58 protein-coding genes and 2 tRNA genes (2 of these 60 only partly in view) are annotated in these 55,303 nt (G+C 60.3%); 28 read left to right on the top strand and 32 right to left on the bottom strand.

Going from position 1 to position 55,303, the window contains the following annotated elements:
• The 10 genes from JN524_RS12305 to pdeM all read left to right on the top strand — a co-directional run.
• Positions 1–160, top strand: partial view of a penicillin acylase family protein gene (locus JN524_RS12305; protein ID WP_202369510.1) — the 3' portion only. Its footprint begins 2,288 nt before the window's first position; the window shows 160 of its 2,448 coding nt (coding positions 2,289–2,448); its start codon lies off the left edge, out of view; it ends in the stop codon at positions 158–160.
• A 264-nt stretch (positions 161–424) separates the two neighbouring features.
• Positions 425–1,459 carry a ligase-associated DNA damage response exonuclease gene (locus JN524_RS12310; protein WP_097086545.1) on the top strand — a complete coding sequence of 345 codons (1,035 nt, stop codon included), beginning with the start codon at positions 425–427 and terminating at the stop codon, positions 1,457–1,459.
• Positions 1,456–3,144 carry an ATP-dependent DNA ligase gene (locus JN524_RS12315; protein WP_202369511.1) on the top strand — a complete coding sequence of 563 codons (1,689 nt, stop codon included), beginning with the start codon at positions 1,456–1,458 and terminating at the stop codon, positions 3,142–3,144. The genes JN524_RS12310 and JN524_RS12315 overlap by 4 nt, the downstream gene beginning before the upstream one ends.
• 422 nt (positions 3,145–3,566) lie before the next feature.
• Positions 3,567–4,349 carry a transporter substrate-binding domain-containing protein gene (locus JN524_RS12320; RefSeq protein ID WP_003222321.1) on the top strand — a complete coding sequence of 261 codons (783 nt, stop codon included), beginning with the start codon at positions 3,567–3,569 and terminating at the stop codon, positions 4,347–4,349.
• Positions 4,350–4,406: 57 nt separating this feature from the next.
• Positions 4,407–5,135 carry an ABC transporter permease gene (locus JN524_RS12325; RefSeq protein WP_003222319.1) on the top strand — a complete coding sequence of 243 codons (729 nt, stop codon included), beginning with the start codon at positions 4,407–4,409 and terminating at the stop codon, positions 5,133–5,135.
• Positions 5,132–5,842, top strand: a complete 711-nt coding sequence (locus JN524_RS12330) for an ABC transporter permease (RefSeq protein WP_097086541.1) — start codon at positions 5,132–5,134, stop codon at positions 5,840–5,842. Before JN524_RS12325 ends, JN524_RS12330 begins: the two co-directional genes overlap by 4 nt.
• 11 nt (positions 5,843–5,853) lie before the next feature.
• On the top strand, positions 5,854–6,972 hold the full coding sequence (locus JN524_RS12335; RefSeq protein WP_202369512.1) for a succinylglutamate desuccinylase/aspartoacylase family protein: 1,119 nt from the start codon (positions 5,854–5,856) through the stop codon (positions 6,970–6,972).
• 13 nt (positions 6,973–6,985) lie between these two features.
• Positions 6,986–7,750 carry an ABC transporter ATP-binding protein gene (locus JN524_RS12340; protein ID WP_003222314.1) on the top strand — a complete coding sequence of 255 codons (765 nt, stop codon included), beginning with the start codon at positions 6,986–6,988 and terminating at the stop codon, positions 7,748–7,750.
• Positions 7,751–7,922: 172 nt separating this feature from the next.
• Complete coding sequence (locus JN524_RS12345) at positions 7,923–10,412, top strand: ligase-associated DNA damage response DEXH box helicase (RefSeq protein WP_202369513.1); 2,490 nt, start codon at positions 7,923–7,925, stop codon at positions 10,410–10,412.
• Positions 10,409–11,065, top strand: coding sequence for a ligase-associated DNA damage response endonuclease PdeM (gene pdeM, locus JN524_RS12350; protein ID WP_202369514.1), 657 nt, complete (start codon positions 10,409–10,411; stop codon positions 11,063–11,065). The genes JN524_RS12345 and pdeM overlap by 4 nt, the downstream gene beginning before the upstream one ends.
• 46 nt (positions 11,066–11,111) lie before the next feature.
• On the opposite strand, the gene JN524_RS12355 is transcribed toward pdeM, so the two are convergent.
• Positions 11,112–11,321, bottom strand: coding sequence for a hypothetical protein (locus JN524_RS12355; RefSeq protein ID WP_202369515.1), 210 nt, complete (start codon positions 11,319–11,321; stop codon positions 11,112–11,114).
• A 102-nt stretch (positions 11,322–11,423) separates the two neighbouring features.
• Positions 11,424–11,990 (bottom strand): dCTP deaminase, encoded by a 567-nt coding sequence (gene dcd / locus JN524_RS12360; RefSeq protein ID WP_003222308.1) that lies wholly within the window; start codon positions 11,988–11,990, stop codon positions 11,424–11,426.
• A 353-nt stretch (positions 11,991–12,343) separates the two neighbouring features.
• Between dcd and JN524_RS12365 the strand changes: the two genes are divergently transcribed.
• Complete coding sequence (locus JN524_RS12365) at positions 12,344–12,553, top strand: cold-shock protein (protein WP_002554837.1); 210 nt, start codon at positions 12,344–12,346, stop codon at positions 12,551–12,553.
• A 117-nt stretch (positions 12,554–12,670) separates the two neighbouring features.
• Here the strand turns inward: JN524_RS12365 and JN524_RS12370 are convergent, their stop codons facing one another.
• Positions 12,671–13,678, bottom strand: a complete 1,008-nt coding sequence (locus tag JN524_RS12370) for a DUF481 domain-containing protein (protein ID WP_007961919.1) — start codon at positions 13,676–13,678, stop codon at positions 12,671–12,673.
• 165 nt (positions 13,679–13,843) lie between these two features.
• Between JN524_RS12370 and JN524_RS12375 the strand changes: the two genes are divergently transcribed.
• The 4 genes from JN524_RS12375 (at position 13,844) to JN524_RS12390 (ending at position 18,616) form a co-directional block, all read left to right on the top strand.
• Positions 13,844–14,197 (top strand): MGMT family protein, encoded by a 354-nt coding sequence (locus JN524_RS12375; RefSeq protein WP_202369516.1) that lies wholly within the window; start codon positions 13,844–13,846, stop codon positions 14,195–14,197.
• 43 nt (positions 14,198–14,240) lie between these two features.
• A complete protein-coding gene (locus JN524_RS12380) occupies positions 14,241–15,800 on the top strand; it encodes an AmpG family muropeptide MFS transporter (RefSeq protein ID WP_202369517.1) in 1,560 nt (519 codons plus the stop codon).
• A gap of 129 nt (positions 15,801–15,929) precedes the next feature.
• A complete protein-coding gene (locus JN524_RS12385; RefSeq protein WP_134785574.1) occupies positions 15,930–17,645 on the top strand; it encodes a proline--tRNA ligase in 1,716 nt (571 codons plus the stop codon).
• A 17-nt stretch (positions 17,646–17,662) separates the two neighbouring features.
• Positions 17,663–18,616 carry a hypothetical protein gene (locus JN524_RS12390; protein WP_027614341.1) on the top strand — a complete coding sequence of 318 codons (954 nt, stop codon included), beginning with the start codon at positions 17,663–17,665 and terminating at the stop codon, positions 18,614–18,616.
• 86 nt (positions 18,617–18,702) lie between these two features.
• Here the strand turns inward: JN524_RS12390 and dinB are convergent, their stop codons facing one another.
• Positions 18,703–19,764 carry a DNA polymerase IV gene (gene dinB / locus JN524_RS12395; RefSeq protein ID WP_098967529.1) on the bottom strand — a complete coding sequence of 354 codons (1,062 nt, stop codon included), beginning with the start codon at positions 19,762–19,764 and terminating at the stop codon, positions 18,703–18,705.
• A 280-nt stretch (positions 19,765–20,044) separates the two neighbouring features.
• Here dinB and JN524_RS12400 point away from each other — a divergent pair.
• The 5 genes from JN524_RS12400 to JN524_RS12420 all read left to right on the top strand — a co-directional run bounded on the left by JN524_RS12400 (position 20,045) and on the right by JN524_RS12420 (position 25,671).
• Positions 20,045–20,121: transfer RNA gene (locus JN524_RS12400), tRNA-Met, on the top strand.
• Between the two features lie 219 nt (positions 20,122–20,340).
• A tRNA-Met gene (locus JN524_RS12405) sits at positions 20,341–20,417 on the top strand.
• Positions 20,418–20,696: 279 nt separating this feature from the next.
• Complete coding sequence (gene mprF / locus JN524_RS12410; protein WP_202369518.1) at positions 20,697–23,336, top strand: bifunctional lysylphosphatidylglycerol flippase/synthetase MprF; 2,640 nt, start codon at positions 20,697–20,699, stop codon at positions 23,334–23,336.
• Complete coding sequence (locus tag JN524_RS12415; protein WP_202369519.1) at positions 23,336–24,628, top strand: virulence factor family protein; 1,293 nt, start codon at positions 23,336–23,338, stop codon at positions 24,626–24,628. Before mprF ends, JN524_RS12415 begins: the two co-directional genes overlap by 1 nt.
• Positions 24,629–25,344: 716 nt before the next feature.
• Positions 25,345–25,671: a DUF3077 domain-containing protein gene (locus JN524_RS12420; protein WP_202369520.1), complete on the top strand. Its 327-nt coding sequence runs from the start codon at positions 25,345–25,347 to the stop codon at positions 25,669–25,671.
• A gap of 161 nt (positions 25,672–25,832) precedes the next feature.
• Here the strand turns inward: JN524_RS12420 and JN524_RS12425 are convergent, their stop codons facing one another.
• Positions 25,833–27,674, bottom strand: a complete 1,842-nt coding sequence (locus JN524_RS12425) for a potassium transporter Kup (RefSeq protein WP_415752812.1) — start codon at positions 27,672–27,674, stop codon at positions 25,833–25,835.
• Positions 27,675–28,023: 349 nt separating this feature from the next.
• Between JN524_RS12425 and rimO the strand changes: the two genes are divergently transcribed.
• The 5 genes from rimO (at position 28,024) to tsaA (ending at position 32,155) form a co-directional block, all read left to right on the top strand.
• Positions 28,024–29,361: a 30S ribosomal protein S12 methylthiotransferase RimO gene (rimO, locus tag JN524_RS12430; protein WP_003222282.1), complete on the top strand. Its 1,338-nt coding sequence runs from the start codon at positions 28,024–28,026 to the stop codon at positions 29,359–29,361.
• Positions 29,362–29,562: 201 nt separating this feature from the next.
• A complete protein-coding gene (locus tag JN524_RS12435) occupies positions 29,563–30,036 on the top strand; it encodes a GNAT family N-acetyltransferase (RefSeq protein ID WP_139055325.1) in 474 nt (157 codons plus the stop codon).
• A gap of 158 nt (positions 30,037–30,194) precedes the next feature.
• Positions 30,195–30,905 carry an rRNA pseudouridine synthase gene (locus JN524_RS12440; protein ID WP_202369521.1) on the top strand — a complete coding sequence of 237 codons (711 nt, stop codon included), beginning with the start codon at positions 30,195–30,197 and terminating at the stop codon, positions 30,903–30,905.
• 74 nt (positions 30,906–30,979) lie between these two features.
• Positions 30,980–31,447 carry a DUF1456 family protein gene (locus JN524_RS12445; protein ID WP_027611093.1) on the top strand — a complete coding sequence of 156 codons (468 nt, stop codon included), beginning with the start codon at positions 30,980–30,982 and terminating at the stop codon, positions 31,445–31,447.
• Positions 31,448–31,456: 9 nt separating this feature from the next.
• Positions 31,457–32,155 (top strand): tRNA (N6-threonylcarbamoyladenosine(37)-N6)-methyltransferase TrmO, encoded by a 699-nt coding sequence (gene tsaA / locus JN524_RS12450; RefSeq protein ID WP_202369522.1) that lies wholly within the window; start codon positions 31,457–31,459, stop codon positions 32,153–32,155.
• Positions 32,156–32,338: 183 nt separating this feature from the next.
• Here the strand turns inward: tsaA and fpr are convergent, their stop codons facing one another.
• Positions 32,339–33,118 carry a ferredoxin-NADP reductase gene (gene fpr / locus JN524_RS12455; RefSeq protein ID WP_003222277.1) on the bottom strand — a complete coding sequence of 260 codons (780 nt, stop codon included), beginning with the start codon at positions 33,116–33,118 and terminating at the stop codon, positions 32,339–32,341.
• 133 nt (positions 33,119–33,251) lie between these two features.
• Here fpr and JN524_RS12460 point away from each other — a divergent pair, with 133 nt between their 5' ends.
• On the top strand, positions 33,252–34,178 hold the full coding sequence (locus tag JN524_RS12460; protein WP_025110814.1) for a LysR family transcriptional regulator: 927 nt from the start codon (positions 33,252–33,254) through the stop codon (positions 34,176–34,178).
• On the opposite strand, the gene JN524_RS12465 is transcribed toward JN524_RS12460, so the two are convergent.
• The 3 genes from JN524_RS12465 to JN524_RS12475 all read right to left on the bottom strand — a co-directional run bounded on the left by JN524_RS12465 (position 34,175) and on the right by JN524_RS12475 (position 36,233).
• On the bottom strand, positions 34,175–34,537 hold the full coding sequence (locus JN524_RS12465) for a diacylglycerol kinase (protein WP_202369523.1): 363 nt from the start codon (positions 34,535–34,537) through the stop codon (positions 34,175–34,177). The genes JN524_RS12460 and JN524_RS12465 overlap by 4 nt on opposite strands.
• 74 nt (positions 34,538–34,611) lie before the next feature.
• Positions 34,612–35,262 carry a response regulator transcription factor ErdR gene (erdR, locus tag JN524_RS12470; protein ID WP_123587003.1) on the bottom strand — a complete coding sequence of 217 codons (651 nt, stop codon included), beginning with the start codon at positions 35,260–35,262 and terminating at the stop codon, positions 34,612–34,614.
• Positions 35,263–35,486: 224 nt separating this feature from the next.
• Complete coding sequence (locus tag JN524_RS12475; protein ID WP_202369524.1) at positions 35,487–36,233, bottom strand: tRNA-uridine aminocarboxypropyltransferase; 747 nt, start codon at positions 36,231–36,233, stop codon at positions 35,487–35,489.
• Between the two features lie 189 nt (positions 36,234–36,422).
• Here JN524_RS12475 and JN524_RS12480 point away from each other — a divergent pair, with 189 nt between their 5' ends.
• The gene (locus JN524_RS12480; RefSeq protein WP_202369525.1) at positions 36,423–36,845 is read left to right on the top strand and encodes a PA3611 family quorum-sensing-regulated virulence factor; all 423 of its coding nucleotides are present in this window, start codon (positions 36,423–36,425) and stop codon (positions 36,843–36,845) included.
• A gap of 1 nt (position 36,846) precedes the next feature.
• On the opposite strand, the gene JN524_RS12485 is transcribed toward JN524_RS12480, so the two are convergent.
• Positions 36,847–37,041, bottom strand: a complete 195-nt coding sequence (locus tag JN524_RS12485; protein ID WP_027611087.1) for a hypothetical protein — start codon at positions 37,039–37,041, stop codon at positions 36,847–36,849.
• Positions 37,042–37,393: 352 nt separating this feature from the next.
• On the opposite strand from JN524_RS12485, the gene JN524_RS12490 reads away from it, so the two are divergent.
• Entirely contained in the window at positions 37,394–38,512 is a 1,119-nt protein-coding gene (locus JN524_RS12490) for a TIGR00730 family Rossman fold protein (protein WP_202369526.1), read from the top strand.
• 54 nt (positions 38,513–38,566) lie between these two features.
• Here the strand turns inward: JN524_RS12490 and recX are convergent, their stop codons facing one another.
• The 22 genes from recX to JN524_RS12600 form a co-directional block, all read right to left on the bottom strand.
• Complete coding sequence (gene recX, locus JN524_RS12495) at positions 38,567–39,037, bottom strand: recombination regulator RecX (RefSeq protein ID WP_003222270.1); 471 nt, start codon at positions 39,035–39,037, stop codon at positions 38,567–38,569.
• Positions 39,038–39,045: 8 nt separating this feature from the next.
• On the bottom strand, positions 39,046–40,104 hold the full coding sequence (gene recA, locus JN524_RS12500; protein WP_003222269.1) for a recombinase RecA: 1,059 nt from the start codon (positions 40,102–40,104) through the stop codon (positions 39,046–39,048).
• An 83-nt stretch (positions 40,105–40,187) separates the two neighbouring features.
• A complete protein-coding gene (locus JN524_RS12505; protein WP_202369527.1) occupies positions 40,188–40,688 on the bottom strand; it encodes a nicotinamide-nucleotide amidohydrolase family protein in 501 nt (166 codons plus the stop codon).
• Positions 40,689–40,756: 68 nt separating this feature from the next.
• The gene (locus tag JN524_RS12510; protein WP_202369528.1) at positions 40,757–41,275 is read right to left on the bottom strand and encodes a lysis system i-spanin subunit Rz; all 519 of its coding nucleotides are present in this window, start codon (positions 41,273–41,275) and stop codon (positions 40,757–40,759) included.
• Positions 41,254–41,820, bottom strand: coding sequence for a glycoside hydrolase family 19 protein (locus tag JN524_RS12515; protein ID WP_135295081.1), 567 nt, complete (start codon positions 41,818–41,820; stop codon positions 41,254–41,256). Before JN524_RS12515 ends, JN524_RS12510 begins: the two co-directional genes overlap by 22 nt.
• 33 nt (positions 41,821–41,853) lie before the next feature.
• A complete protein-coding gene (locus tag JN524_RS12520) occupies positions 41,854–42,108 on the bottom strand; it encodes a hypothetical protein (protein ID WP_202369529.1) in 255 nt (84 codons plus the stop codon).
• A complete protein-coding gene (locus tag JN524_RS12525; protein ID WP_202369530.1) occupies positions 42,108–43,268 on the bottom strand; it encodes a glycine-rich domain-containing protein in 1,161 nt (386 codons plus the stop codon). Before JN524_RS12525 ends, JN524_RS12520 begins: the two co-directional genes overlap by 1 nt.
• An 18-nt stretch (positions 43,269–43,286) precedes the next feature.
• The gene (locus JN524_RS12530; RefSeq protein ID WP_202369531.1) at positions 43,287–43,733 is read right to left on the bottom strand and encodes a phage tail assembly chaperone; all 447 of its coding nucleotides are present in this window, start codon (positions 43,731–43,733) and stop codon (positions 43,287–43,289) included.
• A complete protein-coding gene (locus tag JN524_RS12535) occupies positions 43,734–44,621 on the bottom strand; it encodes a gp53-like domain-containing protein (RefSeq protein WP_202369532.1) in 888 nt (295 codons plus the stop codon). It abuts the gene before it with no gap.
• On the bottom strand, positions 44,621–45,094 hold the full coding sequence (locus tag JN524_RS12540) for a phage tail assembly chaperone (protein WP_202369533.1): 474 nt from the start codon (positions 45,092–45,094) through the stop codon (positions 44,621–44,623). The genes JN524_RS12535 and JN524_RS12540 overlap by 1 nt, the downstream gene beginning before the upstream one ends.
• Positions 45,094–46,020: a glycine-rich domain-containing protein gene (locus JN524_RS12545; RefSeq protein ID WP_202369534.1), complete on the bottom strand. Its 927-nt coding sequence runs from the start codon at positions 46,018–46,020 to the stop codon at positions 45,094–45,096. Before JN524_RS12545 ends, JN524_RS12540 begins: the two co-directional genes overlap by 1 nt.
• A gap of 81 nt (positions 46,021–46,101) precedes the next feature.
• On the bottom strand, positions 46,102–46,686 hold the full coding sequence (locus tag JN524_RS12550; RefSeq protein WP_202369535.1) for a tail fiber assembly protein: 585 nt from the start codon (positions 46,684–46,686) through the stop codon (positions 46,102–46,104).
• 45 nt (positions 46,687–46,731) lie between these two features.
• Positions 46,732–47,769, bottom strand: coding sequence for a phage tail protein (locus tag JN524_RS12555; protein WP_202369536.1), 1,038 nt, complete (start codon positions 47,767–47,769; stop codon positions 46,732–46,734).
• A gap of 137 nt (positions 47,770–47,906) precedes the next feature.
• The gene (locus JN524_RS12560; RefSeq protein WP_202369537.1) at positions 47,907–48,422 is read right to left on the bottom strand and encodes a phage tail protein; all 516 of its coding nucleotides are present in this window, start codon (positions 48,420–48,422) and stop codon (positions 47,907–47,909) included.
• Positions 48,419–49,570 carry a phage tail protein gene (locus tag JN524_RS12565; protein WP_202369538.1) on the bottom strand — a complete coding sequence of 384 codons (1,152 nt, stop codon included), beginning with the start codon at positions 49,568–49,570 and terminating at the stop codon, positions 48,419–48,421. The genes JN524_RS12560 and JN524_RS12565 overlap by 4 nt, the downstream gene beginning before the upstream one ends.
• Positions 49,571–49,584: 14 nt before the next feature.
• The gene (locus JN524_RS12570; protein WP_007964344.1) at positions 49,585–50,184 is read right to left on the bottom strand and encodes a YmfQ family protein; all 600 of its coding nucleotides are present in this window, start codon (positions 50,182–50,184) and stop codon (positions 49,585–49,587) included.
• Complete coding sequence (locus JN524_RS12575; RefSeq protein ID WP_202369539.1) at positions 50,172–51,218, bottom strand: baseplate J/gp47 family protein; 1,047 nt, start codon at positions 51,216–51,218, stop codon at positions 50,172–50,174. Before JN524_RS12575 ends, JN524_RS12570 begins: the two co-directional genes overlap by 13 nt.
• The gene (locus JN524_RS12580; protein ID WP_007964342.1) at positions 51,208–51,606 is read right to left on the bottom strand and encodes a phage GP46 family protein; all 399 of its coding nucleotides are present in this window, start codon (positions 51,604–51,606) and stop codon (positions 51,208–51,210) included. The genes JN524_RS12575 and JN524_RS12580 overlap by 11 nt, the downstream gene beginning before the upstream one ends.
• On the bottom strand, positions 51,606–52,115 hold the full coding sequence (locus tag JN524_RS12585) for a phage baseplate assembly protein V (RefSeq protein ID WP_007964341.1): 510 nt from the start codon (positions 52,113–52,115) through the stop codon (positions 51,606–51,608). Before JN524_RS12585 ends, JN524_RS12580 begins: the two co-directional genes overlap by 1 nt.
• A gap of 114 nt (positions 52,116–52,229) precedes the next feature.
• Entirely contained in the window at positions 52,230–53,276 is a 1,047-nt protein-coding gene (locus JN524_RS12590) for a phage baseplate assembly protein (RefSeq protein WP_202369540.1), read from the bottom strand.
• A gap of 3 nt (positions 53,277–53,279) precedes the next feature.
• Complete coding sequence (locus JN524_RS12595; RefSeq protein WP_202369541.1) at positions 53,280–54,515, bottom strand: DNA circularization protein; 1,236 nt, start codon at positions 54,513–54,515, stop codon at positions 53,280–53,282.
• Positions 54,502–55,303, bottom strand: partial view of a phage tail protein gene (locus JN524_RS12600; protein ID WP_202369542.1) — the 3' portion only. 1,097 nt of this gene lie beyond the right edge of the window; the window shows 802 of its 1,899 coding nt (coding positions 1,098–1,899); its start codon lies beyond the right edge, outside the window — the gene reads right to left on this strand; the stop codon is at positions 54,502–54,504. The genes JN524_RS12595 and JN524_RS12600 overlap by 14 nt, the downstream gene beginning before the upstream one ends.

The following is a 55,303-nucleotide window of genomic DNA, read 5'->3' on the forward strand; positions in this document are numbered from 1 at the left end:
CCAGAACGGCACCGGCCAGTCCGGCAACCCGGCCAGCCCGAACTACCTCAACGGCATCGATGCGTGGCTCAAGGGTCAGTACATCGGCTTGCCGATGCAGCCGCAGAACTTTGACCGGGTGTATGGCAAGACGCGTTTGACCCTCACACCGGGCAAGTAAGGCACAGATCAAAAGCCCCTCACCCTAACCCTCTCCCAAGGGAGAGGGGACCGACGGAGTTGTTCTTTCGCAATACACCGACCTGAACCGTCGCGCCGAATCCATAATCGACGCGGACTTTCAGGTCGATGTAGCTCGCCAGACACCTCGGTCGGCTCCCTCTCCCTCCGGGAGAGGGCTGGGGTGAGGGAGCTTTGAAAATCGATAGAACTTCCGGACTCGCGCCAACCTCATAGCTAACAAGCCCTCCATTCAGGTAACGACATGGACCTTGTTATCGCCCGCCCCGAAGGTTTGTACTGCCCTGCCGGGGATTTCTACATTGATCCGTGGCGCCCGGTCGAGCGCTCGGTGATCACCCATGCCCACGGCGATCACGCCCGTAACGGCAATCAGCACTACCTTGCCAGCAGCGCCAGCGAAGGGATCTTGCGTGCGCGTCTGGGTCAGGACATCAACCTGCAAACCCTCGCCTACGGCCAGCGGCTGACCCATCACGGCGTGACCTTGAGTTTCCATCCCGCCGGGCATGTGCTCGGTTCGGCCCAGGTACGTCTGGAATACGGCGGCGAAGTCTGGGTCGCGTCGGGGGACTACAAGATCGAACCCGATGGCACCTGCGCGCCGTTCGAACCGGTGCGCTGCCATACCTTCATCACCGAATCGACCTTCGGCCTGCCGATCTACCGCTGGCAGCCACAGGCGCAAGTGTTCAGCGAGATCAACCAGTGGTGGCAGGCGAACATCGCCGCCGGCAAGGCCAGCGTGTTGTTCTGCTACTCGTTCGGCAAGGCTCAGCGGATTCTGCACGGCATCGACGCCAGCCTCGGCCCGATCCTCAGTCACGGTGCGGTCGAGCCGCTGAACCGGGTCTACCGCGAGGCCGGCGTGTACCTGCCGCCGACGATCTACGCCGGCGACATCAAAAAATCCGACCCGATCATGCGTCAGGCGCTGGTGATCGCCCCGCCCTCGGCAGGCGGCAGCACCTGGATGCGCCGGTTCGGTGACTACAGCGACGCCTTCGCCAGCGGCTGGATGCGCCTGCGTGGCACCCGTCGGCGGCGCGGTGTGGATCGCGGTTTCGTGCTCTCGGATCACGCTGACTGGCCGGGCCTGCTCTGGGCCATCGAACAGACCGGCGCCGAACGGGTGATGGTCACCCACGGTTCGATCGGTGTGCTGGTGCGCCATCTGCGCGAACAAGGCCTGGACGCGCAGGGTTTCAACACCGAATACGGCGACGATGAAGAGGAGAACATTGGCGCCGAGCCGGTTATCGCCGAGGTGCAAGCATGAAAGCTTTCGCCGAGCTGTACGCCGAACTCGACGCCACCACGTCGAGCAACGCCAAACTGGCAGCGATGCAAACCTACTTCGCTCAAGCAGCACCGCAGGACGCGGCATGGGCGGTGTACTTTCTGTCCGGCGGACGCCCGCGGCAACTGGTGCCGGTGCGCATCCTGCGCGAACTGGCGGTGGAAGTCTCGGGACTGCAACCGTGGTTGTTCGAGGAAAGCTATCAATCCGTTGGCGATCTGGCGGAAACCATTTCCCTGGTGCTGCCGGAAAATTCGCACAGCTCCGAGGCCGGTCTTGCCGAATGGATTGAAGACAAGCTGCTGCCGCTGCGCGGTGAAACCCCGGAGTACCTCGCCCGCCACCTGCCCGCGCTGTGGGCGCAACTGGATCGGCCGAGCCTGATGCTGTGCATCAAGCTGATCACCGGCAGCTTCCGCGTCGGCGTATCGAAACTGCTGGTCACCCGCGCATTGGCGTCGATGGCCGGCCTCGACAGCAAACGCGTGGCGCAGCGCCTGGTGGGTTACACCGACCTGTCGAACCGGCCGAACGCGACCAGCTACCTGAAACTGATCGCGCCGGAATCCGCCGACGAACATGCGCAACGTGGCGGCCAGCCCTACCCGTTTTTCCTCGCGCATGCCTTGTCGCAACCGGTGGAGGAGTTTGAAGCGCTGCTGGGGCCGGCGAGCAACTGGCAGGTGGAATGGAAGTGGGATGGCATCCGCGCGCAGGTGGTCAAGCGCGAGGGTCGGCTGTGGGTCTGGTCGAGGGGTGAAGAACTGGTCACCGAGCGCTTTCCCGAGTTCGACACACTGCTCCACGCGTTACCCGACGGCACGGTGATCGACGGAGAGATCGTGGTCTGGAAAAGCACTCATCCGAGCACCGAATACGCTTTCGATCCGCAATCGAGCGCACCGCCGGCGGTGCAACCGTTTGCCCTGCTGCAGCAACGCATCGGGCGCAAAACCCTCGACAAGAAAATCCTCGAAGAAGTGCCGGTGGTGGTGCTCGCCTACGACTTGCTGGAGTGGCAGGGCGAAGACTGGCGCAACCGCCCACAGGCCGAACGGCGGGCGCAACTGGAGCAAGTGATCGCTCACGGTAACAACCCGGTGTTACTGGCCTCGCCGATTCTGACCGGCAGCGACTGGTTCGATCTCGCCCGACAGCGTGAAGCCTCACGGCGCCTCGGTGTCGAGGGCATGATGCTCAAGGCCCGCGACGCCCTGTATGGCGTAGGCCGGACCAAGGACATGGGCGTGTGGTGGAAGTGGAAGGTCGATCCGTTCAGCGTCGATGCGGTTTTGATCTATGCCCAACGCGGACATGGCCGGCGCGCCAGTCTATACAGCGATTACACCTTCGCCGTGTGGGATGGCCCGCCCGAGTCCAGTCAGCGAGCGCTGGTGCCGTTTGCCAAGGCCTATTCGGGGCTGACCGACGAGGAAATGCGCCAGGTCGACAGCATCGTGCGCAAGACCACCGTGGAAAAGTTCGGCCCGGTCAGCAGCGTCAAGCCGAGTCTGGTGTTCGAACTGGGTTTCGAAGGCATCGCCCTGTCGCGACGGCACAAGAGCGGGATTGCCGTGCGTTTTCCAAGGATGCTGCGCTGGCGGCAGGACAAGACGGTGGATGAGGCCGATAGCCTGGCAACGTTGCAGGATTTGCTGGCCTGACCCGGTTTCCGGGGACAAACCTCCAATCATCCTGAATGAATTCCCTGTGGTGAGGGATCTTGTGGTGAGGGGATTTATCCCCGATGGGCTGCGAAGCGGCCCCCAGTGTTATTTCAGCAAACCGCGTGTACCGGATTTGCGGCTGCTGCGCAGCCGATCGGGGATAAATCCCCTCACCACAAGATCCCTCACCTCTGGTCCTCTCAACCACAGAAAAATGCATGCATCGACCCAACTTGGTGCAGCTCATTCCCCGCGCCCATTCCCGTGCACCAATCCCTCTCAGCGCTCCCCTCTCCAACCTTTTAAAACACTTGTTCGGGACTCTGGTTCGGAAATTGCTACTTTCTATAGGTCGTACGCGTTCCAGTAACAATAATTCTGCGCCACAAGCGCTCATATTGGTTCTTAGGGATTGAATAATGAAAAAAGCATTGCTGACCCTTTCTGCACTGGCGTTGTGCATGGCTGCCGGCTCCGCGCTGGCCAAGGAATACAAAGAGCTGCGTTTTGGCGTTGATCCTTCCTACGCACCGTTCGAGTCGAAAGCGGCCGACGGCAGCCTGGTGGGCTTCGACATCGACCTGGGCAACGCGATCTGCGCCGAGCTGAAGGTCAAGTGCAAATGGGTTGAAAGTGACTTCGACGGCATGATTCCGGGCCTCAACGCCAACAAATTCGACGGTGTGATCTCGTCGATGACCGTGACCCCGGCCCGTGAAAAGGCGATCGACTTCTCCAGCGAGCTGTTCTCCGGCCCGACTTCCTACGTGTTCAAGAAGGGCTCCGGCCTTAGCGATGACGTCGCTTCCCTCAAGGGCAAGTCCGTCGGTTACGAGCAAGGCACCATCCAGGAAGCCTACGCCAAGGCCGTATTGGAGAAGGCCGGGGTAAAAATCCAGGCTTACGCCAACCAGGATCAGGTCTACGCCGACCTGAAAAACGGCCGTCTCGACGCCTCGATCCAGGACATGCTGCAAGCCGAACTGGGCTTTTTGAAGTCGCCGGATGGCGCCAACTACGAAGTCAGCAAGCCGGTCGACAGCGAATTGCTGCCAGCCAAAACCGCTGTCGGTATTAAGAAAGGTAACAAAGAGCTGAAGGCGCTTTTAGATAAAGGTATCAAAGCGTTACACGATGACGGCAAATACGCCGAGATTCAAAAGAAACACTTTGGCGATCTGAATCTGTACAGCGGTAAATAATGCCCTGGCGCCCATCGTTCGATGGGCGCCTTTTCCATCCGCTCAGGTTGCTGATTTATGTTCGAAAACCTCTTACAAAATCTGGGGCTCTCCGCCTTCAGCCTCAAGGGCTTCGGTCCGTTGCTGTTGGAAGGCACCTGGATGACCATCAAATTGTCCGCGTTGTCGCTGCTGGTGGCCGTGTTGCTCGGTCTCTTGGGCGCCAGTGCCAAACTGTCGAAATCCAAACTGTTGCGCCTGCCTGCCCAGCTCTACACCACGCTGATTCGCGGGGTGCCGGATCTGGTGCTGATGCTGTTGATTTTCTACAGCCTGCAAACCTGGCTGACCGCCCTGACCGACGTCATGGAGTGGGACTACATCGAAATCGACTCCTTTACCGCCGGGGTGATCACCCTGGGCTTCATCTATGGCGCGTATTTCACCGAAACCTTCCGTGGGGCAATCCTCGCCGTACCACGCGGTCAGGTCGAAGCGGCCACCGCCTACGGCCTCAAGCGTGGCCAGCGTTTTCGCTTCGTGGTGTTCCCGCAAATGATGCGCTTCGCCTTGCCGGGCATCGGCAACAACTGGATGGTGATGCTCAAGGCCACCGCGCTGGTGTCGATCATCGGCTTGGCCGATCTGGTCAAAGCCGCGCAGGACGCCGGTAAAAGCACCTATCAACTGTTCTACTTCCTGGTACTCGCCGCCTTGATCTATCTGCTGATCACCAGTGCATCCAACGTCATCCTGCGCTGGCTCGAGCGTCGCTACGCCGCCGGTGCCCGGGAGGCCGTACGATGATCGAACTCCTGCAGGAATACTGGAAACCCTTCCTTTATACCGACGGCACCAACATCACCGGTCTGGCGATGACCCTGTGGCTGCTCAGCGCCTCGATTTTCATCGGTTTTCTGGTGTCGATCCCGTTGTCGATCGCCCGAGTGTCCTCGCACTTCTATGTGCGCTGGCCGGTGCAGTTCTACACCTACCTGTTCCGTGGCACGCCGCTCTACATCCAGTTGCTGATCTGCTACACCGGGATCTACAGCCTGGCCGCCGTGCGCGCGCAGCCGTTGCTCGACAGTTTCTTTCGCGATGCGATGAACTGCACGATCCTCGCGTTCGCCCTGAACACCTGCGCCTACACCACGGAGATTTTCGCCGGGGCGATCCGCAGCATGAACCATGGCGAAGTCGAAGCGGCCAAGGCCTACGGACTGACCGGCTGGAAGCTGTACGCCTACGTGATCATGCCGTCGGCGCTGCGTCGCTCGTTGCCGTATTACAGCAACGAAGTGATCCTGATGCTGCACTCGACCACCGTGGCCTTCACCGCGACCATCCCCGACATCCTGAAAGTTGCGCGGGACGCCAACTCGGCGACCTACCTGACCTTCCAGTCGTTCGGCATCGCCGCGCTGATCTACCTGACCATCACCTTCGCGCTGGTCGGCCTGTTCCGCCTCGCCGAACGCCGATGGCTGGCATTCCTCGGGCCGACCCACTAGGAAAACCTGTAATGCGACACCAGATCCATGACCTGTTGGCCCCGGTGCCGGGGACCGCACGACAGATCCACAGCTTCCACTTCGGCCCGGAGCAGGCCCAAGGCAAGATCTACATCCAGTCCTCGCTGCATGCCGACGAAATGCCCGGCATGCTCGTGGCCTGGCACCTCAAGCAGCGACTGGCGGAGCTGGAAGCCGCCGGGCGCCTGCGCAGCCAGATTGTGCTGGTGCCGGTGGCCAACCCGGTCGGCCTCGAACAAGTGCTGATGGACGTGCCGCTGGGCCGCTACGAGATGGAGAGCGGGCAGAACTTCAATCGCTGGTTCGTCGACCTCAGCGAAGAAATCGGCAACGACATCGAGGGCAAGCTGGGCGACGACCCGCAGCGCAACCTTGAGCTGATCCGCACCAGCCTGCGCAACGCCCTCGCCCGTCAAACGCCCGGCACACAACTGCAATCCCAGCGCCTGACCTTGCAACGGCTAGCGTGCGACGCCGACATGGTGCTGGATCTGCACTGCGATTTCGAATCCGTGGTTCATCTCTACACCACGCCCGAAGCGTGGCCGCAGGTCGAGCCGCTGGCGCGTTACATCGAAGCCCAGGCCAGTCTGCTGGCCACCGATTCCGGCGGCCAGTCATTCGACGAATGCTTCACCCTGTTGTGGTGGCAACTGCAGGAGCGCTTTGGCGAACACTTCGAGATTCCGCTGGGCAGCTTTTCGGTGACCGTGGAATTGCGCGGCCAGGGTGACGTGAATCACCCAATGGCCAGTCGTGACTGCCAGGCCTTGATCGATTACCTGATCCAGTTCGATGCGATCGTCGGCGAGACCAAGCCGCAGCCACCCCTGCCGTTCCCCGCCACACCGCTGGCCGGCGTCGAACCGGTGACCACGCCGGTGGGCGGCTTGCTGGTGTACACCGCCACGGCCGGGCAATACCTGCAAGCCGGGCAACAGATTGCCGAAATCATCGACCCGATCCACGACCGGGTCACCCCCATTCATTGCACTGCCGCCGGCCTGCTGTACGCCCGCTCGCTGCGGCGCATGGCTACTGCCGGCATGGTGATCGCACACGTGGCGGGCGCCGAAGCCTATCGCAGCGGCTACCTACTTTCGCCTTGAGGATCTCTGTCCCATGTACAAATTGACTGTTGAAGGTCTGCACAAAAGCTATGGCGACCATCAGGTACTCAAAGGCGTTTCGCTCAAGGCCAAAACCGGCGACGTGATCAGCCTGATCGGCGCCAGCGGCTCGGGCAAAAGCACCTTTTTGCGCTGCATCAACTTCCTCGAACAACCCAACGATGGCGCCATGAGCCTCGATGGCCAGGCGATCCGCATGGTCACCGACCGCCACGGCATGCACGTCGCCGACCCGAATGAACTGCAACGCCTGCGCACGCGACTGGCGATGGTGTTCCAGCACTTCAACCTGTGGAGCCACATGACCGTGCTGGAAAACATCACCATGGCCCCGCGCCGGGTGCTGGGTTGCAGCAAGCAGGAAGCTGAAGACCGCGCCCGCCGCTACCTGGACAAGGTCGGCCTGCCGGCGCGGGTGGCCGATCAGTATCCGGCGTTTCTCTCTGGCGGCCAGCAACAGCGGGTGGCGATTGCCCGGGCGCTGGCGATGGAGCCGGAAGTGATGCTGTTCGACGAACCGACCTCGGCGCTCGACCCGGAGTTGGTGGGTGAGGTGCTGCGGGTGATTCAGGGTCTGGCTGAAGAAGGTCGGACAATGATCATGGTGACCCATGAAATGAGCTTCGCCCGGAAGGTCTCCAGCCAGGTGTTGTTTCTGCATCAAGGGCTCGTGGAAGAAGAAGGCGCGCCGGAAGACGTGCTGGGCAACCCGAAGAGCGAACGGCTGAAGCAGTTCCTCAGCGGGAACCTCAAGTAACCCCGGATCCCCTGTGTAGGAGCTGCCGCAGGCTGCGATCTTTTGATGTTGCCTTTCAAGATCAAAAGATCGCAGCCTGAGGCAGCTCCTACGCGGGGATTGCGGCGTGATTAAACCTTTCGCCAGTCGGCGCGGTCACTGAAGGAACACTTTCAGAGCGCACGCCAACGGTATGCCGACCTCCACCGACTTCGCAAAACTCTGGTTCAGCGCACGCAACTGGAAGCCGTTCGCCTTTCAAAAGCAGGTGTGGGCCGCCGTCAAACAAGGTCAGTCGGGGTTGCTCCATGCCAGCACCGGCGCCGGTAAAACCTATGCGGTGTGGTTCGCCGCGCTCAACCGCTTCGCCCGCATCAAACCCAGCGTTGCAGACAGCAAAAAACGCAAAGCGCCAGCCGAACCGTTGACCGTGCTGTGGATCACGCCGATGCGCGCCCTCGCCGCCGACACCGCGCGCGCCTTGCAAGCGCCGGTCAGCGATTTGCAGATTCCGTGGAGCATCGGTCTGCGCACCGGCGACACCAGCAGCGCCGAACGCGCGCGTCAGGGCCGACGCCTGCCGACAACGCTGATCACCACCCCGGAAAGCCTGACCCTGCTGCTCGCCCGTGCCGACGCCAGGACTGCGTTGTCGAGCCTGCGGATGATCGTTGTCGATGAATGGCACGAACTGCTCGGCAACAAACGCGGCGTACAACTGCAACTGGCCCTCGCCCGTCTGCGCCATTGGCAACCCGAGCTGATCGTCTGGGGCGTGTCCGCCACCCTCGGCAATCAAGCCCACGCCGAACAGGTGCTGATCCCACAGGGTGGCGGCATCAGCGTGCAAGGCCAGAGCGAAAAATCACTCAAGGTCAACACCTTGATCCCACCGGCCATCGAGCGTTTTCCGTGGGCCGGGCACATCGGTCTGAAGATGCTGCCGCAGGTTGTTGCCGAACTGGACGCCTGCGCCAGCAGCCTGGTCTTCACCAACACCCGCGCGCAGTCGGAAATCTGGTATCAGGCGTTGCTCGAAGCGCGGCCGGACTGGGCCGGGCTGATCGCGCTGCACCACAGTTCACTGTCCCGCGAGACCCGCGACTGGGTCGAGCAAGCGTTGAAGGACGGCAAGCTGAAAACCGTGGTCTGCACGTCGAGCCTGGATCTGGGCGTGGACTTTTTACCAGTGGAACGGGTGCTGCAAATCGGCTCGGCGAAAGGCGTGGCGCGGCTGATGCAACGCGCCGGGCGCTCCGGTCACGCGCCGGGGCGCACCTCGCGAGTGACGCTGGTGCCGACTCACAGCCTGGAACTGATCGAAGCCGCCGCCGCAGGCGACGCCGTGGCGCAACGACTCATCGAACCACGTTTGTCGCCGCACAAACCGCTGGATGTGCTGGTGCAGCATCTGGTCAGCATGGCGCTGGGCGGTGGCTTTATTCCCGAAGAGCTGTACGAAGAAGTCCGTGGTGCCTGGGCCTATCGCGACCTCACGCCGGCGGATTGGGCCTGGGCGCTGGCTTTCGTACGTCACGGCGGGATGTCGCTGACAGCCTATCCGGATTACCGCCGGGTCGAACCGGACGAACACGGTGTCTGGCGGGTACCCGATGCACGATTGGCACGCCGTCATCGCATGAGCATCGGCACCATCGTCAGCGACGCCAGCATCAACCTGAAATTCTGGAGCAAGGGTGGCGGCGGCAAGCAGTTGGGCAGTGTCGAGGAAGGCTTTATCGCGCGGCTGAAACCGGGCGACGGCTTTCTCTTTGCCGGGCGCCTGCTGGAGTTGGTGCGGGTGGAGAACATGACCGCGTACGTCAAACGCAGCACCGCGAAAAAAGCCGCCGTGCCGCGCTGGAATGGCGGGCGGATGCCGCTTTCCAACGAATTGGCCGCCGCTGTGGTCAGCCGCTTCACGGCGGCAGCGCGCGGTGAGTTCGCCGGCCCGGAAATGCAGGCGCTGCAACCGTTGCTGCAAACCCAGGCGCGCTGGTCGGGTCTGCCCACCTCCGACTGTCTGTTGGCCGAAGCGCTGAAATCCCGTGAAGGCTGGCACCTTTTCCTTTATCCGTTTGCCGGGCGCCAGGTGCATCTGGGGCTCGCCAGCCTGTTGGCTTGGCGCGTGAGTCAGCGCCAGCCACTGACGTTCTCGATTGCGGTGAATGATTACGGGCTGGAGTTGCTCAGCGCCACGCCGGTCGATTGGTTCGAGCAATTCGATACGGCACTGCTCAGCCCCGAGCATCTGCTACGCGACGTGCTGGCCAGCCTCAATGCCGGGGAGTTGGCGTTGCGGCGCTTTCGCGAGATCGCGCGGATCGCCGGGCTGGTGTTCGCCGGCTATCCCGGCGCGCCGAAAAGTACCCGCCAGGTACAGGCTTCCAGCGGATTGTTCTTCGAAGTGTTCAAACAATACGACGCTGACAACCTGCTGCTGGCCCAGGCCGGGGAAGAAGTCCTGCGCGAAGAACTGGATATTCGTCGTCTGGAACAGACATTGGAGCGGATCAACCGGATGAAACTGGACATGCACCTGATCAAACGTCCTACACCGTTAGGCTTTCCGTTGCTGGTGGAGCGCATGCGCGAAAGCATGAGTTCGGAAAAACTCGCTGACCGCATCCGGCGCATGGTCGGCGATCTGGAGAAATCCGCCGACAAGGGTCAAGCCTCATGAGTGCAGCGTATCCAGTGCGCCTGGCCGGTGAAGAACTCTGGCTGCTGCCGGAAAAGGCCCTGTACTGGCCGGCGCAGCAAGCACTGCTGATCGCCGATGTGCATTTCGGCAAGGCCGCGGCCTATCGCAGCCTCGGCCAGCCGGTGCCACAAGGCACCACGACGGCGAATATCGAAGTGCTCGAGCGCTTGCTGGCCAGACTGCCCTGTCGGCAGCTGATTTTCCTCGGTGATTTTCTGCACGGCCCCGGTTCGCATGCGGCGGGTACGCTGAATGCCTTGGCCGAATGGCGCGCACGTCATGCCGATCTGCCGATGACGCTGATTCGCGGCAACCACGACAAACGTGCCGGGGATCCACCGGCGGCGCTGAATATCCGCGTGGTTCCGGAGCCGATGCTGCTCGGGCCGTTTGCCCTGCAACACGAACCTGATCCGCATCCCGAACGGCATGTGCTGGCCGGGCATGTGCATCCGGTCTACCGGCTTAATGGCAAAGGGCGACAGAGTTTGCGCCTGGCGTGTTTCCGAATGGGTGAGCGATTGAGCCTGCTGCCGGCCTTTGGTGCCTTTACCGGTGGTTATCAGGTCGAGAAAGACGCTCATTGCAGGATTTTCGTCATCGGCGACAACGAAATATGGCCCGTCAGTTGAGGTCTTGGGCAAACCTCAGCCGACTGGCCATTCATGGAGTAGCGACTCAGGCCACTGGCGCGGGTGGTGGCTCGTCCGGCAGCGTCGGCTCGCCCGGTTCGGTCGGTTGTTCGTTGGGGGTATCGGGATCAGGCTGACCGGGAATCCCGCCGGCCATCTGAATAGACGGGTGTGCCAGCAGCGACCAGGCCAAAACGCCAACCTGATTGGGCTCAAGCCTTGCCAGTTGGGCGGTGATATGCGGATCGATCTTCATGCAACCTCCTCGGCGAAGGCCCGCTTTGCCAGAAGCAAAAACGGGCAGTACACCCCATAGAGTGTCTGCCCGCCAAAGAATTCCCGCGAACTGCCGGATGGATCAGGTACGCGGCAGGGTCACGCCACGCTGGCCCTGATATTTGCCGCCGCGATCCTTGTACGAAACTTCGCATTGCTCGTCGGATTCGAGGAACAGCATCTGCGCCACGCCTTCGTTGGCGTAGATTTTCGCCGGCAGGTTGGTGGTGTTGGAGAATTCCAGGGTCACGTGGCCTTCCCACTCAGGCTCGAGCGGGGTGACGTTGACGATGATGCCGCAACGCGCGTAGGTGCTTTTACCCAGGCAGATGGTCAATACATTGCGCGGAATGCGGAAGTATTCGACGGTGCTGGCCAGGGCGAAGGAGTTCGGCGGGATGATGCAGACGTCGCTGTGGATGTCGACAAAGCTGCCGGCGTCGAAGTTTTTCGGATCGACGATCGCCGAATTGATGTTGGTGAACACCTTGAAATGGTTGGTGCAGCGCACATCGTAGCCGTAGCTCGACACACCGTAGGAAATCACACGGCTGTCGTCGCTGCCGCGCACCTGGCGCTCGACGAAAGGCTCGATCATGCCGTGTTCCTGCGCCATGCGGCGAATCCACTTGTCCGATTTGATGCTCATGGCGGGTGTCCTGAATAGCGAGGTGGAAAAAATCTGTCCGGCATCTTACCGGGCGCGCCGCCGGGTTCAAAGTCCGCGCTGAAATTCTCGCCGAACACCCTGGAAATACAGGCTCTGGCGACGAACCGTCACACCGTCGATCCCTAAAACAGAGAAACCTTCGCAAGAAACATTGGCACGTTCCGGAAAAAGGGTTAAGGTGGCGCCACTGTGTTGCTTGTGTCACTGAGAATCTCTACACGATATGTTGAATTTCGATCCAACCATCTACAAGAATTTTTCCTGCTCTTTGCACTCAGTCTCGGCCAGGGTTCTTCCTGAGTCGCAGTTATCTTTGTTCAAGGAGTTACACCATGTCTAATCGCCAAACCGGTACCGTTAAGTGGTTCAACGATGAAAAAGGCTTCGGCTTCATCACTCCACAATCCGGTGACGACCTGTTCGTTCACTTCAAAGCTATCCAATCCGACGGCTTCAAAAGCCTGAAAGAAGGCCAACAGGTTTCTTTCATCGCTACCCGCGGTCAGAAAGGCATGCAAGCTGAAGAAGTACAAGTTATCTAACTTGTAGCTTCTTTAGAAAAGAGCCCCGCCCTCAAAGCGGGGCTTTTTTGTGGGCGTGTGTTTTTTAACGGCCACAAAAAAAGCAGCCCTCACGGCTGCTTTTTTTTTCGACTTGCCTTACCAGGCCACACCAAACCCTGCGGTGTAGCGGGTCTTGTTCAAATCTGCATCCTTGGTACCACTGATGATGTCGCGCTCAGCCTTGAGGTTGAGCGAGGCCCAGTCGGTGACCTTGTAGCGCAGGCCCATCTCGGCATCCAGCGCGTAGTTGGCTACGTCAGACAGCGGCTTGCCCAGTTCGCCATTGGTGAAGAACTCGACTTTCTTGCCGATCAGGTAGCGATTGTAATCCCACTTCATGGCGACCGAATAGAAGTTGTCCTTGCCGCCATCGCTGTACTCGTAATCGGTGCGGTTGAGCAGCGAACCGAGCGAGAACGCGCCCAGCTCGTCGTCCCAGAACTGGTAACCCGGACCGGTACCGACCACACGCTGACGCGACAGCTCTTCAACGTAGTCGCGCTTGTAGTTCAGGCGGCCCTGCCAGAACCATTTGTCGGTGAGGAAGCGGTCAAGTGCGTATTCGGCGCGCCAGTTATTGGTGGTGACCTGCTCGTCCTGCACTTCGCGGTTGTATTCGCCCTCGGCGGTGTGCCGCCAGCGGCCATGACGCGCGGTGGTCTTGAAGTCGATGTCGTAGTCGTCGGTGTCCTTTTCCGCACGCTGATAATCCAGCGCGAGGCCAACGTTACCCTTCCACACCAGATCCTCGACCACCGGTTTCGGCTTGAGAATTTGCTGAATGCTCGCCAGCTCGACGGTCTTCGGTGCCTCGCCGTTGGCCAGGGTGACCTTGCCGTCATCGGCAGCGGTCAGCGACTTGGCTTTTTCACCGTTGTAGGCGTCCTGTTTGACCAGCAGTTCCTGATCACTCTGCAGGGTCTTGACCTCTTTCCAGTCGATGCTGACCGCACCCGCATACTGGGTCTGGATCAGCAATTTGCCGCCATCGAAAACGGAAATCTTGCCGCTCAACTTGTCACCGTTCTTCAACCAGACGGTATCGGCAAGCAGCGGCGTGGAGGCACTGAAAACAGCAAGGCACAGCAAGGTTCTGGACAACATAAGCGGATCGAGGGCTCAAGTTTGCGAAAAAGGTCGGCATTATCCGTGGGAATAAGACCCTGACAAGGACTGACCGGGCGATTTCCATTGAGTTCATTTCTCATCTGGCCAACGAGCGATTACGCTTAAGCCCATCCACACGACTGATATTCAGGAATCGCGCAGGTGAAAGAGCCGAACCATCCCGATGAAAGCGAGGCGCAAATCCGACGCACGGCGCTTTATTCGACCCTTGCTCAAGTACCTGAAGGCAAGGTGGTCAGCTATGGTCAGTTGGCTGAACTCGCAGGGCTGGGGCGCGCCGCCCGCTGGGTCGGTCGGACCTTGAGCCAATTACCCGGCGATACCAAACTGCCGTGGCACCGGGTACTGGGTGCCGGCGGTCGGATCAGTCTGCCGCTGGGCAGCCCCTCGGGGGAAGAACAACGGGCACGATTACGCTCTGAAGGCGTCACCGTCCTGAACAATCGTGTGGATATTCAGCGCCATGGCTGGCGTCCGGTAGAGCACAGCGGTTAGAGTGCGCGCTTTGTTTTCGCAATCTTGAGGCAGACTTCAGCCCATGCCCCGTAAAACCTGGCGCGCCGCGCTCGCCGCCTATGCCAGTCCCTCGACGCTCGTGCTGTTGTTGCTCGGTTTTGCTGCCGGCCTGCCGTACATGCTGGTGTTTTCGACGCTTTCCGTCTGGCTGCGTGAGGCCGGCGTTGCCCGTGAAACCATCGGCTACGCCAGCCTGATCGGCCTGGCCTACGCCTTCAAATGGGTCTGGTCCCCGCTGCTCGACCAATGGCGCCTGCCTTTATTGGGCAAGCTGGGCCGCCGCCGTTCGTGGCTGGTGCTCTCGCAAACCCTGGTGATTCTGGGCCTGATCGGCATGGGCTTCTGTGACCCGCAGAAACACCTGTCCTGGCTGATTGCGATTGCCGTTATCGTCGCTTTCGCCTCCGCCACCCAAGACATCGCGGTCGACGCCTATCGCCTGGAAATCGCCGACGACAGCCGGCAGGCTGCGCTGGCGGCCAGTTACATGTCCGGCTATCGCGTCGCCGCCCTGTTGGCCACGGCGGGCGCACTGTTCTTCGCCGAAGGCTTCGGCTCCACCGGCTTCAACTATCAACATTCGGCCTGGACCGGCACCTACGCCCTGTTCGGCGTGTTGATGGTCCCTGCCCTGCTGACTTCGCTGCTGATGCGCGAGCCGCCGGTGCCACTGCGCACGCAACTGCAGGCCGGCCGCTACAGTTTCGGGCATCAACTGGCCTCGGTATTCGTGCTGATCGTGTTGCTGGTGTCGGTTCCGGCGATGTTCACCCAGCTCTACAACACCGATTTCGCCGGCGTGCTGTTCGGCAATATGAGCCCGCTCGACCTGTTGCTCGAAGACCGCGCCTTCCTGCGCGCCATCCTCTACACCCTGCTCACCGGCCTGTGCCTGTCGACCATGGGCCGTCGCGGCCTGGCGCCGGTGCTGACCCCGGTCAACGACTTCATCCTGCGCTACCGCTGGCAGGCGTTGCTGTTGCTCGGGCTGATCGCCACTTACCGGATGTCCGACACGGTGATGGGCGTGATGGCCAACGTGTTCTACATCGACCAGGGCTTCACCAAGGATCAGATTGCCAGCGTCAGCAAGATCTTTGGCCTGATCATGACCCTGGTCGGCGCCGGCATGGGTGGTCTGCTGATCGTGCGCTTCGGTATCCTGCCGATCCTGTTCATCGGTGGCGCGGCTTCGGCGGCAACCAACCTGCTGTTCGTGATGCTCGCCGACATGGGGCCGAACCTGAAGATGCTGGTGGTCACCATTTCGCTCGACAACTTCAGTTCAGGGCTTGCGACCTCGGCCTTCGTCGCCTACCTGTCGAGCCTGACCAACCTGAAGTTCTCGGCCACCCAGTACGCCCTGCTCAGCTCGATCATGCTGTTGCTGCCGCGCCTGATCGGCGGTTATTCCGGGGTAATGGTCGAGAAGGTCGGCTACCACAACTTCTTCATGATCACGGCGCTGCTCGGCGTGCCGACCCTGGTGCTGATCGCCCTGCACTGGTTTCAGGAAAACCGCCGCGAAGGCCCGACACCAACGCCCGAGCCTGTGCCGACCAGCGTGGTCGAAGAGTCGTAGGACAATTCAGATACGGCGGGAGGATTCCCGCCGTTGAGCCTCACCGCCGAGCGCAATCCTGTACGTCGGCAAATCTCGCCGGTACACTGCTCCGTCATTTCCAGTCAAAGCAACCGACAACGGCCAACCATGCGCACCAGTCAATTTTTGCTCGCCACACAGAAAGAAACGCCTTCCGATGCGGTCGTCGTCAGCCATCAGCTGATGCTGCGCGCCGGCATGATCCGCAAACTCGCTTCGGGCCTGTACACCTGGCTGCCGATGGGCTTGCGGGTAATGCGCAAGGTTGAAGCCATCGTTCGCGAAGAAATGAACGCTGCCGGTTCTCTTGAAGTGTTGATGCCGAGCACCCAACCGGCCGAGCTGTGGCAGGAATCGGGGCGCTGGGAAGAATACGGCCCTGAGCTGCTGCGCATCAAAGACCGCCACGGTCGCGACTTCTGCGCGGGCCCGACCCACGAAGAAGTGATCACCGATCTGATGCGCAACGAGTTGAGCAGCTACAAGCAGTTGCCGATCAACCTGTACCAGATCCAGACCAAATTCCGTGACGAAATCCGCCCACGCTTCGGTTTGATGCGCGGCCGCGAATTCATCATGAAGGACGCCTACTCGTTTCACGCCGATCAGGCGTCGCTGCAGGTCACCTACGACCGCATGCATCAGGCGTACTGCAACGTATTCACCCGTCTGGGCCTGAAATTCCGCCCGGTTGAAGCCGACAACGGCTCGATCGGTGGCGCCGGCTCCCACGAGTTCCACGTACTGGCCGAGTCCGGCGAAGACGATATCGTCTTCAGCAACGGCTCCGACTATGCGGCGAACATCGAGAAAGCCGAAGCCGTGCCACGGGAAACCTCGCGTCCAGCGCCGACCGAAGAACTGCGCCTGGTCGATACCCCAGACACCAAGACCATTGCCGCACTGGTGGAAAAATTCAATCTGCCGATTGAAAAGACCATCAAGACCCTGATCGTCCACGCCGAAGAGCCAGGCAAGCTGATTGCCCTGGTCATCCGTGGCGACCACGAGCTCAACGAAATCAAGGCCGCCCAGCAGCCAGGCGTTGCCAGCCCGCTGGTCATGGCTTCCGACGCCGAACTGCGTGACGCCATTGGCGCCGGTGCCGGTTCGCTCGGCCCGCTGAACCTGCCGCTGCCGATCATCATCGACCGCTCGGTCGAACTGATGAGCGACTTCGGTATCGGCGCGAACATCGACGACAAGCACTACTTCGGCGTGAACTGGGAACGCGATCTGCCGGTTCCAACCGTTGCCGACCTGCGTAACGTCGTGGCCGGTGACCCAAGCCCGGACGGCAAAGGCACCCTGGAAATCAAGCGCGGCATCGAAGTCGGGCACATCTTCCAGCTGGGCAACAAGTACAGCAAGGCGATGAAGTGCGAAGTGCTGGGCGAGAACGGCAAACCGGTCACCCTGGAAATGGGTTGCTACGGTATCGGCGTATCCCGCGTGGTGGCTGCCGCCATCGAGCAGAACAACGACGAGAAAGGCATCATCTGGAGCGACACCCTGGCGCCGTTCCAGATCGCTCTGGTACCGCTGCGTTATGAAACCGAGCAGGTGCGCGAAGCCACTGACAAGCTGTATGCAGAACTGACGGCGGCCGGTTTCGAAGTGTTGCTGGACGATCGCGACAAGAAAACCAGCCCGGGCATCAAGTTCGCGGACATGGAGCTGATCGGCATTCCTCACCGGATCGTGGTCAGCGACCGCGGCCTCGCCGAAGGCAACCTGGAATACAAGAGCCGCACCGAAGCCGAAGCGCAAGCGCTGCCGGTTGCCGATGTGCTGTCCTTCCTTCAGGCCCGTATCCGCCGCTGAATCCAGATAGAGACCTCATGTTCAAGCGAAACACCTTGGGCCTCGGTGGCGCCGCCTTGTGCGGCGCCCTGCTGGTCAGCGGCTGTGCCAATCAGATGTCACAGCGCAGCGAGCACGAAGAGCGGGTCGAGCGCAAACTGCTCGATCACAGCCTGCAGATCGATGTCGGTGAGCCTAAGGTGCTCGAACTGCCGCAGCGTCGCGTGAAAATCAACGAACAGAAGACCTTCGAAGTCACCGAGTTCGAAGTCACCCGTCGTTACGATCGCTACACGCCTTATCAGCCCTGGCGCGAAATCTACGAGATTCCGCTGGGCGCGGTGGCCGTGGTCGCCGGTATCGGCGCCAATGTGGTCAACGTATTCGCCCTGGGCAACCTGCCGGACAGCGTGACCAAGGACTGGTTGAACTACGGCATTGCCGGGGTCAACCCGTTCATGAACGTGCAGTCCCACGGTCGTGCGCAACAGAACCTGGCCGGTATCGATGAAGTCCAGCGCGACAAGCGCACGGAGTATTCGAGCCTGCCGTGGAGCGAGCGTCCGGTGCAGGTCAAGGCCGGCAAGCAGACCTTCGACATGACCACTGACCGCAACGGCGTGCTGCGCCTGAACCTGCTGGACAGTCCGTTCGCCGAAAATGACCTTAATCATATCGGCAAGCTGCAGATCAGCGTCGAAGACGGCAAGGATGACGTGCACAGCGATTCATCCCTGGCGATCAGCAGCCATTTGCGCAGCAAGTTGCTCGAAGCACACGGGTTGATTTACGACGATCTGGAAGACGACGAAGTGAGCCAGTGGGTCCACCGGGTCAAACGTCTGTCGGAACTGGGTCTGGAAGAAGAAGCCAGCGAGCTGGAACAAAGCCTCATTGAACTGACGCGCAACGATCCTGAGTTGCAGGCCGAGTTTCTCAAGTCGCTGACCAAGGATGCAGGGCGCCTGGTAGCGGATCCAGGACCGAATTAAAAGATCGCAGCCTGCGGCAGCTCCTACATTGGAATGCGTTCCCCTGTAGGAGCTGCCGCAGGCTGCGATCCTTTGCTTTTAATGATCTACCGCTCAAACAGCTCCATCTGCTCAAACCCACCGCGCAAATCCTCCAGCCTCACCCCCACCCCCAACAACCGCACCGGTTTCCCGCCCCGGTTGAACGCCTGCGTCAGCATCAACTGGTAACTGCCCAGATCGCGCCCTGCCCCGGCTTGCTCCAGTGTGGTCTGAGTAAAGTCATGGAACTTCACTTTGACGAACGGCTTGCCCGGGCGATAACTGCTGTCGATCCGCTCCATGCGGGTTTTCAGGGTTTCCAGCAGCTCCGGCAGTTTGTCGAGGCAACTGCGCAGATCCGGCAGATCGACGTCGTAGGTATTTTCCACGCTGATTGACTGACGGCGGCTGTCGTTGTGCACCAACCGATCATCGATCCCACGGGCGAGGCTCCACAGTCGCTCACCGAAACTGCCGAATTCGCGCACCAGCGCCAACTTGTCCCACTCGCGCAGTTGCAGGCAATCGACGATGCCGAGCTTGCCCAGTTTGTCGGCAGTGACTTTGCCGACGCCGTGCAACTTGCTCACCGGCAAGCCACTGACGAAATCCTCGACCTGATCCGGGGTAATCACGAACAACCCGTTGGGCTTCTTCCAGTCACTGGCGATTTTCGCCAGAAACTTGTTCGGGGCCACGCCCGCAGACACGGTGATGTGCAACTGATTGGAGACCCGCCGGCGGATATCCTGAGCGATACGCGTGGCGCTGCCGCCAAAATGCGCGCTGTCGGAGACGTCGAGGTAGGCCTCATCAAGCGACAGTGGCTCGATCAGATCGGTGTAATCGCGAAAGATCGTATGGATTTCCTTTGAGGCTTCGCGATAGGCCTCCATGCGCGGCTTGACGATGGTCAGGTCGGGGCACAGCTTCAAGGCATGCCCGGACGACATTGCCGAACGTACGCCATACGCCCGCGCTTCATAGTTGCAGGTGGCAATCACCCCACGCCGATCCGCCGACCCGCCCACCGCCAAGGGCTTGCCGGCCAGGTTCGGGTCGTCGCGCATCTCGATGGCGGCGTAGAAACAGTCACAGTCGACGTGGATGATTTTTCGCTGGGTCATGACAGAAAAGGAAACATGGCGAGCCGGAAACGCAGTATCTCACTCGCACCTGTATATAGCACCAGTGGTCTGAATGTTCTTTTCAGGTTGTAGGAAAACCACGATGAATTTATTTTCTCAATCGAGAATCATCGAACGATAGAGCTGAAAGCCTTGCCCCACCTGCCCTGCGCGCCCGTCTCCTGCACTGGAAAAAGCGCTAACCGATTGAACAGGAACAGATTTATCCAGATTCAAGGTTGACACCCCGGCGATCCTCTGTAGAATGCCGACACACAGACGCGGGATGGAGCAGTCTGGTAGCTCGTCGGGCTCATAACCCGAAGGTCGTCGGTTCAAATCCGGCTCCCGCAACCAAACATCAAAAAAGGCTACTCGAAAGAGTGGCCTTTTTTGTGCCTGTCTGTTTTCTGACCGGCCTCCGCATCACGTACATCCGGGCGAACAGGAATTCGTTGCATTTCCGAAACTTACCGCGCCGCTGCGACCGTTTGACGCAAATTCACACTTATTTGACCCTTTACGGGATTAGCGGTTGACACCTCGCCGTTCGCCTGTAGAATGCCGCCACACAGACGCGGGATGGAGCAGTCTGGTAGCTCGTCGGGCTCATAACCCGAAGGTCGTCGGTTCAAATCCGGCTCCCGCAACCAAACATCAAAAAAGGCTGCTCGAAAGAGTGGCCTTTTTTGTATCTGTGGAAAAAGTCCTTTCGCAACAATGATCTGTCACGCTGCAGTGAAACGCTCAGGATTATCAGACCCGCCCCGTTGCGACTATGCTTGAGTCGCAGGCAAGACGTCTGCAATCCATGACCCGCCCTCGCCGATCCCGGATGAGAGGCGTAGTATTTTGTGATTATTTTTTTCTACAGGGATTGGTAACTTGGCTGGATACCTCCATCCTGTCGCGCACAATCCAAGAGGTGATTGATGCGCGCCAACTCGTCTGATTCACAAGACACCGTCACAGCAGAACATCCGATCAAACCCGAGCGCCTGCGCTTGCTGGATCGGTTGAGCAAATATCGCCAGCCGATCGGTCTGGCGGTCACGTTGCTGCTGTTTGCCATTGCGCTGATTGCCTGCCGCCATCTGCTGAGCGAACTCGATCTGTATGCCCTGCATGACTCGATTCTGGCGGTGCCGAAACCGGCCCTGCTCGGCGCAGTGGCTGCGACGGTGGTCGGCTTCATCATATTGCTGGGCTATGAATGGTCGGCCAGCCGCTATGCCGGCGTGACACTGCCGCCGCGCACTCTGGCGCTGGGCGGCTTCACCGCATTTGCGATTGGCAACGCCATCGGCCTGTCGCTGCTGTCCGGCGGCTCGGTGCGCTACCGTTTATATGCACGCCATGGGCTGGGCGCCTCCGAAGTCGCGCACATGACCCTGTTCGCCAGCCTGTCGCTGGGTTGCGCCCTGCCACCGCTGGCGGCTCTCGCGACCCTGAGCGACCTGCCCGCCGCCTCCGCCGCGCTGGGCCTGTCAGAAGGCCTGCTCGGCACGATCGCCATGGTGGTGCTGGGTCTGGGCGCGATTCTGGCGATCGGCATCTATCGCCGCCGTCTGCCGGAGCAACCGTACCGCGACAACCTGCTGGTCAGGGCCGGTCGGCGGACGCTGCGCCTGCCCGGCCGACGCCTGACCTTCCTGCAACTGATCATCACCGCCCTTGACGTCGCCGCAGCGGCCACCGTGCTCTATCTGCTGCTGCCGGAAGCCCCGCCGTTCGGCGCCTTCCTGCTGGTGTACCTGCTGGCCCTGGCCGCCGGCGTCCTCAGCCATGTGCCGGGGGGTGTCGGGGTCTTCGAAGCGATCCTGCTGGCCGCGTTCGCCGACACCCTCGGGGCCGCGCCACTCGCCGCCGCCCTGCTGCTCTACCGTCTGATCTACGTCGTGCTGCCGCTGCTGGTGGCCTGCCTGTTCTTGCTGATCAACGAAGGCCAGCGCCTGTTCCAGACCCAGACCATGCGCGCCGCATCCGGTCTGGCCGCGCCGATTCTGGCGGTGCTGGTGTTTCTGTCCGGCGTGGTGCTGCTGTTTTCCGGTGCCACCCCGGAGATCGACACGCGTCTGGAACACATCGGCTTCCTGATCCCGCATCGCCTGGTCGACGCCTCGCACTTCGGCGCCAGTCTGATCGGTGTGCTGTGTCTGATGCTGGCGCAGGGCCTGCGCCGTCGCCTGTCAGCCGCGTGGATGCTGACCACCATTCTGTTGCTGGTCGGCGCCCTGCTCTCGCTGCTCAAAGGCTTCGACTGGGAAGAAGCCACGCTGATGACACTCACCGCTGCGCTGCTGGGGGTGTTTCGCCGTTCGTTCTATCGCCCGAGCCGCCTGACCGAACTGCCGTTCTCGCCGCTGTATCTGGTGGCCAGCCTTTGCGTATTGGGCGCCTCGACCTGGTTGCTGCTGTTCGCCTATCAGGACGTGCCTTACAGCCATCAACTGTGGTGGCAGTTCACCCTCGACGCAGACGCCCCACGCGGCTTGCGTTCGTTGCTCGGCGCCGCCGTGCTGTTGCTGGTAATCGCGCTGACCTGGCTGCTGCGTACCGCGCGCCCGGTGATCCACCTGCCGACTCCGGACGAACTGGATCGCGCCGCAAAAATCCTGATGGCTTCGTCGCAACCCGATGGCGGCCTCGCGCTGACCGGTGACAAGGCGTTGCTGTTTCACCAGAACGACGAAGCATTTCTGATGTACGCCCGCCGTGGCCGCAGCCTGGTGGCACTGTACGACCCGATCGGCCCCGGTCAGCAACGCGCCGAGATGATCTGGCAGTTCCGCGACCTGTGCGACATCCATCACGCCCGTCCGGTGTTCTATCAGGTACGTGCGGAAAACCTGCCGTACTACATGGACATCGGCCTGACCGCGATCAAGCTCGGCGAAGAAGCCCGGGTCGATCTGCATCGCTTTGACCTGGAAGCCAAGGGCAAAGAGATGAAGGACCTGCGCTACACCTGGAACCGTGGCACTCGCGATGGTCTGTCGCTGGAAATCCATGAGCCGGGCCAGGCGCCGATGGACGAGTTGAAAGTGATTTCCGATGCGTGGCTGACCGGCAAGAATGTGCGCGAGAAAGGTTTCTCCCTCGGTCGGTTCAGCGACGATTACCTGAAGCATTTCCGTATTGCGGTGATTCGCTTCGAAGGTCGCCCGGTGGCGTTCGCCAACCTGCTCGAGACTTTCAGCCATGACCTGGCCAGTCTCGACCTGATGCGCTCGCACCCGGACGCCCCCAAGCTGACCATGGAGTTCCTGATGGTCGGCCTGATTCAACACTATAAGAGTCACGGATACGCGCGCTTCAGCCTGGGCATGGTGCCGTTGTCGGGGTTGCAACCCCGGCGTGGTGCACCGCTGACCCAGCGCCTGGGCTCGATGGTCTTCCGCCGTGGTGAGCAGCTGTACAACTTCCAAGGCTTGCGCCGCTTCAAAGACAAGTTCCAGCCTGACTGGGAACCCCGTTATATGGCAGTGCCCGCCGGACTCGATCCGCTGGTGGCGCTGGCCGATACTGCTGCCCTGATCGCGGGCGGCTTGACTGGATTGGTGAAACGCTGATGATTCAACGCTCCCTGAAGTACATCCTGGCCGCACTGATCGTGCTGGCCGTGATTGCCGGCGGCGGTTACTGGTACCTCAAACGTCCGGCACCGCAACCGACTCTGCAACCACTGACGGCCGCCGACGGCACGGTCATGACCCGCGTCATACCCGGCACTCAGCCCAAGGCTCAGGTGCTGGTCGCGGTCAATGATGACCAGAAGCTGACCGACAACCAGCTGAGCACCCTGACCCGCAGCGCCTCGGCGCAGATCGTTCAGGTGATTCTGCCCAAGGACTGCCTGCAACAGAGCCGCGCCCTGCAAACCGGCCTGCGCGAACTGAATGGCCCGGCCACGCTGGTCAGCGGTATCGGCCCTGGCGCCGTACTGGCCTGGCGCTGGTTGTCCGAGCAAAAGGACGACAAGGCCCAGGCGATCTCGGTCGACCTGGCGCTGGAAAAACCCGGCTGCACTCACCTGCTGCCGAAATCCGCGGCGCATGGCCACTGGCTGGTGGCATGGAACGACAACCCGGACGACACCAGCGCCGGTTTCGTGCGCGATCAACCGAACGCCGAAACCAGCATCAGCGACTACGACATCAACCTGCCGCAAGTGCTGAATAACGAGCTGCGCAAGATCCTCGTCGGCGGCGACAAGGCCAACGGCGGTCTGGCGATCCCGGTAGTGGAAGTGCCGGCCGGTCAAGCCAAGGACACCGTGACCCTGTTCCTCTCCGGTGACGGCGGCTGGCGCGACCTCGACCGCGACGTGGCCGGCGAGATGGCCAAGATTGGCTACCCGGTGGTCGGCATCGACACCCTGCGCTACTACTGGCAGCACAAGAGCCCCGAGCAAAGCGCGCTGGACCTGACCGAACTGATGCAGCACTACCGGCAGAAATGGGGCACTAAACGCTTCATCCTGACCGGTTACTCGTTCGGTGCCGACGTCCTGCCAGCGATCTACAACCGCCTGCCGGACACCGAACAGCAACGCGTCGACGCCATCATCCTGCTGGCTTTCGCCCGCACCGGCAGCTTCGAAATCGAAGTCGAAGGCTGGCTCGGCAACGCCGGCAAAGAAGCCGCCACCGGCCCGGAAATGGCCAAGCTGCCAGCGGCCAAAGTAGTGTGCATCTACGGCGCCGAAGAAACCGACGAAAGCGGCTGCACCGACAAGACGGCAGTCGGCGAAGCGGTGAAACTGCCTGGCGGCCACCACTTCGACGAGAACTACCAGGCGCTGGCCAAGCGTCTGGTGGACCTGATCGAGAAACGTCAGAGCAAGGATCAGCCGGCAGAGTGATCTGAGCCGGCAGAACAAAAAGCCCCCGCAACTTCGCAGTTGCGGGGGCTTTTTACATCTCGGACGACTAACCCATTCCCCTGTAGGAGTGAGCCTGCTCGCGATAGCGGAGTGTCAGCCACCTAGTTGCCAACTGACACACCGCTATCGCGAGCAGGCTCACTCCTACAAGGGAATTGCGCTGAATTCAAATAATCATCAATCCTTGCAGGCGTATCTTGCCCGCATATCGTAATGGCTGATCGCTTATGCCGGATCAAAGTTGATCAATCGCTCCATAGCTTGCGCTTCAATCCGAAGGTTCTCGAGATCATCCTGCTTTTCTTGTTTCGATGATGCAGTCATACGCGTCTCGCTCATTTGCACACGCCAGTTCGTGTCAGATGTTTAGTATCGTTTACTTCCAGTTTCGCAATATCAGATGACGCCCACAGACCTTGTAGGCAAACTCCGAAACTCGTGTTCGGGCGCTTTGCGGCTCTATTGCGCTGTTTTTTGACGAGATACTCTCCGGACGTCGCTGACCCATTCAGCGATCGGGTGTGGTAACCCGGAGAAACCAGCGCAATAGCCCGCTCATCGAGTAATGGCGGCTGTGCGTGGGACGCTTTCGAGCGTGCCGGTTTCCTTGGTTCCCGGTTTACCACCCTGCGTACAGTTGCCTCCCTTTCGTGTGGTAACGAAAGTCGCGGCACTTCGAACCAAGGAGTAACACGATGACCGAAACTGATCTGCACGGACCCGCAAACGTTAAAACCATTGGCTGCACCCCCTTCCTCTACGACTCGGATCAAGCGCTCTTCAATGTCCGCTCTGGCATCTCGGTTCTCGATGCATTGTCCCAATCTTCCGACCTGTTATCCCTCGCCAGATCCTTCACCGAAGACGCTGCCTTCACCAGAGACACTGACCGCCACGCCTGGGCTGCGCATTACCTGACCGTGATGGGCAAAGCCTTGATTGATGACGTGATACAGACACTGATGCCGCGAACTGCACGCACGAAGACCGAGTCTGAAGCAGAGATACCTGAATGCTCGTAGAGGTTTGAAGATCAAAAGATCGCCGCCTTCGGCAGCTCCTACATGGAATGCGAAACCTGTAGGAGCTGCCGAAGGCTGCGATCTTTTGATCTGAAGTTGCCGCCCACAAAAAAGCCCCCGCCAGCCACAAGGCTGACGGGGGCTTTTCAGTGGATGTAGAACTACATCTCCACCTGAGTCCCCAGTTCAATCACCCGGTTCAGCGGCAGATTGAAGAACCGCAGGTTGCCGTTGGCATTCTTCAACATGAACGCAAACAGCGCCTCGCGCCAGCGGGCCATGCCTTCGAGTTTCGAGGCGATCACCGTTTCGCGGCTGAGGAAGTAGGTGGTGCGCATCGGGCTGAAGTCCAGATCATCCAGATGGCACAGCTTCAACGCCTGCGGCACGTCCGGCTCGTCGGTGAAGCCGAAGTGCAGGATCACCCGGAAGAAGCCTTCGCCGTAGGAGTCCACCTCAAAACGGCGTGCCGGCGGCACGCGCGGGATGTCTTCGTAGACCACGGTCAGCAGCACCACTTGCTCGTGCAGCACCTGGTTGTGCAGCAGGTTGTGCAACAGCGCATGCGGCACGGCGTCGGAACGCGCGGTGAGGAACACCGCAGTACCCTGCACGCGGTGCGGCGGCTGCACACGGATGCTGCTGATGAAGATCGGCAGCGGCAGCGCGCCTTCGTCGAGGCGATCGACCAGCAGCTCCTTGCCGCGTTTCCAGGTGGTCATCAGGATGAACAGCACGATCCCCGCCAGCACCGGGAAGGCACCGCCCTGAATGATCTTCGGCACGTTGGCCGCGAAGAACATGCCATCGACCAGCAGGAAACCGAGCAGAATCGGCACCGCCAGCAGCGGTGGCCATTTCCATAGCAGCAGGATCACCGCAGCCACCAGAATACTGGTGATCAGCATGGTGCCAGTGACTGCCACGCCGTAGGCAGACGCCAATGCGCCGGAGGACTCGAAACCGATCACCAGCAGAATCACGCCGACCATCAGCGCCCAGTTCACCGCACCAATATAGATCTGCCCCTGTTCGGCACTGGATGTGTGCTGAATGTGCATGCGCGGAATGTAGCCAAGCTGAATTGCTTGACGGGTCAGCGAAAACGCACCGGAAATCACGGCTTGCGAAGCGATCACCGTGGCCAGGGTTGCCAGCACCACCAAAGGCACCAGTGCCCAGTTTGGCGCCAGCAGGTAGAACGGGTTACGTGCCGCTTCCGGGTTTTCCAGCAGCAATGCGCCCTGACCGAAGTAATTCAGCACCAGTGCCGGCAGTACCAGCGCCAACCAGGCGCGGGCAATCGGCTTGCGCCCGAAGTGGCCCATGTCGGCATACAGGGCCTCAGCGCCGGTCAGCGCCAGCACCACCGCACCGAGAATCGCCACCCCCATGCCCGGGTGAACCATGAAGAAACGCACGCCCCAGATCGGGTTCAGCGCGCTCAATACTTCAGGGTGTCTGACGATCCCGCTGACACCCAGACCGCCCAGCACCAGAAACCACGCCACCATCACCGGACCAAACAGCTTGCCAATGCGATCGGTGCCATGCTTCTGGATCAGGAACAGTGCGACCAGGACCACCAGCGCCATCGGCACCACCCAGCGCTCCAGGCCATCGAATGCCAGCTCCAGACCTTCCACCGCCGACAATACGGAAATCGCCGGGGTGATCATGCTGTCGCCGTAAAACAGTGCGGCACCGATCAATCCCAGGATCACCAGCACCGCCTGCAATTTGGGGTAGCGGCTGGATGCGCGTCGCGCCAGGGCGGTCAGCGCCATGATCCCCCCTTCGCCCTGGTTGTCGGCCCGCAAGACGAACAACACGTACTTGATCGTGACGACCCAGATCAGCGACCAGAATATCAATGCCAGAATCCCGAAGACGCCGTCGTGATTGACCGGCACCCCATAATGACCGGCGAATACTTCTTTGAGGGTGTACAACGGGCTCGTGCCGATGTCGCCGTAAACTACCCCGACTGCCGCGACCAGCATGCTCAGCGGTTTTGCAGCCGAATGCTCGGCGCCCGCCGCCTGACTACTTGCCTGACCCATCCAACACTCCTGATTCTCGAACCGGCTTCTTTGAATGAAGCACTATGCTTTGTGGTGCAGCATGCGCTGTTTTACCTGTTGTTACAGACGTTTTGTTGACTGTAAAAAATTGGTAAAGCTCAACGGCGCGAAGCATAGCGCAGCACTCGTCGTATTTCCCTGCATAAAGCTGGTCAAGTGCGTTGCTCATCGCTAGAATTGCGCACTTTTTGATCAGAGGCGCACCCTAAGCGCCCATCCGTCGGCTTTCCCACACGGCAAGCGACGTCACAAAACACCGAGGTTAGACATGTCCACCACTCCTGCGCCGGCCAATCCAAAGGTTGGCTTTGTATCTCTGGGTTGCCCGAAAGCACTGGTCGACTCCGAGCGCATCCTGACCCAGCTGCGCATGGAAGGCTATGACGTGGTGTCCACCTATCAGGACGCCGACGTGGTGGTGGTCAACACCTGCGGTTTCATCGACTCGGCCAAGGCTGAGTCGCTGGAAGTGATCGGTGAAGCGATCAAGGAAAACGGCAAGGTGATCGTCACCGGTTGCATGGGCGTGGAAGAAGGCAATATCCGCGACGTACACCCGAGCGTGCTGGCCGTGACCGGTCCGCAGCAGTACGAGCAAGTGGTCAACGCGGTGCACGAAGTGGTGCCGCCGCGCCAGGATCACAACCCGCTGATCGACCTGGTGCCGCCGCAAGGCATCAAGCTGACCCCGCGTCACTACGCCTACCTGAAGATTTCCGAAGGCTGCAATCACAGCTGCAGCTTCTGCATCATCCCGTCGATGCGCGGCAAACTGGTCAGCCGTCCGGTGGGTGATGTACTCGACGAAGCCCAGCGTCTGGTCAAATCCGGCGTCAAAGAGCTGCTGGTGATTTCGCAAGACACCAGCGCCTACGGTGTCGACGTGAAATACCGCACCGGTTTCTGGAACGGCGCGCCGGTGAAAACCCGCATGACCGAACTCTGCGAAGCGCTGAGCACCCTCGGCGTCTGGGTCCGTCTGCACTACGTTTACCCGTACCCGCACGTTGACGAGCTGATCCCGCTGATGGCCGCCGGCAAGATCCTGCCGTACCTGGACATCCCGTTCCAGCACGCCAGCCCGAAAGTGCTGAAGGCGATGAAACGCCCGGCGTTCGAAGACAAGACTCTGGCGCGGATCAAGAACTGGCGCGAGATCTGCCCGGACCTGATCATCCGTTCGACCTTCATCGTCGGCTTCCCGGGCGAAACCGAAGAAGACTTCCAGTACCTGCTGAACTGGCTGACCGAAGCCCAGCTCGACCGCGTCGGCTGCTTCCAGTACTCGCCGGTCGATGGTGCGCCCGCCAATGATCTGGACCTGGAAGTAGTGCCGGACGACGTCAAGCAAGACCGTTGGGAGCGTTTCATGGCGCACCAGCAGGCGATCAGCTCGGCCCGTTTGCAAATGCGCATCGGCCGCGAGATCGAAGTGCTGGTGGACGAAGTCGACGAGCAAGGCGCCGTCGGCCGCTGCTTCTTCGATGCCCCGGAAATCGACGGTAACGTATTCATCGACAACGGCAGCAACCTCAAGCCGGGCGACAAGGTCTGGTGCAAGGTGACTGACGCTGACGAATACGACCTGTGGGCTGAGCAGATCTAAACACCGCACCCCCTGTAGGAGCTGCCGAAGGCTGCGATCTTTTGCTCTTGAAAGATCGCAGCCTCGTTTCACTCGACAGCTCCTACAGGGATTGCGCTGATATCAAAAGCCCCGCTCTTTTTACGAGATGCGGGGCTTTTTTACGGCTATTGTTTGCTTTGGGAAGGAATCCCGCTTATCCACTGGAAAGAGGCGACGGGCATGCGTCAGCATTCGGTCATTCACACGCCGAAACTCAGCGATTATCAGGAACTGACCCGGGTCTGGGAGGCCTCGGTTCGCGCGACCCATGATTTCCTGCCGGACAGCTACATCGAGTTGCTGCGCAATCTGGTACTCACGCGTTACCTGGATGCAGTGATGCTGATCTGTACCAAGGACGCCAACCAGCGCATCACCGGGTTTGCCGGGGTGGCGGCGGGCAAGATCGAAATGCTGTTCATCGATCCCGAGTATCGTGGCCAAGGCTTGGGCAAGAAACTGCTCAACTACGCCATGCAACATCTGAATGCCGATGAACTCGACGTCAACGAACAGAACCCGCAGGCACTGGGTTTTTACTTCAAGCAGGGTTTTGAAGTGATCGGCCGGTCGGAGGTGGATGGCATGGGCCAGCCGTATCCGTTGCTGCATATGCGCCTGCGGCAGAATCAGCAGCGCTCAAGCCATGCCTGATACACCACAATCCCACTGTAGGAGCTGCCGAAGGCTGCGATCTTTTGCTTTTTTGAAGATCAAAAGATCGCAGCCTTCGGCAGCTCCTACAAATGGAACCGGGCTTAACCGGCGCCAGGCAGGTACAATGCCCACCCCTTTTTTGTTACGGCCCTGTCATGACTGACCCGATTCGCCTCTCCAAACGCCTCATCGAACTGGTCGGTTGCTCCCGCCGGGAGGCCGAGCTGTTCATCGAGGGCGGCTGGGTCACCGTGGACGGCGAAGTGATCGACGAACCGCAATTCAAGGTCGGCGACCAGAAGGTCGAGCTCGACAAGGACGCCCAGGCCACCGCACCGGAGCCGGTGACCATCCTGCTCAACGTGCCGGCCGGCATGGATATCGACACCGCCATGCAATCGCTCAGCGCCGACACCCTCAGCGAAGAGCACCGCTACGGCAAACGCCCGTTGCGCGGGCACTTCCTGCGCCTGACGGCCAGCGCCGATTTGCAGCCCAAGGCCAGCGGCCTTCTGGTGTTTACGCAGGACTGGAAAGTGCTGCGCAAACTGACTGCCGACGCAGCCAAGATCGAGCAGGAATACGTGGTCGAGGTCGAAGGCGACATGGTTGCCCACGGCCTCAATCGCCTGCAGCACGGTCTCACCCACAAGGGCAAGGAGCTGCCGCCGGTCAAGGCCAGCTGGCAGAACGAAAACCGCCTGCGCTTCGCCATGAAGAACCCGCAACCGGGGATCATCGCGCAGTTCTGCGAAGCGGTTGGCCTGAAGGTCGTCGGCATCCGCCGCATCCGCATCGGCGGTGTATCGATCGGCAAGGTTCCGGTGGGCCAATGGCGCTACCTGTCCGGCAAAGAGAAGTTCTGACGCCTCTGTTGCCGCTACACACTCCGGCAACGCGCCTGCGCGTTGCCCACAACGAAATATCAGGATTACCCCACATGATTCATAACGACGTATTGCGCAGCGTGCGCTACATGCTCGACATCAGCGACAAGAAAGTCATCGAGATCATCAAGCTCGGCGGCCTGGACGTGGAGCTCAAAGACGTCGTCGCGTACCTCGACAAGAAAGAAGAAGACGAAGAAGGCTTCGTGCGCTGCCCGGACGAAGTCATGGCGCACTTCCTCGACGGTCTGGTGGTGTTCAAGCGCGGCAAGGACGAAAGCCGTCCGCCGCAGCCGATCGAAGTGCCAGTGACCAACAACATCATCCTGAAGAAGCTGCGCGTGGCCTTCGAACTCAAGGAAGACGACATGCACGCGATCCTCAAGGCTGCCGAGTTCCCGGTGTCCAAGCCTGAGCTGAGCGCGCTGTTCCGCAAGGTCGGCCACACCAACTACCGCGCGTGCGGCGACCAGTTGCTGCGCAACTTCCTCAAGGGCCTGACCCTGCGCGTTCGCGGCTGATAACTAAACGTGACTTACAGCGTCTCCCCCATCGGCTTCGTGCGCTCCTGCTTCAAGGAGAAGTTCGCCATCCCGCGCCAGCCGCAACTGGCTCCCGCCGCCCGTGGCGTGCTGGAACTGGTGGCGCCGTTCGATCAGGGAGACGCCGTGCAGGGGCTGGAGCAGGTCAGCCACGTCTGGCTGTTGTTCCTGTTTCATCAGGCCCTCGAAGAGAAGCCGCGTCTGAAGGTGCGGCCACCGCGTCTGGGCGGTAACAAATCGATGGGCGTGTTCGCCACCCGTGCGACTCACCGCCCCAATGGCATCGGGCAGTCAGTGGTGAAGCTGGACAAGGTCGAGGCCAATCGGCTGTTCATCTCGGGGATCGACTTGCTCGACGGCACACCGATTCTCGACATCAAACCTTATGTGCCTTACGCCGATATCATCGCTGACGCCTCCAACAGCATCGCCAGCGCCGCGCCACAGCTGATTGCTGTGCAGTGGACGGACGCCGCGCTGCAACAGGCGCATGGCCATGCTCAGCGCCTTGGCGAGCCTCTGGTCGAGTTGATCGAGCAGTGCCTGGCGCAGGATCCACGCCCGGCGTATCAGACGCCGGTGCCAGAACGCGAGTACGGTGCGCAATTCTGGGATCTGGACGTGCGCTGGCATTACCCGACGCCGGAGCAGATTTGCGTGCTCGAAGTGATCCCCGCCAACACCTGAGACCTCGCTCAATGTAGGAGCTGCCGCAGGCTGCGATCTTTTGCCTTTGATTGTTAAGAGCAAGATCAAAAGATCGCAGCCTTCGGCAGCTCCTACATGGATTGTGGCAGGCAGGAATGAAATATCTCGGGCATAAAAAAGCCCCCATTGCCTTCGCGGGCAATGGGGGCTGTTTCGTGGGGCTTACTTCTCGACGAACGCACGCTCGATCAAGTAATCACCCGGCTCACGCATACGTGCCGAGATCTTCAGGCCGAAGCTGTCGAGCACTTCGCTGGTCTCGTCGAGCATGCTCGGGCTGCCGCAGATCATCGCGCGGTCGTCCTGCGGATTGATCGGTGGCAGACCGATGTCGCTGAACAGCTTGCCGCTGCGCATCAGGTCGGTCAGACGACCCTGGTTCTCGAACGGCTCGCGGGTCACGGTCGGGTAATAGATCAGCTTGTCACGCAGCGCTTCACCGAAGAACTCGTTCTGCGGCAGGTGCTCAGTGATGAATTCACGGTAGGCGACTTCGTTGACGTAGCGCACGCCGTGCACCAGGATCACTTTTTCAAAGCGCTCGTAGGTTTCCGGATCCTGGATCACGCTCATGAATGGCGCCAGACCGGTGCCGGTGCTCAGCAGGTAAAGATGCTTGCCCGGGTTCAGGTCGTCCAGTACCAAGGTGCCGGTAGGCTTCTTCGAGATGATGATCTCGTCGCCTTCCTTCAGGTGCTGCAGCTGCGAGGTCAGCGGACCATCAGGCACCTTGATGCTGAAGAACTCGAGATGCTCTTCCCAGTTCGGGCTGGCGATCGAGTAAGCGCGCATAAGCGGGCGGCCGTTTGGCTGTTGCAGGCCGATCATCACGAACTGACCGTTCTCGAAGCGCAGGCCCGGATCACGGGTGCACTTGAAGCTGAACAGAGTGTCATTCCAGTGATGAACACTGAGGACACGCTCGTGGTTCATGTTGCTCATGTACGTGGGACTCCTGGATATTGGGTCTGCGCTCGCCTTTGCGGCCGACAGTGCGCAATTGCAACGCATTCTAATAGCGACGACAATATCTGTTAACTGGATTATTAAGATAAGGGTTATCGGTTATATCGATATGCGATTTACTCTTCGTCAACTGCAAGTCTTCGTCGCCGTCGCCCAGCAGGAAAGCGTATCCCGTGCTGCGGGTCTGCTCAACCTCTCGCAGTCGGCGGCGAGCACCTCGATCACCGAACTGGAGCGCCAGTCCAGCTGCCAGCTGTTCGACCGCGCCGGCAAACGGCTGAGCCTCAATGCCCTGGGTAAACAGCTGCTGCCGCAAGCAGTGGCCCTACTCGACCAGTCCAAGGAAATCGAAGACCTGCTCAACGGCAAGTCCGGCTTCGGCTCACTGTCAGTGGGCGCCACCCTGACTATTGGCAATTATCTGGCGACCCTGTTGATCGGCGGTTTCATGCAGCGCCATCCGGAAAGCCAGGTGAAACTGCATGTGCAGAACACTGCCAATATCGTGCATCAAGTGGCCCATTATGAAATTGATCTGGGTCTAATCGAAGGCGACTGCAGCCACCCGGACATCGAAGTGCAGAGCTGGGTCGAAGATGAGCTGGTGGTGTTCTGCGCGCCACAACATCCGCTGGCCAAACGCGGCAGCGCGACCATGGAAGAGTTGACGCACGAGGCATGGATCCTGCGCGAACAGGGTTCCGGCACGCGCCTGACCTTCGATCAGGCCATGCGTCACCATCGCAGTGCGCTGAATATCCGCCTGGAGCTGGAGCATACCGAAGCGATCAAACGCGCGGTGGAATCGGGATTGGGGATTGGCTGCATTTCACGGCTGGCGCTGCGTGATGCGTTTCGGCGCGGCAGCCTGGTGGCGGTGGAAACCCCGGATCTGGATCTGTCCCGGCAGTTCTACTTCATCTGGCACAAGCAGAAGTACCAGACCTCGGCCATGCGCGAATTCCTCGATCTGTGCCGCGCTTTCACCGCCGGGGTGCAGCGCAGCGACGAGATCGTCTTGCCAAGCATCGCTTAAAGCAGAATCACCGCCCACACCAGGGCAATCATGCTCAGGGCCACGAATTGCGCGGCGCTGCCCATGTCCTTGGCGTTCTTCGACAGCGGGTGCAGTTCCAGCGAAATGCGGTCAATCGCCGCTTCCACTGCCGAGTTCAGCAACTCGACGATCAGCGCCAGCAGGCACACGGCGATCAGCAGCGCCTGTTCAACGCGACTGACATGCAGGAAGAACGTCAGCGGAATCAGCACCACATTGAGCAGCACCAGTTGGCGAAATGCGGCTTCGCCGGTGAAGGCTGCGCGCAGGCCGTCCAGCGAGTAGCCGGATGCGTTGAGGATGCGTTTCAGGCCGGTCTGGCCCTTGAAAGGTGACATAACGTAAAAACCAACCAGAAAGGAGTGGGAAAGCTAGAGCAACAAAAGTCAAAAAAGCGTGAAGACGCCAGCCTTTATTGGCTCGGAATTGACTCAAGTTGTTGCAGAAGTAATGCCGCCTGTGTCCGGGTGCGTACGTTCAACTTGCGAAAGATCGCCGTGACGTGGGCCTTGATGGTCGCTTCGGACACGTTCAACTCGTAGGCAATCTGCTTGTTCAGCAAGCCTTCACAGACCATTGTCAGTACGCGGAACTGTTGCGGAGTCAGGCTGGCAAGGCCGTCGCTGGCGGCTTTGGCTTCGGCGGAGACGCTGACCGCCTCGAACGCCTGCGGTGGCCAGAACACGTCGCCATCGAGCACCTTGCGCACGGCTTGCTGGATCACGCTCAGGTCGCTGGACTTGGGAATGAAGCCACTGGCGCCAAACTCGCGAGACTTGACCATGACCGAGGCTTCTTCCTGCGCCGAAACCATCACCACCGGAATCTGCGGATATTGACCGCGCAGCATGACCAGACCGGAAAAGCCAAAAGCACCGGGCATGTTCAGATCCAGCAGGACCAGATCCCAGTCAGCCTTTTCGGTCAGGCGCGCTTCCAGTTCGGCGATGCTCGCCACCTCCACCAGTCGCACATCCGGGCCGAGGCCCAGGGTCACCGCCTGATGCAGTGCGCTACGAAACAGAGGGTGATCATCGGCAATCAGGATGTCGTATGTGGCCATTTTTCAAATGATCCTGTTTTTTGATGGCAGACCCGACGCATTCGGGCCTCACCAAAGCAACTCGAGATACCGCCGCATAGCGCTATCCACAGGGGCACGTTCAACGCCAATCTCTTGCAAACACGGCGTTTCAAACCTTGGCCGCACCCTAATCGGCGCCAAGCATGCCCAGCGCAGCCGGGGTGGTCAAGCAGCACGGCCGCCGCTGTGTGGAGTATGGGCCACTATCGGGCCAACACCGCTTGCGGCTTTCGTATATAAGGCAACAACTCGGCATGGGCCGGGGTCGACTCGTTGACGTCCAGCTGCTGTTTGGCACCCAGGTAATGCTGGCTGAACACATCGAAATAGGCGTCCAGTGCCGAAGCGGCATCGCTGTCCCCCGCCAGTTCCAGGCACAACGCCGCGACCTCGGCGGTGCACAGGTGCTCGCTGCGGGTGGAGCGACGCAGACGATAGCGCGAGAGTTTGTCGGGCAACAGGCTGAGGATCGGCAAGCGGTCGAAGTACGGACTCTTGCGGAAAATCTTGCGCGCCTCGGTCCAGGTCGCATCCAGCAGAATGAACAGCGGACGTTTGCTGCTATCGGGCACGACGGTATTGGTCACCCGCGACGGTTCGACGTATTCGCCGGGAAACACCAGATACGGCTGCCATTGCGGGTCGTTGAGCAGCGCCAGCATCTGCGGGTCCGGCTCGGTGCGCGACCAGATGAACGCGTGGTTGTCGCGCACCACATCGGCGATCAGCCAGCCAGTATTGCTCGGCTTGAACACTTCCTTGCCGGTCATGATCAGGCACACACCGGAACGGGTTTCGACGGTCGGTCGCCAGGCGCACAGGCAATGGCTGATGATCACCCGACAGTCGCGGCAACGCTCGGAGCGAAAACCACGGGCCTGAATCGGCTTGATACCTTCATCTTCGCGCTGATCGCGCAGGCGGGCGACGGCGTTGGGGGCGTGACTCATTGCTGGCAGCGCCCGCAGGCAGGAAAACTCGACACGAACAACACTCGGCAAGGCAATAAAGATCGCCAGTTTATCAGAGCGACGGGCACAAGCCTGTACCGTCCAGACCGGCTCCCCTATAATTCGCCGCCACTGAACGCACAGCCACGGGGCTGGTCGAACCACCAGTCACTGAATCAGGAGAGTTTCATGCTGCGCCTTATCGTTCCTACCGCGGCCATCGCATTGGCGTTGTCCTTCAGCGCACAGGCTGCGTCCCTGAAAGAGCAGAATCTGAACAAAGAACTGCGCAACATCGCCGCACAAAGCAGCGTCGGCACGCCACGGGCGATCAACGAAGACATTCTCGATCAGGGCTACACCGTTGAAGGCGTTACCCTGATCAACCACCTGAGCGTGCAGGCCAGCCACGCCGAAAAGATGCGCGCCGATCCAAAAGCCGTGTATTTCCAGTTGGGTGCTTCGGTGTGCAATAACCCGTCGTACCGCAAGCTGATGGCAAAGGGCGCGATCATGCGTTACGACTTCAGTGAATATAAAACCAACAAGGCCATCGGTTCGGCCAGCTACCAGGACTCCGACTGCCCGAAAGCTGCCCCGGCGAAGAAGTAAATCATCGGGTATTGGCGCGCCGTTGTTCATCCTCGGCGCGCAATTCGGCTACCAGGGCCTGCAAGTAGCGCGAACGTCGTTCTCCACCTGCCAACCGACGGCAGCACTCCTCTTCGAGACTCACTTGATTGGTCTCGGCTGATGCTTTCAGCATCCGATACAACTGCGTATCGATTTCCAGAACCACTCTGGCCATCTATCCCGCCTCCATGCCACCACGAATCCTTGAAAAGCGTGCACCTTGCGTACGGACGTTGTCGCAAAACTGTCGTACAGTGCCTGTAAGTCAGTAAATCAGAGTGTTTGCTCTACGGTGGACGTTCGGACGAGCGGTGAACCCAATGCGCCAAGAAACAATGAGCGGTTGCCTCGATCGAGTCTGCATGGCAATGATGAAGTCAGCGCGATCGCGCGCCAGGGTCTAGATTCAAAGTATTCCTGATCATCTGTTCACGGCAGCAAAAGGAACTGCCGATCGTGTGTGTTTTTGCAGCGCGGCACTGACGCCGCACGTCAGAGCCACCGCTCTGTGCAGAAGGAGACGTTGAATGCCTTACCAACCGAATGACCTGCTCAGCCGGCATTTTCAGGAACAACTCCCCGACCTCATCAGCAAGGTCGAAGAACAACTCACTCAGGTTTCTCCCGACAGTCCGAACCTGCCGATTTATCGCGACATGATCCTGACCGTGCTGCGCATGGCCCAAGAGGATCACAACCGCTGGAACGCCAAGATCACCCTGCAAGCCCTGCGCGAACTGGAGCAGGCGTTCCGGGTGCTGGAACAATTCAAGGGACGACGCAAAGTCACGGTATTCGGCTCGGCGCGCACGCCGGTCGAGCACCCCCTGTATGCAATGGCCCGTGAACTCGGCGCGGCCCTGACCCGATCAGAGATGATGGTCATCACCGGTGCGGGTGGCGGGATCATGGCCGCCGCGCACGAGGGCGCCGGGCGCGATCACAGTCTCGGGTTCAACATCACCCTGCCTTTCGAACAACATGCCAATCCGACCGTGAATGGCACTGGCAACCTGCTGCCATTCCATTTCTTCTTCACCCGCAAACTGTTCTTCGTCAAGGAAGCCGATGCGCTGGTGCTGTGCCCTGGCGGGTTCGGCACCCTGGACGAGGCACTGGAAGTACTGACACTGATCCAGACTGGCAAAAGCCCACTGGTGCCCGTGGTATTGCTGGATGTGCCGGGGGGTACGTTCTGGCAAGGCGCCCTGGATTTCATTCGCCAGCAGCTCGAAGAAAACCACTACATCCTGCCCACCGACCTGAAGCTGATGCGCCTGGTCTACAGCGTCGATGAGGCGGTGCAGCAGATCAACCAGTTCTACAGCAACTTCCACTCCAGCCGCTGGCTGAAGCGTCAGTTCGTGATTCGTATGCATCACAAGCTCAGCGAGCAGGCTCTGGAACATATGCAAGAGGCTTTCGCTGATCTGTGCCTGAGTGACCAGTTCCATCAACACGCTTACAGCGGCGAGGAACATGACGAAGCGCAGTACAGCCATCTGGTGCGGTTGGCTTTCGCGTTCAATGCCCGGAACCATGGCCGTCTCAGGGAGCTGGTGGATTACATTAACCTCCCGGAAAACTGGGCTCACAGCAAACCGCAGGCCGCCCAACGTGCACGTGAGCCATCAAAGGTAATTTGAAGGCAAAAAAAAACGGCCCGCTATTTTCATAGCGGGCCGTTTTTTTCAACCGACTTAATCGTCCATCCCTCTGCCGCTGAACAAGCGGTTGATCATCTCCATCGAAAACCCCCGATAGGCGAGGAAGCGGCCTTGCTTGGCGCGTTCCTTGGCATCAATCGGCAAGTGTCCGGAGAACTTGCGCTGCCACGTCTCGCGAAGCTGCTCCTGCCAGTCGATACCGCTTTCACGCAGAGCGAGCTCGATATCGGCACGTTGCAAACCCCGCTGGCCCAGCTCTTCGCGAATACGCAAAGGGCCGTAGCCGGAACGGGCACGATAGGAAACAAAGCTTTCAAGGTAACGGGCTTCGGACAGCAGCCCCTCTTCCGTCAACCGGTCGAGGGCTGTTTCGATCATTTCCGCCTCAGCGCCGCGCTGACGCAGTTTCCGCGTCAGTTCGACTCGACCGTGCTCGCGTCTAGCGAGCAGGTCCATGGCGGTTCGCCGCACCGCGACGAGGGTATCGAGTACGGCGGTGGTCATCGCGGTTATCAGATATCAGCGTCAGCCAGATCGTCTTCGGTCTCTTTGACCGCAGAGGCCTTGGAGTCCGCGATCACTGCTGGCGACAGCAGTTTGTCACGCAGCTGCTTCTCGAGCTTGGCAGCGACTTCCGGGTTGTCTGCCAGGAACTTGGCCGAGTTGGCCTTGCCCTGACCGATCTTGGTACCTTCATAGGCATACCAGGCGCCGGATTTCTCGACGAAACCATGCAGCACGCCCAGGTCGATCATCTCGCCATTGAGGTAGATGCCCTTGCCGTAAAGAATCTGGAACTCGGCCTGACGGAACGGCGAAGCCACCTTGTTCTTCACAACCTTGACGCGGGTTTCGCTGCCGACCACTTCGTCGCCTTCCTTCACCGCGCCGGTACGGCGGATGTCGAGGCGAACCGAGGCGTAGAACTTCAGCGCGTTACCACCGGTGGTGGTTTCCGGGCTGCCGAACATCACGCCGATCTTCATGCGGATCTGGTTGATGAAGATTACCAGGCAGTTGGCGTTCTTGATGTTACCGGTGATTTTACGCAGCGCCTGGGACATCAGACGGGCTTGCAGGCCCACGTGCATGTCACCCATTTCGCCTTCGATTTCAGCCTTCGGTACCAGTGCCGCCACGGAGTCGACGATGATCACGTCTACTGCGTTGGAGCGCACCAGCATGTCGGTGATTTCCAGCGCCTGTTCGCCGGTGTCCGGCTGGGAAACCAGCAGGTCATCGACGTTGACGCCCAGCTTGCCGGCGTATTCAGGGTCGAGGGCGTGTTCGGCATCGACGAAGGCGCAAGTCGCGCCGGCTTTTTGCGCCTGGGCGATCACGGACAGCGTCAGTGTGGTTTTACCGGAAGATTCAGGACCGTAGATTTCAACAATACGGCCTTTTGGCAGACCGCCAATGCCGAGTGCGATGTCCAGACCCAGAGAGCCGGTGGAGATAGCCGGGATCGCCTGACGGTCCTGATCGCCCATACGCATCACGGCACCCTTGCCGAATTGACGTTCGATCTGACCCAGGGCCGCAGCCAAGGCTTTCTTCTTGTTGTCGTCCATTAAAGTCCTCACGTAATCAATAAGGCCTGACGGCCAACACCTGTATAAGTAGCCAGTATTATTCCACAGCGTTCGCGGATCGCCTACCCCTGATTTTCGATTTCTCGTGCCGCTAGTCGCAGCAGCCCCTCTAGCGCGGCCTTCACCGTTTGTCGGCGCACTTCATCACGGTTGCCCGAGAAGTGCTGAACTTCGCTGGAAACCACATCGCCCACGCCCCAGGCCAGCCATACGGTGCCCACCGGTTTGTTCGGTGTACCGCCGTCGGGCCCGGCCACGCCGCTGACTGCGACGGCAAACCGCGCCAGGCTGTGCTTCTGTGCGCCACGTACCATCGACTCGACGACTTCGCGACTGACCGCGCCCACCGTGCCGAACAATTCGGCGGGGACATTCAGTTGCTGGGTCTTCTGCCGGTTGGAGTAGGTCACGTAACCGGCCTCGAACCACGCCGAGCTCCCCGGAATCCGCGTGATCGCTTCCGCAATCCCGCCACCGGTACACGACTCGGCCGTGGTGACGTGGGCGTTGAGCAACTGCAAACGTCGGCCGAGCTCGGCAGCCAGTTGAGTGATCTCTTTCACGGTGCGCTCCGGATCGAATGGAATGACTACCACCGTACACGACCCGGTTGCGCTTTCAATACACAGACTCATTCAAAATGTTCGGGCGCCAGCGCTCTGACATAGGCCTGACAGGCCTGCAAGGCAATCAGTCCGCGATCGCCGGTGTCGGTGATGGCGATAATTCGTTGAGCATGCGCCGGGTCAAGTCGGGCGCGTACGGCTGCATGATCCACGCCGCCGGAGCCGGCGGTGGCTGGCACCCCGCAGCCTTGGGCGGCGTCGCCGGCGTCGATGAGGACTGACAGGCGCAGATCAGCAGTGGCAAGACGATCGCGCAGGCGATCCTGATCACGTTGGGCATCACTGAGTGCTCGATAGTGGGTTTGTTCACTGGCCGCGAGGCGTTGCTCAAGGGCCAGACGTTTATCCTGCTCGATCTGCTGCGCGCTGGCTGCGGCCACATTCAGCTGATTGAGGGTGTCGGCGTTTAACCGCGCCTGCTCCGCGAGTTGTCGCCCGTAACGCCAGTCCTGAAACTGCCAAGCCAGCGCAGCGCCCCCCAAGGTCAGTAACAAAAAGCCGGTTAAACGCCAGGAGACGGACATAGCACCGCCCTCGCCCGCGCCCAGATGTCGAGACGATCCTGCAGGCCATTCAACCCGCCGTTGATTCGGCGGGTGATGCTGTTGAACTGATCGCGGTCGGCCAGATCGTTCAGGCCGTTCTGCTCCCAGAACCATGCCGCCGATTCCGCTGCCCATTGCGGTTGCTCAAGCAATTCTGGCAAGGACAGCAAGCGCTCGTCGCCGAACAGGCCGAGGCTGCACTGCCGATAGTTACTGCGCCCGGTGATCTGGATCAGCCCGCGACCTCGGTACTTCTGCCCGTCGCCGTCGGCCTCGGGCGTGTTGCCCAGCCGTAACGCCAGCGTGCCAGTGTCGTATTTGCTCAGGTACTGGTTGTTGCCCAGCTCGCGCACGTATTGCAACTGGCCCGACTCGTGACCGATCTGCGCAAGAAACGCAGCGATACGTTTGGGCGTGTCGATATGGCGGCGATTCATTGCGTTATTCAGTGCAGAAACAAAAACGCCCGCTTGGGAGCGGGCGTTGGGCATGATGGTTTTAAGGTTGTCTTCAGTTATTTGCATAATGCGTAATCCTCCCTGGATGCTCCGATTGAATCATGGTTGACGGGCAACAACCCCCAGCCATTTTTTTGCCAGAGTTGTCAGGGTGTTGTTCGATGCCGCGACTTCGGGGGCTGTGAACACCCAGCCGAGGGTGCCGAAGTTGGCGTTCCAGTCGATTTGCGGTGTCGGTGTCACGTCGGTGATGTCGACCCACAGCAGATCCGGATGGAACATATCGGCCATGTTGCCGTCAGTCGAGAACAGTTCGGCCACAGTGTTGTTGACGATGCGTGCGTAGGTTTTCATCAGGCGTACTCATAGATAATCACTGCACCAGGGGCACCGGAAGCCCCCGGTCTGCCAGATTGACTGGGGGCGTTGGCAATGCCGCCCGCCCCGGAACCGAACCCGGAACCAGGGGCCGCGATTGCTCCCTGCGCACTGCTGGCAACACCACCATTGCCCAAGGGCGAGTTGGCACCATGTCCGGCCAGGGTCGACGCATTGATGGAAATACCTGTCGAACCGGCAGAACCCGCCATGCTGACGATGTTCCCGCCTTTCGCAGCTTGGCCGGGATACCCACCAACATACAGACCGGTCCCTGGGAAGCTGGTGTAACCCAACGAGGTCGAACCAGCACCGCCAGGCGCTGAAACCAGCGATCCCAAGGAGCTGGTTCCGCCCGTTCCAGCGTCGGATGCGATCAAACCTGCGGCGCCACCAACGCCCACCGTGACGATCTGACTGGCTCCAACCGTTGCGGCCGAAAGCCAGGCTTCCGCGTAACTACCAGAGGCCCCTCCACCTGCAAGCGAATACTGGGAAGCAGCTGTCCCAACAATACCTGCACTCCCGCCCCCTCCGCCGACAACTTTCACCAACACATTCTTCATCCCCACCGTCGGCACATAAGTGCCAGACGAGGTGAACGTCCTCACACTCAACAACCGCCCACTGGCACCACTGCCACCGCCGGCATACACCAGTACCCAACTGTCCAACGCCGCGCTGTACACCACCGAACACACACTGCCGGCGACAATCTCGGCAGGCCGCAATGCACTCGATGCAAGATTTACCAGCGGCTTGGGCATCAACCCGTTCGGTGCAAAGGTACTCGCTCCGGTATTGGCATTACCGGCGGTAAAGCGCAGCGCCAAGCCGTCCTTCAATGCGGTGACGGGAGGCACATAATTGGCCATGTATAGATTGGCGGCGCCGATGTCAGTGGCATGTTTGTCTTCACCTGCCTGACTGAGTTTTTGCACCGCTTGCAACAATTGGGTTGCATCGGCTTCGCTTGGCTCAAGGTCGGCGGATTTGACGACGTTCAACAACTCATCGGTGACGCTGTTGCCCCAGGTCGCCGGGATCAACGATCCGGGCAATCCCGCGACGACATCTTCATTGACGAACTTGCCGTTCACCAGCCCGACGCTGGGAACGCTTTTTGGATAATCCATTTCAACTTCCCTGATGAATTACAGCGCAGCAGCCAGCCACCTCGGCGCTACCGGCCGGTGCTCGCTGAACGGAAAAAATGAACCTTGCGGCCAGTCTCGCAACTCACGGCGATAGGTTTGCAGTTCAGCGTATTGCTCGGTGGTCAATGTAGTGCCGCCGCCATCCTCGAGTTCATCGCGGTCACGTGCTACCAGACCGTCGGTGGCGGCGAGTTGCGCGGTGCGCCATGAGCGCTCGATATCAGCCGCTTCATCTGGTGAAGGAGGCGGTGGATCGACCAGGATCGGATAGCCGTTATCCGCTCGCACGCCGATCACTTTCGGTGTGACTGCCATCTGCTGCAGCAACGAGATCCAGTAACCCTGAGGAATTTCGATAACGTCGTCGGGAATGTCCGTCGAATTGATACCCGGTACATAGGCACCCCGGGTACTGGCGCTGAACAAAACATTGAAGGTATTCATTCAATAGCCCTTTACAAAATAATTCACGGTGCAATTGCCGGCCAGAGAGCCGGCCGCATCGCGAATTCTCAGCGTGCAACCCACTTGGCTGACGGCAATCAACGCGATCATTGCTGCATCGCCTCCCGCATGGGTGGCCACGAGCGAGAAGTAGCCCCTCGGGAAAGGAACCGGAAATGTCACGTAGACGTTGCCGGCGGCATTCGACATTCCCGAGCCCCACTGATCGATATTCCCACTCGCGTGCTTCTGATATCCGGGATTACTGACAAGTCCGGAAAACAGCGCGGCATATTTCAGACTGGCCGTCCCGTGAACCGTCCAGATACCGTTCTCTTTGACAACGTTGGCACTTTCACCACTGTTGATCACAATCGAAGTCAGATAGGCGCCTTGCGGGCTAATTTGGCTACCGCTCATGCAGGCGATGGTGATCGCGGCATTGCTGCGGCAGTGAAAGCCGATCGTTGCACCATTCGGAACAGTAGTGATATCCGGCAGGGTTACGGTGTACGCCGAATTGCCTCCAAGACCGATCGCCCATCCCACATCCGCCGCCGTCAACTGTGTTGCAGCAGACACGCCCCGCGCTCCGGCGTAGTTACCCAGCGCGCGCTGTACAAATTCGGACGTTGCAGCCGAGCGGCTGACATCGAACGGTGCAGCGGTCTGGAACAATTGGTTGCTGCGCAGAGCGCCGAGCAATTGAGCATTCGACGCCTCACTCGGCGTCAGACCACCGGCCCGCACTACACCGAGAATCTCTTGGGTAACGCCGTTGCCCCAACTTGCCGGAATCAACGATCCTGGCGACCCTTTGATCGGGTCTTCATCGACAAACTTGCCGTTCACCAGACCGGCGCTGGGGACACTATTTGGGTAATCCATTAATTCTCTCCTGTTCTGCAAGCGAGCCAAGTCGGGGCGGAAGGCCGGGAAACTGCGGAAGGAAATTGCCTGGAATCAGGCCAGTCGCGTAGCGCCTGGCGGTACTCCAGCAACTCCAGATACTGCGCAGCCTTGAGCGTCGTCCCGCGACCCAGTTCCTGCTCGTCACGATGCCGCGTCACCCACCACTCAGTGGCCGACAGGCTGGACTGGCGCCAAAGGCGCGCTGCCGCCAGAGGCTCTTGTTCATCGGGGACGATTTCGGAGGCAACGACCGGACTGATCGTTACAGGCAACGGCGCAATCTCCTGGCGCAGTTCGCCGACGGGCGCGCCGATTTCGATCTGCATGCCCTCTGGCACTTGCACCATCGACTCGACGAAAGCGGGGGCAAACAGTTGGGTGATTGCGTAGTCGCCGGTGTCGATCAGTTCGACTGCGACGCCGTTTTCCATTCGTGCATAACGGGCCATTATTCGTACTCCCAGATTTCACAGAAGGCGTTGCCGCCGACGCCGCTGAGGACTGACGCGGAGGCACTGGTCGAACATGAACCACTGCCACCCGACCCTCTATTTCCTGAAGTGCCAGCGCCACTAAGGCCCATCAACGGGCCACCGCCATCAAACGGACTCGCGCCACCGCCACCAGCCAATACGCCCCAATTGGCGTTGTACATGGCATAGCCACCGCCTATTCCACGTGCATTAGCGAGATTGCCGCCCGTCACGGTTTGTCCTCCAGCGCCCCCCTGAACGAAGCCAACTGCCGTGGCTGTCACAGGAAAGGTCAGTATTTGCCCGCCCATGCCACCGGATGCACTCATGTAACTGCCAAAAGAAGCGCCTCCGCCGGCCTGCCCCATCGAATTACGTGAAGCGCCACCGGCCCCCAGTGACACAGGAACGCCGGCCATCATTTCTGCTGTCACGTCATATAAGCTCTCGACGTAGGCGCCACCACCACCGCCACCTCCAATACTGTGATAACCCGCTGTCACCGGCGCACAACCACCACCCGATCCCCCCGCCCCCACCAACCGCACGCGAATCCGTTTGGCCCTGGGATTGGGCTTGTAAACCGTGATCCCGACCGTCTCGATCTGCCGCACCGCCAACAACCGCCCCACCGCATCGGTGATGCCGTAACCGGCCAATGTGGTTGGGGTGTTCTTCAGTTTGCTGAAGTCGACCAGCGCACCGATGGCCGCAGCCAACTGGTCGGTTCTGGCTTCATCAGGCGTCAGCCCGGCAGCCTTGATCGTATTGAGAATTTCCTGCGTGACGCTGTTGCCCCACGCGGCCGGTATCAATGATCCCGGTGATCCGGCGATCGGGTTTTCGTCGACAAAGCCGCCGTTGACCAGGCCAACGCCGGGAATACTTTTTGGATAGTCCATGTCCAGAACCTTTCAGTTTTACAGGCAGCCGAATGCTGGAAACACAAGGCCGCCGGTAAATTTTGAGTGATGCCTTGCGAGTTAGATGGTGGACGAAACCACGAGTCGGGCAGGTGCACTCGGCCATTCGATGACCGATGGGTAATCCGCTTGTAATTCGATTCGAGCCAGGTTCAGGGTGTAACGTTTCCAAGCCTGCAGCGATGCCAATTGATCACTGGTGGCTTCCCCCAAGTCATACGCATATTGCAGTGGCGCGATGCGAATGAGCACTTCACGCAGACGACTGTCGCGTTCGACATCCGCCTGCGCTGCGAGACCGGCACGTTCGGCTTCGATGTTCAGCACCCAGTCGTCGTCCTTCCAGAAGTAATACGCGTTGGGACGCGGCTTGGCTGTCAGGTCATCAGGAAGCGGGCCCAGTTCGGTCCAATAGACATAATTGCCATCGCTCTTGCGATAGACGAACCGGTTGCGCAAATCGATCAACTGCAATGTCTGGCCATTACGCCAGACCCAGACGTGCCCCGGCTCGGCGACTGGCAATTGTTCCGCCAACTCAATCACATTGCCGGGAACCTGAACACCTATTCCTGGAGTAATCGGTAACTCGATCGGCCCGGTCAATTCCTGGGTCGCTTCATTTACAACATAGTAGTAAGTCATTGTTCACTTCCTTTTGCGGCTGAAAAATGCCGTATAGCAACGGCGTCAGATGAGTTTGATCCGGCCGGCATAGGCCATGTTGCGCGGACGGGTTTCGACACCGCCGGTGTTTTCGGTAAACCCGAGACTGATGTTCGCCTGATTAAATAAGGCGTCAGGCGCCGCGTTCGGTGCCGACACAAGCGGAACGCCCAACAGGTCGCTTTTGAGTTCGTGTCGATGAGAGCGGAACATGTCGACCTGCCAACTGCCAATCGAGCGACCGGCATCAACCCCACGCCCCTCATCGGACACTCTGATGAACTCCCCTCGTCCCTCCGGCCCGCGAAAGGTCAGCGTGCCATCTCCGCTGGTCCAGCCACCCTCGGCCCCGACCTTCGCGGCTTCAGTGGTCAGGGCTCCGGACTGCTGCGCGTGATCCCACAACCACGGCCAGTCGCTGCGACTGAATACCGCCCCGTTAAGCGGACCGTAACCGCCGGGGTTGAGGAGCGTCGTGGTCTCAAAGACAGCCCGGCCCAACGGTGTGCCATCGAACCGTCCGATCGGCCACCAGTTGCCTGCACCATCACTGCGCAGATGCCACCAGTCCCCCGACCCCATCAGTACAAAAAAGGGGTACCCGGCTGCGGCAAGATGGGTATGAAATCTGATTTTGTCAGTACCCGACGCGCGCACTGCCAAGCGCGATGTCGAGTTGTCCACCCGACGTACGATGACGTCGCGAACCCCCAACGCAAGATCCGCCGGAGGCAGGCTGATGGTGGTGGCACCACTGCTCGCATTGACGAGCACCAGCCCGAGCTCATTTGCCGCCAACGCTTTGGAGGTCGACGCACTGGTCACGGACGTTGCCATCGGGCTGGACAATGCCAACAGCGCTTGTAACGCTTTGAGCAACTGTCGGTTGTCACCTTCAGCAGGTGTCAGCCCTGCACCAATGACAACGTTGAGTACTTCCTCTGTAACTGCATTACCCCACACCGCCGGAATCAACGAACCCGGCGTGCCCGCCACCGGGTTTTCATCGACAAACCGGCCATCGACCAGACCGACGCTGGGGACGCTTTTTGGATAATCCATAGGTCTTTCGTTCCTCTGAAATAACAAATGAACCGCATCACGGCGATCGCTGATGCGAGCCAGCGGCGGTCTGTTTTCTGAAAATAAAAAGCCCACATCGAGGTGGGCTTGGGTGATGCAGAACGAAGGCGTTGCGACTAGAGATTCTGGCTGCTGAACAGTTCGCGAATCGCCGCCAACGCCTCATCGCCAGCACGGCGCGCCAGATCGGGATTGCCTTTGGCCGCGTGCGTGCGGATCTGGTGTTTGGCCTTCAGGCGCAAGGTGCGCAGGGTCAGCAAATGGTCGGTGAGTTGCTCGGACTTGCTCAGAATCTGTTCGGCAGCCTGTTTGGCAGTTCGACCTTTGACGACCCATGCAGCAACCGACAACGGCACCTCTTTTTTTGGATAACCGGCGTCTTGATAAGCCTGAGCGTCAGCAGCAGCCTGGGCGTACTCCATGGCTTTGAGCGGGTCGCCGGCCAAAACGGTGCGAGCGCTGTCGGCCGCCGCGTCGACCTTGGAACACAGCTGTTCGGCTTCCTGAAGTTCCAGCTCGGCAACTCTGGACGCATTCAGCTGCCATTTTTCTCCATCCCAATCATGGACACTGGATGGCTGGGCCGGGCGCAAGCCTTCCTCGAACTGATGCAGCTCTTGAATGATGATCATCGGATCAGCTCCCAGGAAAAATGCACATTGATGGCCGAGGCAAAGTTGATCGCAATACCGTTGGCATAATCGGCTTGAGAAAAACTCTTGATTCCCATACCAAATAACAACTCATCACTTGAGGCATTTCCCGAGCCGAGGGTGTGTTCGCTTTGATAAACCTGCCAAAGCGAACGCAACTCTGCATGGTCGAAACTGGCAGATAGCGTGGAAACCGTCGTGTCGTTGACAACGTTACTCGTGAAGATTCCTACCGAAGCACCGACGGTGCTCCAGCCATCCCAGTTGCTGGAAGTAGTAACCGTCGGATTCAGGTAAGAATAGTTGCCCCCCAGCCATCCTCCCGGAGCGAAGGCCACCGTGGTAATACCGGTCGGATGCGGGGTCGGATTCCCCACCACCAACCGTGCCGCACGGGCATGCGGATCAAGTGGCAGGTAAACCACGCCATTGCCATTGACGGTCTGTGTCCACGACAACCGGTTACGGTTGTAGATCGCCCTGACAATGGGTATGGAACCAGGTCCCGCCGTAACGACCCAGGCCAGACAGATGTCCAGCGGCGTCGACTGGAAACCACCGCCCGCCGCACCATTGATCGTCCCTTTCAAACCGTCAGGCGTAGCGTCGTAGATCGTGCCGCGCTGCATGTAAAAGGTCAGCGCACCACTGATCACCTGCGCCCGGAGGAAGTAGCCGGTACTTGGCAGCAAATCGGGACTGCTCCACAACTGTGTAGTGAACGTACGCGAGCGTCCCAACTGCCCCGCTATCACTTCTTGGCCGAGGCTGATCAGCACGCCAGCCGGAATCGACACCCTCCCGCCACTGGTGGCAACAGCCGCTGGCGTGATCGGCAGTCGCCCGTCTGCCGTAGCAACAGTAGCGGTTGGCAACGACCCGATCGGCAACGCCGAATCCAGATTCCAGCCCTTGGCCGAAACGCTCTGAATCGCCTGCAACAACTGATCGTATTTCTTCTCGTCCGGAGTCAGATCCCCGGCCTTGATCACGTTGAGAATTTCCTGCGTTACCCCGTTGCCCCAGTCTGCCGGGATCAGTGACCCCGGCGTCCCGGTCAGCGGGTTTTCATCAATAAACTTGCCATTCACCAGACCGGCGCTGGGCACACTTTTCGGATAATCCATCTCGTCATCCCTCCCTAGTCATAATTGATGTGCACCTTGGTATGCGCCGGTGCACTGCGGTGGATCAGGCACTCCAGTGCCGAGCCCGGGTTCACGCCAAAGCGCTCGCCCCAGTAGCTCGCGCCGTAGCGCCGACCGAGCAGCAGCCGGCCACCGGTGTTGAGCGTCCACATGAATTGCGCTTCCCAGGTGCCCCAGTGCGCGGCGCCGAAACGCGAGCGGCCCATGCGTGGGGCTTCGTGTTCGGTGATGCTGGCGTTGGGATAGCCCTGGCTTTTGGCGATGTCGAGGTAGTAACCGACAGCCTGACTGCCGACCGCGAGCAAGCGGCGGCGTACGGCGAGGCGGCGGTCGTCGAACAGCGGCGTGGCGCCCAGGCACGGGTCGGGCAGCTCCATCACCCGCTCCCAGTCCGGTACCAATTCGCTGACGCCCGCCGGATCCATCTCGTTGAGCAGGTCGGCGGCGCGGGCGTCGAGGCGCGCCAGTTCGACGGCCACGCCTTGCAGCACTTCCTCAAGTTCCGGGACGCGTTCCGGGTCCCACGCCGGGCCGCTCGGCAGCAGGGCGCGCAGCTGCGCCTGATATTGCGCGGCGGTTCTTATGCCCCCCATACGCAGCCTCCGAAGGTCAGCAGTTCGCTTTGCCCGGCAGGCACGTCAGCGGCCGGCGCGGTCAGCGTGTGATCGTACTCACCGCCGGCGCTGCTGATGGCTTCGCGGATATGGCTGATCAGCAACGGCACACCGAGATCGGCCTCGCGGTTGTGCAGGTCGCGCAGTTGCGCTTCAACGGCGGCGCGCACAGCCGTGGTGTCCGGGTTGACGCTCTTGAAGCGGTACACCACCGGCACCTGTATCGGCCGCTGCACATGCACTTCCGCCGTCACCGGACGCAGCGGTTCGATGTACTCCTGAACCTCCGCCAGTTGTTCGTCGTTGGGCACCGGTTGCGGGTCTTCGTCACGCATGATGAATACCGTCACTGTGCCAGGACCAAGAAAACCACCGCGGCACCAGGCCCGCGTCACGCCCGGCACTTCCAGCGCCCAGGTCTCGTAATCGCTGGCCGAACCGCCGTGGGGGATCACGCGATAAGAACGGATCACCCGCGAGCGCAACGACTCCAGGCTTTCCCGTGCTACACCGCCACTGAGGCCGGGCGCGAGTACCACAAAACTGTTGCCGACCACACCGGCGATCGGCTGCACCGGGTTAAGCGGCAGACCGGCGTCGGCATTACCCAGGCTGCCAGCGTCGAGCGCCGCGATGGTGGTGGTGTTGCTGCCATTGACGGTGGTGCGCGCGGCGGTGACTTTGTAGGTCCGGCCATCGCTCGCTTGCAGCAGCGTGTCGACATCCAGCACCGCACCGGCGGTCGCGGTAAAACTGACGCTGCCGGTGGCGACTTGCGCCGGTTTGCGTGGCTGGTTCAGGCGCAGCGCGGCGATGCGCTCGAGGGTCGACTCGTCGGCCTTGTCCGGCAGGATCTGCTCGGCAATCCAGTCGAGATAACCGTACAGGCCATACGCGGCGCCACCGAGGGTGCGGGCCAACACTTGCGCATCGGACTGGCGCAGCGAATCGCCGGCCAGGTCGCTTTGGGTGCGCTTGATCAGCACCGGCAGCGAAGGGGTTTCAAACGGCATAGATCACCTGCCAACTGTTATCGGGGTTGATGTCCAGACGTTCGCCGTCGGCCAGGGTCAGGACCGTGCGCAGGTTCAGGCGCTGGGCGTCGAGGCGTTCGCTGATGATGTCGATGGCGCTGCAGTGGCCGTCGTCGATCAGCCATTGCAGGGCTTCGCGGGCATAGAACTCGGCGTCCATCTGGGTCTGTCGGGTCAGCTTGACCCGACGCAACAGCCACAGCCGCGAACCGATGCGATCGTCGGCGACGGTGGGAAAGCTGTCGCCCCACCAGCCGAAGCGCTCCTCGTCGTCGAGGGCGTCGTCATCGGCGGCGCGGCGCCAGGTGAACAGGCTGATGAGCACGGCGCGGGTCAGTGCGGCGTGGAGGTTCTGGCTGACAAGCATTATTTGCCTCCTGCCGGCGCACCGGTCTGGCCGCTACCGGCCTGCACGCCGACGTGCACGTGTTTGATCTGACTGATGCCACCGGCGAGTTGATCACCGGTGGAAACGATCTTGCCGGTCTGGTTGATCACCGGCGTGTCGAAGTTCACCGCGCTGCTGGCGCGGATGTTCAGGGTGGCGGTTTCGATGTCGATGATCCGCCCGCGCTTGAAGTGAATTTTGTCGCCTTCGTCGGTGTAGATCGCTACCTCGCCCGAGGCCAGCGACTGCAGGCGATAACGGCGGTCGGCGACCACCAGGGCGATGGCGTGAGAACGGTCACCGCCGAGAAACGTGACGATGCCTTCGGCGCCGGCCAGCGGGTTGCTGGTGAAACCGTACGGTTCGAAGTGCTCCAGGTCGTCGTTCACTTCACCGGCGGTGAGGCGCATTTGCAGCGATTGCAGCTTGGATGCCGAGTTGGCGAGCACGACAGTGCCGCGCGCCAGCAGGCGTGTCAGTAGGCTCATGCTTGGTTCCTGTACGAAACGGGCCGAGGTCAAAAGATCGCGGCCTTCGGCAGCTCCTACCTATGACCGGCGTACACCTGTAGGAGCTGCCGAAGGCTGCGATCTTTTCCGGGCCTATGAGGTTTTTTTCGGGGGCGTTGGATCGGGATCAAAAGTCTGCGGCGGCGCCACTTGCAGGGTGGTCACCGAACCTTGCGCCGACAGCGAATACGTCACTTTGGAGATCAGCATGTCGCCGTCAAAGCCGAGTACCGGATCCTTGACCTTCACCAGTGTGTTGTGGCGCCACAGATCGCCATTGGTCTGACGCCAGCCCTGCACCTGATAGGTGGTGGTCTGCGCCCGGCCAACGCGCGTGGCGCTTTCCCAGAGCGCCCGTTTGAGCGACAGATCAGGATTGATCTGCAGGCCCTCGTTGATCACGGTGACGCGGCGGCGCTTGTAGCCCAGATCCGTGGCGATCGATTCAATCTCGCTGACCGCCGCGCCGCTTTTCTGATCGTTGCCTTTCTGCTGGCCAATGACCCGGTATTCGGAGAACACCTGGCTGTAATCCATCGGCGCGTTGGCCGAGAGGATGTTCTTGCCCAGCTCCAGCGCATCGCTGGCGCGGCCAGCGCTGCCAGGTCTGGCCAGCACCAACCGCCCAGCCGCATCGTCGGTGGAGAACACCCGAAACAGCGAAAGCAGACGATCGATCGATTGAAACACCGTTTCCCCCGGTACGAGGGTGTAGCTGCCCAATCGCGTGGTTTCGGCAATCTCGCTGACGACCTTGACCTGGTAAGTCGACGCCAAAGCCTCGACGATGCCCAGCATGGGCTGGTCTTTCCACTGGTTCGGGCGGTTGATCGCGGCACAGTCCACCAGATCCTGAGTACAGGAACTGCCCTCGATGCTCAGGCTGATCTGGCGTCCGTCGTAACTGATCGGCGTCTTGAACACGTAGCCGGTGAGCACCAGGTCCTGGCCGATTTTCACTTCGCACGGGTCACCCGGCTTGATCCGTTGATCCACCGTCTGCCCCGGCCATTGCCAGGTGATGTCGAGTTTGAAGGTGCGGAACTGGCGCTCAAGATCGGCGGTGATTTCCACACTTTTCCAGCCACCGTATTCCATGTTGTTGACGGTCAGCGTGACATGGTTATCCATCTCGCTCATGGCTCACTCCCTGGACACTTTTACGTCGTTGGGAGAAAAGCCCGGATGGTTCATCGCGTTGCTCTGCGTCACTTGAGTCACCCGTGTGGCATCGGCAAATTGCTTGTAGGCCACCACCAGCGCCGGCAGGCTTTCCTGAAACGATTTGGTGACCTGGCGCACACCGGATGACGCCACTGCCTTGAGATGCGCAATCAGCGCTTCCTTCACATCGTTGATTGCCTGGTGATGTTTGGGATCGGCCTTGTCCAGCATCGGGTCAATTGCCACCCCGACCGCCTTCTGCAGTGCTTTCATTTCTTCGGTCACCGGCACTTCCTGACGAGTCACCGGTTGATCCGCCTGATGCGCCACCGAAGGTGTCGACGACAGCTTCACCGCCGGAGTCGCCACCGGCATTGACGCTACCCACTGCGCCACTTTCACCAGCATGGTGTCCTGCACCAGATCGGCCATGGCTTGCGCCGCCGCGTTGGTGTCCTTGCCGGTGGTGATCTTCGGCGCATCGGCCTTGCGAATGGCTTCGAGTTGCTGGGACACGTCGGCAATCACGCCACGGTAGCCCTCCTTCGCGAATGCCTTGAGCTCCTTGATATCGCCGAGCAAGCCCTTGAACTCCGCTGCCACTTCCTTGGGCAACTCCTTGACGGCTTTGACCAGTTCAGTGATCTGCTTGTACTGCTCGATCAGCGGTTTGAGCTGCTCCTTGATCACCTCATACACGCCGGTCAGGCTGTTGCGCAGATTGGCAATGCCGATCCGCGCAGCCTTGATCAACGTCATCGCCTGCTCGAAGCGCGCCACCGCAGAACCCAGCAAAGTGTCAGCCTTGGCCAACAGAACTTTTTGCGTACTGACCGTGGCGGTCGGAAACGGCAACGGCCGGTCGGGATAGAACTTCAGACTGAACGTCACCAGCCCACCGTCCTGGCGGGTGTGGGTCATGTCGCATTCGCCGACCTTGACCTGCAAGCGTCCGAGCCACGGATGCACCAGTTCACCACTGCCTGCCTCCAACGCCTTGAGCAGCTTGTCGCGCTGCTCCAGGCAATCGGCGCCGATGATGAACGCCGTGATGTCGTGGGTCTTGGCCTGCTGGCCGAGATCCTCGAAATACGGCAGGTCGCGTTGCGGGTATTCGTGCAACTGACCTTTGCGACCGACCGGGGTTTTCGCCTGATCGATCCAGAACCCGACACCGCGAAACGATGCCGGCAACAAGCGGTCACGCCAGTTCATTGGAACCTCCTGCCGACAGCGAGCGATAGCCGATGCGCGAAGACAGCGCCAGGCCCGGTTGATTGGTTTGTGGTTGATCGGTGCGCAGCCCCGCCGGTGCATTTTCGAAGCGCACGGTCAGGCCGCCTTCGAGTTGCGTACGGTTGTTGGCCGCGTTTTGCTGGATCAGGGCGCTGGAGGTTTGTGGCAGCGATCCGCCTTGCAGCGTTCCGTTTCCAGCAGGGGCGCTACTCGCGCCAAAGAATGCCGGCGCCAGCTCACCCTTGCCTTCGGCATTGGTCTGGCGCTGCGCTTGGGTCAGAGTTTCGACCTTGCCGGTGACCTTGGCGATCAACCCGGCGAAACCTCCGTCGAACAGCTCCTTGATCGGCGCGATGACGGTTTGCAGCTTTTGCCACAACTCGCCGAACCACCCGACAATCGGCCCCCAGCTCTCGATGATCTGATCCAGAGGTTTCCATTCGAACAGGGTGTGCAGAAAGTCCACGACCGGTGCAGACGCCGCCAGCACAACATCCCACAGCGCCGAAAAGACTTCGCCGACCGGCTGCCAGTACTGCGCAATCTGCTCCAGCGGCGACCACTCGAACAGGCTGCTGAAAAAGCCTTGGACCCGCTGCACTGAGGTTTGCAGTGCCATCCAGATCGGTTCGAAGTACCCGACGACACCACCCCAGGCGCTGGTGATCATTTCCATCGGGAAATAATCGAACAGTGCCCGCAATGTATCCCGGGTGCTTTGCACCGCCGATTGCAGAGTCGTCCACAGCGGCTGGAAGTACGCAACA

Origin of the sequence: Pseudomonas sp. MWU318 (assembly GCF_016756945.1) — a bacterium.
GTDB lineage: Bacteria > Pseudomonadota > Gammaproteobacteria > Pseudomonadales > Pseudomonadaceae > Aquipseudomonas > Aquipseudomonas putida_A.

Excerpts from the sequence above, each read along its gene's own strand:
- JN524_RS12310 (WP_097086545.1), top strand. The coding sequence starts at position 425 with ATGGACCTTGTTATCGCCCGCCCCGAAGGTTTGTACTGCCCTGCCGGG.
- JN524_RS12315 (WP_202369511.1), top strand. The coding sequence starts at position 1,456 with ATGAAAGCTTTCGCCGAGCTGTACGCCGAACTCGACGCCACCACGTCG.
- JN524_RS12320 (WP_003222321.1), top strand. The coding sequence starts at position 3,567 with ATGAAAAAAGCATTGCTGACCCTTTCTGCACTGGCGTTGTGCATGGCT.
- JN524_RS12325 (WP_003222319.1), top strand. The coding sequence starts at position 4,407 with ATGTTCGAAAACCTCTTACAAAATCTGGGGCTCTCCGCCTTCAGCCTC.
- JN524_RS12330 (WP_097086541.1), top strand. The coding sequence starts at position 5,132 with ATGATCGAACTCCTGCAGGAATACTGGAAACCCTTCCTTTATACCGAC.
- JN524_RS12335 (WP_202369512.1), top strand. The coding sequence starts at position 5,854 with ATGCGACACCAGATCCATGACCTGTTGGCCCCGGTGCCGGGGACCGCA.
- JN524_RS12340 (WP_003222314.1), top strand. The coding sequence starts at position 6,986 with ATGTACAAATTGACTGTTGAAGGTCTGCACAAAAGCTATGGCGACCAT.
- JN524_RS12345 (WP_202369513.1), top strand. The coding sequence starts at position 7,923 with ATGCCGACCTCCACCGACTTCGCAAAACTCTGGTTCAGCGCACGCAAC.
- pdeM (WP_202369514.1), top strand. The coding sequence starts at position 10,409 with ATGAGTGCAGCGTATCCAGTGCGCCTGGCCGGTGAAGAACTCTGGCTG.
- JN524_RS12355 (WP_202369515.1), bottom strand. The coding sequence starts at position 11,321 with ATGAAGATCGATCCGCATATCACCGCCCAACTGGCAAGGCTTGAGCCC.
- dcd (WP_003222308.1), bottom strand. The coding sequence starts at position 11,990 with ATGAGCATCAAATCGGACAAGTGGATTCGCCGCATGGCGCAGGAACAC.
- JN524_RS12365 (WP_002554837.1), top strand. The coding sequence starts at position 12,344 with ATGTCTAATCGCCAAACCGGTACCGTTAAGTGGTTCAACGATGAAAAA.
- JN524_RS12370 (WP_007961919.1), bottom strand. The coding sequence starts at position 13,678 with ATGTTGTCCAGAACCTTGCTGTGCCTTGCTGTTTTCAGTGCCTCCACG.
- JN524_RS12380 (WP_202369517.1), top strand. The coding sequence starts at position 14,241 with ATGCCCCGTAAAACCTGGCGCGCCGCGCTCGCCGCCTATGCCAGTCCC.
- JN524_RS12385 (WP_134785574.1), top strand. The coding sequence starts at position 15,930 with ATGCGCACCAGTCAATTTTTGCTCGCCACACAGAAAGAAACGCCTTCC.
- JN524_RS12390 (WP_027614341.1), top strand. The coding sequence starts at position 17,663 with ATGTTCAAGCGAAACACCTTGGGCCTCGGTGGCGCCGCCTTGTGCGGC.
- dinB (WP_098967529.1), bottom strand. The coding sequence starts at position 19,764 with ATGACCCAGCGAAAAATCATCCACGTCGACTGTGACTGTTTCTACGCC.
- mprF (WP_202369518.1), top strand. The coding sequence starts at position 20,697 with ATGCGCGCCAACTCGTCTGATTCACAAGACACCGTCACAGCAGAACAT.
- JN524_RS12415 (WP_202369519.1), top strand. The coding sequence starts at position 23,336 with ATGATTCAACGCTCCCTGAAGTACATCCTGGCCGCACTGATCGTGCTG.
- JN524_RS12420 (WP_202369520.1), top strand. The coding sequence starts at position 25,345 with ATGACCGAAACTGATCTGCACGGACCCGCAAACGTTAAAACCATTGGC.
- JN524_RS12425 (WP_415752812.1), bottom strand. The coding sequence starts at position 27,674 with ATGCTGGTCGCGGCAGTCGGGGTAGTTTACGGCGACATCGGCACGAGC.
- rimO (WP_003222282.1), top strand. The coding sequence starts at position 28,024 with ATGTCCACCACTCCTGCGCCGGCCAATCCAAAGGTTGGCTTTGTATCT.
- JN524_RS12435 (WP_139055325.1), top strand. The coding sequence starts at position 29,563 with ATGCGTCAGCATTCGGTCATTCACACGCCGAAACTCAGCGATTATCAG.
- JN524_RS12440 (WP_202369521.1), top strand. The coding sequence starts at position 30,195 with ATGACTGACCCGATTCGCCTCTCCAAACGCCTCATCGAACTGGTCGGT.
- JN524_RS12445 (WP_027611093.1), top strand. The coding sequence starts at position 30,980 with ATGATTCATAACGACGTATTGCGCAGCGTGCGCTACATGCTCGACATC.
- fpr (WP_003222277.1), bottom strand. The coding sequence starts at position 33,118 with ATGAGCAACATGAACCACGAGCGTGTCCTCAGTGTTCATCACTGGAAT.
- JN524_RS12460 (WP_025110814.1), top strand. The coding sequence starts at position 33,252 with ATGCGATTTACTCTTCGTCAACTGCAAGTCTTCGTCGCCGTCGCCCAG.
- JN524_RS12465 (WP_202369523.1), bottom strand. The coding sequence starts at position 34,537 with ATGTCACCTTTCAAGGGCCAGACCGGCCTGAAACGCATCCTCAACGCA.
- erdR (WP_123587003.1), bottom strand. The coding sequence starts at position 35,262 with ATGGCCACATACGACATCCTGATTGCCGATGATCACCCTCTGTTTCGT.
- JN524_RS12475 (WP_202369524.1), bottom strand. The coding sequence starts at position 36,233 with ATGAGTCACGCCCCCAACGCCGTCGCCCGCCTGCGCGATCAGCGCGAA.
- JN524_RS12480 (WP_202369525.1), top strand. The coding sequence starts at position 36,423 with ATGCTGCGCCTTATCGTTCCTACCGCGGCCATCGCATTGGCGTTGTCC.
- JN524_RS12485 (WP_027611087.1), bottom strand. The coding sequence starts at position 37,041 with ATGGCCAGAGTGGTTCTGGAAATCGATACGCAGTTGTATCGGATGCTG.
- JN524_RS12490 (WP_202369526.1), top strand. The coding sequence starts at position 37,394 with ATGCCTTACCAACCGAATGACCTGCTCAGCCGGCATTTTCAGGAACAA.
- recX (WP_003222270.1), bottom strand. The coding sequence starts at position 39,037 with ATGACCACCGCCGTACTCGATACCCTCGTCGCGGTGCGGCGAACCGCC.
- recA (WP_003222269.1), bottom strand. The coding sequence starts at position 40,104 with ATGGACGACAACAAGAAGAAAGCCTTGGCTGCGGCCCTGGGTCAGATC.
- JN524_RS12510 (WP_202369528.1), bottom strand. The coding sequence starts at position 41,275 with ATGTCCGTCTCCTGGCGTTTAACCGGCTTTTTGTTACTGACCTTGGGG.
- JN524_RS12515 (WP_135295081.1), bottom strand. The coding sequence starts at position 41,820 with ATGCAAATAACTGAAGACAACCTTAAAACCATCATGCCCAACGCCCGC.
- JN524_RS12520 (WP_202369529.1), bottom strand. The coding sequence starts at position 42,108 with ATGAAAACCTACGCACGCATCGTCAACAACACTGTGGCCGAACTGTTC.
- JN524_RS12525 (WP_202369530.1), bottom strand. The coding sequence starts at position 43,268 with ATGGATTATCCAAAAAGCGTTCCCAGCGTCGGGCTGGTGAACGGCAAG.
- JN524_RS12530 (WP_202369531.1), bottom strand. The coding sequence starts at position 43,733 with ATGAATACCTTCAATGTTTTGTTCAGCGCCAGTACCCGGGGTGCCTAT.
- JN524_RS12535 (WP_202369532.1), bottom strand. The coding sequence starts at position 44,621 with ATGGATTACCCAAATAGTGTCCCCAGCGCCGGTCTGGTGAACGGCAAG.
- JN524_RS12540 (WP_202369533.1), bottom strand. The coding sequence starts at position 45,094 with ATGGCCCGTTATGCACGAATGGAAAACGGCGTCGCAGTCGAACTGATC.
- JN524_RS12545 (WP_202369534.1), bottom strand. The coding sequence starts at position 46,020 with ATGGACTATCCAAAAAGTATTCCCGGCGTTGGCCTGGTCAACGGCGGC.
- JN524_RS12550 (WP_202369535.1), bottom strand. The coding sequence starts at position 46,686 with ATGACTTACTACTATGTTGTAAATGAAGCGACCCAGGAATTGACCGGG.
- JN524_RS12555 (WP_202369536.1), bottom strand. The coding sequence starts at position 47,769 with ATGGATTATCCAAAAAGCGTCCCCAGCGTCGGTCTGGTCGATGGCCGG.
- JN524_RS12560 (WP_202369537.1), bottom strand. The coding sequence starts at position 48,422 with ATGATCATCATTCAAGAGCTGCATCAGTTCGAGGAAGGCTTGCGCCCG.
- JN524_RS12565 (WP_202369538.1), bottom strand. The coding sequence starts at position 49,570 with ATGGATTATCCGAAAAGTGTGCCCAGCGCCGGTCTGGTGAATGGCAAG.
- JN524_RS12570 (WP_007964344.1), bottom strand. The coding sequence starts at position 50,184 with ATGGGGGGCATAAGAACCGCCGCGCAATATCAGGCGCAGCTGCGCGCC.
- JN524_RS12575 (WP_202369539.1), bottom strand. The coding sequence starts at position 51,218 with ATGCCGTTTGAAACCCCTTCGCTGCCGGTGCTGATCAAGCGCACCCAA.
- JN524_RS12580 (WP_007964342.1), bottom strand. The coding sequence starts at position 51,606 with ATGCTTGTCAGCCAGAACCTCCACGCCGCACTGACCCGCGCCGTGCTC.
- JN524_RS12585 (WP_007964341.1), bottom strand. The coding sequence starts at position 52,115 with ATGAGCCTACTGACACGCCTGCTGGCGCGCGGCACTGTCGTGCTCGCC.
- JN524_RS12590 (WP_202369540.1), bottom strand. The coding sequence starts at position 53,276 with ATGAGCGAGATGGATAACCATGTCACGCTGACCGTCAACAACATGGAA.
- JN524_RS12595 (WP_202369541.1), bottom strand. The coding sequence starts at position 54,515 with ATGAACTGGCGTGACCGCTTGTTGCCGGCATCGTTTCGCGGTGTCGGG.